The following is a 57,034-nucleotide window of genomic DNA, read 5'->3' as shown; positions in this document are numbered from 1 at the left end:
GCTTCAAAAACTGCAGGACGCTGCGGCAGAAGAAGGCAAACCGGCGGGGATTGTCGGGATCGTCCCCCTCGTAGGTACCGTAGAGATGATCGCGGCCGAACAGCTCCCGCTGCTCCACGAGATAGACCGGCACCTCCCCAAGGGCCCCCTGGCGGAGAAACCCCTTGTACCGCTCCCCGCCGAGCTCGATCTCGGCGCTCTTGCGGGCCTTGCGGACCGGCTGCCCCGTCGCGGCGACGCAGCCGTAGAACGGCATGATCACGCGCACGTCGTGCCCCATGCGCCGCAACTCCTTCGGCAGTGCCGCGGCCACGTCGGCAAGTCCCCCCGTTTTGGCGAAGGGGGTGACTTCGGAAGCAACCACCAGTATCTTCATCGCCACCTCCCGCTGCCGCCGATTTTCATCTTACAGCTCCGCACCGCGGAGGAAGGCGGCGGCATCCTCCGGCGAGGTGGGATTGATGTAGAAACCGGTTCCCCATTCGAAACCGGCGATCTGGGTAAGCCGGGGGACTAGCTCGATGTGCCAGTGATAGTCGTACTCGATGGAGCTCCAGTAGTCCGGCTTGCCGAGCCGCGGCTGGCGCGGCGGGGCGGTATGGAGGATAAAGTTGTACGGCGGGTCCTTGAGGACGCTCTTCAACCGTCCCAGCATATCCTTCATCGCCACGGCAAGCTCCGCCAGCTCCCCGTCGGCAAGGAGCGCAAAATCGTGGCCGTGGCGCTTGGGATAGAGCCTGAGCTCGAAGGGGAAACAGGAGGCGTAGGGGGTCACCACGACGTGATTGGGAAACTCGCGCACCACCCGATCGCCGTGCTGGAGCTCGAAGTCGATCAGATCGCAGAAGATGCAGCGCTCCTTGTTCTCGAAGTGCTCCCGGCATATCCGCAGCTCGGTGGCCGCCACGGGGGGAATGAGCGGCACGGCTATCAGCTGGCTGTGGGAGTGGGAGAGGGTCGCCCCCGCCCTCGCCCCGTGATTCTTGAACAGGACCATGTAGCGGAAGCGGATGTCGTTGCGCAAGTCGAGGAACCGGACGCGCCACGCCTTGAGGATCTCGGCGATCTCCGCCGGCGCCAGCTCGGCGAGCCCCCGGTTGTGGTCCGGGGTCTCGATGATGATCTCATGGGCACCGATCCCGTTCATGACGTCGTAGAGGCCGTGGGCGCGGCTGTTGAGCTCCCCTTCGATCCGGAGCACGGGGTACTTGTTCGGGATCACCCGCACCTTCCAGTTGGGAGAGTTGGGTGCCCCCCCCGGCCGGGTGGCGTAGATCTCCCGGCAGGTCTTGTCCTCATTGCCGTAGCAGAAGGGACAGCTCGTCACCTCCGCCGGCTGGGGCTCGACGAGAAAATCCCGCGGCCGCCGCCCGCGGTCGGCGGCGATGATCACCCAATGCTGCTTCAGGGGGTCCCATCTCAGTTCGGACATCGTTCCTCCAGTATCATACGATCCAGTTGTAAGCGTCGAGATCGGGGCCCGCGTAAGAGAGGAGGAGGGGGGCGTCGGCGGGCCAGCGGCCGAACTCCTCCTCCCCGCGGGTCAGGGTCACGAAGACGGCAAGCCTCCCGTGGGGTTCAAGGCCGAGGGGGAGCAGGGGGACGGCGATCTCGCAGACCCGGCCGATGGCCCACCGGCAGCAGCCGCGCCCTCTCTTCCATCCCTTCGCCCCCTTGACGAGCAGGTTCCCGCCGGTGGTGCCGGGGCGAAGGTCGAGCCGGTGCTCGCCCGTCGTGGCGAGGTGGAGGTGGAGTTCGTCCCCCTCAAGGAGCGACTCGGCGAAGGGGGCGGGGCTGTCGAGCCGGATGTAGAGGCTCTCCCGGTCAAAGCCGTAGAAGAACGACTGCAGGAGGCTCTCCGCCGCATGCATGGCGGACGACTGCTTGGTCAGGTCGTAGAGCCCCGCGGCAAGCCACTCGAAGTAGTCGTCGACGATACCGTTGACGGTCGGCGTGACGAGGGCCGCCGGCTCCCGCACGAGCCCCGCCGGCGTCATCTTCTTGATCGGCTCGAAGAGCTCCCGGGGGGTCTCAAGCCCCAGGAGGCGGTAGACGTTCATGAGGTGACGGCGGAAAAGGCGGTCGAAGCGGTCGCTGTGGACCGAGAAGTGGTCGTCGCCGTACCACCAGAACCAGTCGCTCCCCTCGGCGGCGTAGAGAGAGTCGCAGACGAGCCGTGCGAGCCGCATCTCTTCCGCCTCCTCCCCGCTCCCCCCTCCCACCGCCAGAAGCTCCGTCACGTGGGGGCTGGCGGTTACCGCCGCCTCCCGGGCCCGTTCCAGGTAGTCCCAGGCCAGGTTCTCTTCGGGGTGCCCCACCCAGATGCCGTAATTGGCGCTGATCCAGGAGCCGGGGTGGATGCGGTCGAGCACCCTGCGTTCCGGCTCCCGGGCAAGGTGCCCGGAAAGTGTGACGAGCTCCACGCCGTCGGCAGCGGCGGTGGCGGCGTAGAGGGCGCGGAGAAAGCCGTAGCCGTTGTCGGGATAGTACTCCCAGGCATTCTCCCCGTCGAGGATGACCGGCACCAGCCGGGCATCGGGGACCCGCTCGCGGATGGTGCGGAGCCGTCCCACGAAATCCTCCACGGCCCGGGCAGGCTCCCACGAGGAGTAGGTGAAGCCGATGAGGTCGGAGAGGTGGTGATCCCGGAAAAAGATCTTCACCTCCCGGGCGCCGGAACGGAAGGTGTAGGGGTGGTAAAGGCGCCCCTTGTGAGGGCCGAGACCGCCGGGAAGGGTCCGCCCCAGGATATCCTCGTCAGTGGCGACCCACTTGAGGCCGCAGCCGGCAACGATCGAGAGGGCCTCGTCGCTCACCGCCCCCTCCGACGGCCACATCCCCGCCGGGGCGAAGCCGAAGATCTCCCGGAAACGGGCAATCCCGCGGGCGACCTGGCTGCGGGCATCCTCCGGGTGACGGAAGCGGGCCGCGGGAAGATTTGCCCGGGGCATGGCGGTATGGGCCACCTTCATGTCGCAGAGCAGCGGCAGGATCGGGTGGTAGTAGGGGGAGACGGCAAGCTCCGCCTTCCCCTCCTCGTGGAGCCTTTTGTACAGCGGGATGATGGCGTTGAGAATCTCGGCATGCCGGGCGAAGAGAAGCCCCTTCTCCTCCTCGGTGAAGCCGCGCCCTTTGCGCACGAGTTCCTTCAGCTCGGGATAGCGCCGGCGGACCGCCTCGCCGGTCCAGGCAAGGAAGAACCAGACCTGGAGGTCGCGGATCTCCTGATCGCCGAAATGCCGGAGCCGGTCGCGCCCCTTCGTCTTCCTCCCGTCGCCCGCCAGCATGAGGAGCTCCCGGTAGCGGGGCGACGGGTCGATGAGCCGCTGGCGGTTGGCGGAGAAGAAGTTCTCCAGGACGAAGAGGCGGTCCTCCTCGGTCATGTCCCCGGGGGACATCTTCCCCCGGACGAGCCAGGGGTCCGCCGCCTCGCCGCAGGCGTACTCCAGGAGCTGGTCCAGGAGCGACGGCACCAGGTTGAAGACCGCCCGGGCGCCGGGGGTGGCGTCGACGATGGCCGCCATGTCGTAGTAGTCCTTCACGGCGTGGAGGTAGGTCCAGGGGAGGGCGTACTCCCCCTTCACCGGGTCCCTGTAGTAGGGCTGGTGCATATGCCAGAGAAAGGCTACGCGCAGCGGTTCGGCCATCTAGGAGAGCTCCTTCTTCCACTGCTCCACTTTTTTCTGGTACTCGGCGAGGAGCCTCTGGGCCGTCTTCGGATCCCGCGCCTCGGCCACGATGTGGACGTAGGGATGGTACTGGTCGGGGAGCACCAGCGCCCAGTCTTCGCCGAAGTGGACCTTGATGCCGTCGATGAAGCTCGCCTCCTTCTCCAGGCTGTCCTCACTCATCTTCCGCATGATCCCCCCCTTCATGTCCCAGACGCACGGGACGCGGCTCTGGAGGAAGGCCCGCTGGGGGATCTCCCCCATCACCTTCGAGATCGGCGCCCCGCACCTGGCCACCAGTTCGATGGTCTTGGCGATAGCGTACATCCCGTCAAAGGCGGCCTGGAACTTCGGGAAGGCGAAACGGCCGTCCATGGTGCCGGCGAGGATCACCTCCGACGACTGGGCGGCCTCGATCATGGCGCGGTCGGCGCTCTTGGTCCGGGTGACGGCGCACCCCCGCTCCTGGGCCATCCGTTCGATGGCGGAAGGGGCCGAGACCGGCACGGCGAAGAGCCCCTTCTCCCCGGCCTTGAGCATGAGCCCTACCATGAGCGGCAGGAGCTCCGCCCCCTCGTAGACCGTCCCCCCCTCGTCCACAACGATCACCCCCTCGATGGTGGGATCGAGCCAGAACCCGGCGTTGGCCTCCAGGGTGGCGACGATCTTCGAGAGCTGGGAGAGGCTCTGCTGGCGGTCTGCCAGGGCCTGGACCCCGCGCTCCTCGTCCACGTAAGCGTTGAGGCTGATAACCTCGCAGCCGATGGCGTTCAGGATGCCGGGGAGGAGCTGGCTCGCCGCCGAGTGGTTGAAGTCGATCACCACCTTGAACTTCTTCTTCTGCAGGGGCACCCTGTCGATGGCGTGGTGGAACCCCTCGCGGTAGAAATCCATCACCTGCGGGAGCTCGCTGAGACCGCCCGGCTCGGTGTGGTGGGCACGGCGGAAGTTCTCCTTGAAGAAGATCCGCTCCACGTTCTTCCCCATGGAGCTGGAGAAGTCCAGCCCCTCGCCGTCGAGGAAGACGATCTCGGTGGAGGCGGGGTCGTCGATGGCCTGGCGGAACTGGATCCCCCCCACCTCGCCGAAGGTCCGGAGCTTGTAGCGCAGCACCGGCATCGGGACCATGGTGAGGTCCCGGACGTTGATCCCGGCGGAGAGGAGCCCGCCGATGAAGCTGCGCTTCAGCATCCGGGAGGAGCGGTAGGCGTCGCGGCCCGAGAGGATGTAGCTCCCCTTGGGAAGGGCGGTGCCATAGGCGCAGCCGAGCTTGGCCACGAACTCGGGAGTGAGCTCGATGTTGGTGAGCCCCTTGACCATGGCCCCCTCGAAAAGGGACTTCTTCCACTTCTCCCCCCAGATCAGGTTGCCGGTGACCGTGGCCCCCGCCTCGATTACCTTGCGGGGCCAGATCTTCACGTCGCGCTTGATGTACGACTCCTCGCCGATGGCGGTGTCGTCGGCGACGATGACCCCCTCCTCCATCACCACGCCGTGGCCGACCCGGACGTTGCTGCACAGCACGCTGTCGTTGAGCTTCGCCCCCTTCTTCACGTAGACGTTGTCCCAGATGACGCAGCGGCTGAGCTTTACCCCCGCCTCAATGGTGCAGTTGCGGCCGATGACCGAGTCCTTGATCTGGGCCCCCTCCAGGACCTGGGAGTTGTCCCCCACCACCACTGTCCCCTCCAGGGTGACGTGGTCGTCCAGGTTCACGTCGCTGCCGAGCCGCAGGTCCTTACCCACCAGGTCCTGCTTCGGCTCGTCGATCTTAACGTTCACCCGCCCCTTGAAGATGTCGTGGTGGGCCTCACGGTAGGAGTCGGTGTTGCCGATGTCGCGCCAGTACCCCTTGGCGGTGTAGCCGAAGAGCGGCTCCTTCTTCTCCAGCAGCTTCGGGAAGAGGTCCTGGGAGAAGTCGAAGTTCTCGTTCTCGGGGATGTACTTGAAGATCTCCGGCTCCAGGACGTAGATGCCGGTGTTGATGGTGTCGGAGATCACCTCCCCCCACCCCGGCTTCTCCAGGAACTGGGTGATCCGCTTTTCCTTGTCGGTGACGACCACGCCGAACTGGAGCGGGTCCTTCACCGAGGTGAGGGTGATGGTGGCAAGGGCCTTGTTCTCCTCGTGGAAGTCGATCACCTTCTGGAGGTTGAAGTCGGTCAGCAGGTCGCCGCTGATGATCAGGAACCGCTCGTCCAGGTACTTCTCGGCGCACTTCACCGCGCCGGCGGTCCCCATGTCCTCCAGCGGCGTGACGTAGGTGATCTTCACCCCGAAGTCGGTGCCGTCGCGGAAGAAGTTCCTGATCACCGCCGGCTGGTGATAGAGGAGCATCACGAGATCGGTGATCTCGTACTTTTTCAGCAGTTCCACGATGTGGAGCATGATCGGGCGGTTCAGCAGCGGGATCATCGGTTTGGGGATGTTGCTCGTCAGCGGTTGGATGCGGGTGCCGAACCCGCCGGCCATAATCACAGCTTTCATCAGTAACGCTCCTTTTCGGTTGGGTCAGTGCGTCTGCAATCGATTGATGGAATGAGGTGCGGCACCCTCTCCCTAAGCCTTCAGCTGCTTCTTCTTGGCGAGGACCTTGGCGATCTCCTCCTTCAGCTCCGTGAGGTCGCTCGACTTCACCACGTAGCCGTCGGCGAGCCAGGCCGAGAAATCGTCCTTGAAGCAGGAGAACGCCGTACAAAGGATCACCGGCAGGTTGTGCCGCTCCTTCACCACCTTCTGCAGCAGGTCGAGTCCGCTTTCGTTCCTGAGCTTGATATCGAGGACGATCAAGTCGAACTCGCTCTCCCGGATCCTTTCCACCGCCTCGGCGGCAGTGGCGGCGGTGACCACCTCGTACCCCTCGTCCGCCAGCTCCTGGGAATAGAGGAGCCGGATGCTGCTTTCATCGTCCACAACGAGCAGTCTAGCCATTGGTAATACCCTCCGTGTTCACGGGTAGTTTGATAATGTAGCGGGTCCCCCCCGTCGGGGGGGTCTCGATGTCGAATGTGTTGCCGTGCGTCTCCATGATGGTCTTGCAGATGGCGAGACCGAGCCCGTTTCCGAGCTCCTGCCCGGTGTCGAGGAAAGAGGTCAGCTCTTCCAGGCTTTCGCGGGTGATCGGCTGGCCGGTATCCTTTACCGCCAGGATGATCCAGCCGTCGCCAAGGCGGGTCTCGATGTCGATCTCTCCCCCCCCGGGCATCCGTTCCATGGCGGTGGCGATGATGGTTCGCAGGCAGTACGAGACCTGCCTGTAGTCGATGCGGGCCGGCGGGAGCCCCGTTTCCAGCCGCAGGCGGCAGGCGATGCGCCGCTCGCTCAGCCGGTGATGGAGCTCCCGGCAGACCGTGCTCGCCAGATGGTTCACATCCCAGGTGTCCAGCGCCGGGTAGAGGGAGTCGGAGTAGTTGAGGACCTCTTCCAGCACCTCTTCCAGTTGCAGCGTCTCCCTGACGATAGAGTCCAGAAACTCCCGCTTGGGGTCGTCCTCGCTTGCCGTCCTGAGGAGCGACCGGGCAAAGCCGCCGATAATCATGAGCGGATTGCGAATGGAGTGGGCGATGTTCGAGGTGATCTTCCCCACGAGCGCCATCCGCTCCATCTTGACGATCAGTTCCTGCTGCTCCTTGAGCTTCACGTTGGCGGCGGTCACCTTCAGGAGCTCCTCCTGGAGCCGCTCGTAGAGCGAAGCCCGCTCGATGGCGAAGGCAACCGGAAAGGCGAAGGTCTCCAGGGACTGGACATCCTGGGGGGTAATCGGCTTGTGGGTGATGCAGTTGTCGGAGATGATGACGCCGATCCGCCGGTTGCGGGAGATGAGCGGCGTGATCAGGAAGGTGTCGACCCCCAGCATCTGGGCGAAGGCATAATCGACATCGGGGTTGTGGAACGCATTCTCGACGAGGATCGGCCGTTTTTCCCGCAGCGACCGGTTCAGGATATGGCCATGCTCGGCAAGGGGAACGACGAGCCGCTCCAGGATGTCGTGAAACTTCTGCTTTTCCGAGGAGAGCTTCGTCTTGTAGAAGTTCTTCGCCATCTCCTTGAGGGTGAAGTCGTCGCGCTGGATTTCGCTCCAGGTCTCCCACGCCTCGCCATAGCTCCGGGGACCGACCCCCAGGTACCCCTTCAGGGCCTTCCGTTCCTTGTCGGCCAGCAGCAGGAACGCCCGGTTCATCCCGAACCCCTTCCCCGCGGTGATGGCGGTCATCACCACCGACAGCACCTCGTCGAGGTCGACGGAGGTCTGGAGGACGAGGCTGATCTCATGGAGAAACTTGATCTCCCGGTCCCGGCTGTCGAGAAAACTCCCCATCGCCTGGAGCTTCCCCCGCTGCTCCTGGAGCTCGGCCAGGATATGCGGCAAAATCTCCACCATGGGCGCTCCCGACTCCCGCATCTGCTGCAGGTCGGCACGGAAACGGGGGCAGTCGACGCACTTCTCCAGCACCCGGCGCCGGAGAGAGGTATAGAGGACCTCTTCCCCCTCGCCGATGTTGGGGCACTCCCCCGGTTCGATGACCTCCCTGTCCCAGCAACACTCCCAATCCACTGACACCTCTCCGGCGGGCTTGATTTCCAGCGGGGAAACGGCAACAATTATAGCAGCCGGCCCCGTGTTTTCAAGGTTTGCCGCGACACAATCCGCGCCGCTGTTAATTAAACATGCCTTGCCTCGCCGGCCGGAACCCGAAGGTGTCGCGGCCCGGTCTCCGCTCATCCCTTGTTACATCGGCACGTGGCGCGGCCTGCATTAATTATTTTTTTCAGACTCCGGAGAGACCAATGACCACACCGATCACCATCGGCGTCAGCGCCTGCCTCCTCGGGGAGCGGGTCCGCTACGACGGCGGCCACAAGCACGACCGCTACCTCACCTGCACCCTCGGGAAGTTCTTCCGCTTTCTCCCGGTCTGTCCCGAAGCGGGGTGCGGCCTGCCGACCCCCCGGGAGCCGATGCGGCTCGTGGAGGAGGGGGGGAGGGTGCGGCTCGTCACCGTCCGGACCCGCATCGACCACACGGAGCGGATGCGGCGATGGTGCGCGGAGAAGGTCGCGGAGCTCGCCGCCGAGGATCTCTGCGGCTTCATCTTCAAGAAGGGGTCGCCCAGTTCCGGCCTCTTCGGGGTAAAGGTCTACCGCCCGGGGATGAAGGCGAAGAGGGGGCGGGGACTCTTTGCCGAAGCGGTGACGGCGCGCTTCCCGCTCCTCCCGGTGGAAGAGGAGGAGCGGCTCCGCGACCCGCAGCTGCGGGAAAGCTTCATCGTGCGGGTCCTGGCGTACCGGCGGTGGAAGGAGCTCGTGGCGGGGGGAACGACCCCCGCACGCCTGGCGGCGTTCCACACCGCCCACAGGCTCCTCCTCATGGCCCACAGCCCGGAGCAGTGCCGGGAGCTGGGGAGGCTGGTGGCCGGCGCGAACGGGGTGCCGCCGGAAGGGCTCTTCGCGCGCTACGAGGCGCTCTTCATGAAGGCCCTCACCCGCCGCGCCACCGTCCGCAAGCACACCCGTGTGCTGCAGCAGCTCGCCGGCTGCCTCGGGAAGCGCCTCACGCCGGAGGAACGGGTCGAAGTCGCCTGGGTGATCGAAGAGTACCACGATCGGCTCGTTCCCCTGGTGGTGCCGGTGACGCTCCTGCGGCACTACGCCAGGAAATGCGGGGAGGAGCAGCTCCTCGGTCAGGTCTACCTCACCCCCATCCCCACGGAACTGATGCTCCGCAATTGTGTTTAGCTCAGGGCGGCGGCGGTTTCTTTCCGCGCCGCCGGCGGCGCCTCCGGCGGCGCGGCTCCCCCTCCCCTTCACCGACGCCCGCCTCCACCGCCGGCATGACGCTCTCCCGCGCGTAGCGCTCCCACCAGTCGAGCACCTTCATCCCCTCGCCGGTGAGAAGGGAGCGGCATCGAAGGTAGGCAATCGCCTCGGCAAAGCAGTTGCGGGCAAGCACCGCCTGGGGACGCTTGCCGGGAATCTTGCGGAGGCGGTGCTGCAGCGCCAGCATCTCCCGGACCGCGAGCCCGATCCGGTGGGGGACGGCGACCAGCGGTGCCTGTTCCCCCAGGAATTCGGCCACGGCGGCGCTCACCGACTCCTGGGGTGGGACTCCCGCTGCCGCGAGCTCATCGGCCCGCTCCTCCAGGAACTCCCCGAACATGAGCGCCAGGAGGAGCGGCGGCGACACCGGTTCTCCGCTCCCCACCTGGCCGTCGACCCATTCGAGGGCCTTGCCGGGCTGGGTGTGGGGAAAGCCGGCGCTCTCCCGGTCGAGCCAGGCGCTGAAGCGGGGAAAGAGGTGCCCGAAGAGCCCCGTCTGGCGCATGAGCTGAAAGACCCGCTCCCCCTCCCCCGAGAGAAAGAGCTTGAGGACCTCCTCGTAGAGCCGCGGCGCCGTGGCCCGGGTGATGGTCGGGGCGAGCTCCAGGAGCGCATTCCAGGTCTCCTTCTCGACGGTGAAGCCGAGGAGCGCGGCAAAGCGGACCGCCCGGAGCATCCGGACCGGGTCCTCAGTGAAGCGGACCAGGGGAGCGCCGATGGTCCGGATCACCCCCCGCCGCAGGTCCTCCATTCCCCCCACGTAGTCGATGATCGAAAAATCGGCGATATTGTACGAAAGGGCGTTGACGGTGAAGTCGCGCCGCAGCGCGTCCTCCTCCGGGGTGCCGAAGACGTTGTCCCGCAGCACCACCCCCTCGTCGCTCACCAGATGCCGCGGCGGACGGGGGCGTTCCCCTTCCGCCGGCTCCCCGCCGGGCGTCGGGGCCGGTTCCGGCTCCTCCTCCCCCGCGGCGAGAGCCCGGAAGGTGGCAACCTCGATGATCTCGTCCTGGAAGTGGATATGGGCGAGCCGGAACCGCCGCCCCACGAGCCGGCAGTTGCGGAAGAGCCGCTTCACCTGATTCGGGGTGGCGTCGGTCGCTACGTCGAAGTCCTTCGGCTCGCGGCCGAGGAGGAGGTCCCGGACGCACCCCCCCACCAGGAAGGCGAGGTGACCGTTGTCCCTGAGGCGGTAGAGGACCCGGAGGGCGTTGGGGCTGACGAGGGAGCGGGAGATGGGGTGGTCGGCGCGGGTGATAATGACGGGGGCTCGTGTGCTCATGGGGGTTACATAACACAGAACCGGCCGAAAAGCAAAAACAGCCCCCCGCCCGGAAAGAGGCATTTCTTGATCTGGGTCATGACAACGCCGCCCCGTTTATCCTATGATTGGCCCCATGGAACCGTTCACGAAAAAACAGCAGCACGACCTCAGGGTCCTGATCGACTTCGTCCGGGTCTACTGCCATGCCCGCCATGACCGGGCAGGCCGCGCGCCGGTCGAGCTCCCCCCCGAGGTCGCCCACCGCTACCGCAGGGGGGTGGAACTCTGCGGCGAATGCGCCGGCCTCCTCGCCCACGGCATCGCCAGGCGGCGCAAGTGCCCCCTCGATCCGAAGCCGTCGTGCAAGCATTGCCGCATCCACTGCTACGGCAAGGAGTACCGGGCCCGGATCCGCGAGGTAATGGGGTTCTCGGGAAGACGGATGATCATGCGCGGCCGGTTCGACTACCTCTGGCACTACTTTTTCTGAGCCGTTACGACATAAAGCTACCGATTGAATGAGGGGAGAAAAACCATGATCAGAAAAATCGTCCAGATCGACGAAGAAGCGTGCAACGGCTGCGGCCTCTGCGTCCCGGCCTGCGCCGAAGGGGCCATCAGGATCGTCGGCGGCAAGGCGGTGCTCTCCGCCGACAACCTCTGCGACGGCCTCGGCGCCTGCCTCGGGGACTGTCCGCGGGATGCCATCCGAATCATCGAGCGGGAGGCCGATGCCTTCGACGAGGAGGCGGTGGACGAGCACCTGAGACAGACCGGCCGCGCGCCTGTATCCCATCCGCCGCACCACGCCGTTTCTTCCCACCAGCACCACGCCGGCGGCGGCTGCCCCGGTTCCCGGGCCATGGTCCTCGACGCCCCCCCGAAAGCCGACGGGACCACGCCGGCGCCCCCCCAGCCGAGCAGGCTTCGCCAGTGGCCGGTCCAGCTCCACCTGGTCCCCCCCGCCGCCCCCTACTTCCAGGATGCGGACCTCGTCATCGCCGCCGACTGCGTCCCCTTCGCCTACGCCGACTTCCACCGCGACTTCCTCGACGGGAGGGCGCTGGCCATCGGCTGCCCCAAGCTCGACGACAACCGGTTCTACCAGGAGAAGCTGGCGGAGCTCTTCCGGGTCTCCACCATCAGGAGCATCACGGTCCTGCGGATGGAGGTCCCCTGCTGCGGCGGCATCGTCATGGCGGCCCGCCAGGCCCTGGCCGCCTCGGGAAAGGAAATCCCCTTCCGCGAGGTCACCATCGGCATCCAGGGCACCGTGAAGTAGCCGTTTCCCCTGCCCCGTCTTCCCGCCGGTCACCCCCGGGGGAAACCCGGAGAAGACGGGGGCTTTTTTCTTCTCGCGGTCCAAAAGACTAAAAAGACTCTTTTTATCTTTTTTCGATTGACAAGGGGTCCCGGGGCTGGTATCTATTTCCCTGTGCCATTCAATTTCACGCCGGAAAGGAGATACCACCCCATGTGCCTCTGTACCCTCGTAACCCAGGAAGCCCCCGATTTCACCGCCGATGCGGTCATGCCCGATAACACCTTCGGCACCATCAAGCTTTCGAGCTTCCGCGGCAAGTACGTGATCCTCTTCTTCTACCCCCTCGACTTCACCTTCGTCTGCCCGTCGGAGATCCTCGCCTTCAACAAGACGATCGACAAATTCAAGGCGAAGAACTGCGAAGTCCTCGGTGTCTCCGTCGACTCCAAGTTCACCCATCTCGCCTGGAAGAACACCAAGGTAGAAGACGGCGGCATCGGCAACATCCAGTATCCTCTCGTTTCCGACCTCAACAAGGAGATCGCCAAGCAGTACGGGGTCCTCTTCAACAACTCCGTGGCGCTTCGCGGCCTCTTCCTGATCGACACCAGGGGGATCGTCCGCCACGCGATCATCAACGACCTCCCTCTCGGCCGCAGCGTGACCGAGGCGATGCGGATGGTCGACGCCCTCCAGTTCGTCGAGACCCACGGCGACCAGGTCTGCCCCGCCAACTGGCAGGAGGGGGAAGAGGCGATGAAGCCGACCGCGGCGGGAGTTGCCGATTACCTCGCCAAGCACGCGGTGGGATAGCGCAGACACGGCAGCCCAGACAGAGACGGCATGGTCCCCCGGGCCGTGCCGTTTCTGCTTCAATCACCACAGTCACCCTCGGACCGATGCCATGGACGACCTCCACCTGACCGACACCCCGCTCCTCTCCGGCGCCGACCCGACGGAAGGGGTGGTGGCGGCGGAACTGGCGGGACGCTTCATCCGCCTTTTCATCCGCACCCCCCACGGCGTCGTCTTCCAGGATGTCCCCTTCCGCCCCTTCATCGTCTTGGCGGACCCCGACCTCCTGGCCGGCTTCAAGGGGGAGGTGGAACTGCGCCCCCTGGCCGGCCCGGGCGAACTCCGCCATCTCGCCCTCTTCCGCGACTGGCGCGACTGCACCTCGGCGAAGGAGCTCCTGGCGAAACGAAGCGGCCACACCCCGTCGTCCCCCGACGCCCCCTACCTCTTTCTCTCCGATCCGGTCCACCAGCACCTCCTCCTCACCGGCACGACCCTCTTCAAGGGGTTGGAGTTCCCGCAGCTCCGCCGCCTCGCCCTCGACATCGAGACCGCCTGCGCCCCCGGATTCGAGTTCTCCAACCCCGCCCGGGAGGAGGACCGGATCCTCTCCATCGCCGTCATGGAAGAAGGGGGATTCGAGGCGTACCTCTCGGGGCACGAGCTCGACGAGCGGGAGATGCTGGAGCGGCTCACCGCCATCATCCGCGAGCGGGACCCGGACGTGATCGAGGGGCACAACCTCTTCCGCTTCGACCTGGAGTACATCCGCGCCCGGGCCGCCCGCCATGGGGTGCGGCTCGCCTGGGGACGCGACGGGAGCCTGCCGCGGGTCCACCCCTCGCGCTTCACCGTGGCTGAGCGGGTCGTCGACTACCCCCGCTGGGACATCTACGGCCGCTCCGTCATCGACACCTACTTCATCCTCCTGATCTACGACGTCGCGAGCCGCGCACTGGAGAGCCACGGACTAAAACAGGCGGCGCGCCACTTCGGCCTCGCCTCCCCCGACCGGGTCTACCTCGACCGCCAGGCGATGGACGAGATCTTCCGGACCGACCCCGAGGCTCTGCGGCGCTACAACCTGGACGACGTGCGGGAAACCCTCGCCCTTTCCCGGCTCCTCTCCCACTCCTGGTTTCTCCAGGCCCGGATCTTCCCTTACAGCTACCAGAGCTGCGTCATCCGCGGCAACGCGACCCGGATCAACGCCCTCTTTCTGAGGGAGTATCTCCGCCGGGGGGTGGCCATCCCGCTCCCCTCCGGGGAAGCGGCCACTTTCGAGGGGGGGTACACCGACATCTTCGAGACCGGGGTCCTCTCCCCCATCGTCCACTGCGACGTCGCCTCCCTCTACCCCTCCCTCATGCTCGCCTACGGCATCGCGCCGGCCCGGGAGAGCCTCGGCCTCTTCCTGCCGCTGCTGCGAAGCCTGCGGGAGTTCCGCCTGCGGGCCAAGGCCCTCGCCCGGCAGGCGACGGAGCCGCACGAACGGGAGTACTACGAGGCCCTCCAGCAGACCTTCAAGGTCCTGATCAACTCCTTCTACGGCTACCTCGGCACCACCCTCCACTCCTTCGCCGACGTGCGGGCAGCCGCCAAGGTGACCCGGCTCGGCCGGGAGACCATCGGCACCATGCTGCAGTGGCTGCGGTCCCGGGGGGCCCGCCCCGTGGAGGTGGATACCGACGGCATCTACTTCATCCCTCCCCCGGGAATCACCTCGCCAGAGCAGGAGCAGGCGCTGGTCCGCGAGCTGTCGGCGACGCTTCCCGAGGGGATCGAGGTGGAGCTGGACGGCCGCTACCGGGCCGTCTTCTCCTACAAGATGAAGAACTACGCCCTCCTGGGCCATGACGGCGCGGTGACCGTCAGGGGGAGCGCCCTCAAGTCCCGGGGGATCGAGCGCTACCTGCGGGAATTCATGGCGGAGGTGATCCGGCTCCTGCTGACCGGCCAGGGGGAGGCGATCCCGTCGCTTCACGACGAATACGCCCGGCGTCTCCGGGACCACCTCATCCCGGTCGACCGGCTCGCCCGGACCGAAACCCTCGGCGAGGCGCCGGCCACCTATCTCCAGAAGGTTCGCCAGGGAAAGCGCAATCCGTCGGCGGCCTTCGAGATTGCGCTCCGCTCGGACCACGACTACCGGGCCGGCGACCAGATCAGCTACTACGTCACCGGCCGGGGGAAAGGGGTGACGGTGTACGAAAGCTGCAAGCCGGCATCACGGTACGATCCCGTCCGCCCCGACGAAAACACCGAATACTACCTGGACAAGCTCCACCAGATGCTGAAGCGGTTCGCCCCCTTCCTGCCGCGGGAGCGCTCCCTCTTCGACTGAAGAGCCTCGTCGCTTGCTACCCCAAAACATTTGTGTTACAAGGGGTATCAGGTATCCACCTTCCACCATAAGGAGAATCTTCTATGCGTTCCGTCACGCTTGCCCTCCTCCTTCTCGCAACGCTCGCCCTGACCCCCCCCGCCTTCGCCCAGGACGGCCCCAAACCCGAATTCATCGCGGAGAAGATGGCCTTCAAATTCGCCCGCGGCGTCACCAATCTCGCCACCGCCGTCGTCGAGCTCCCCAAGCAGTCGTACCTGAGCGTCCGGGACCGGGGGACGGTCGGCTACGTCATCGGCCCCCTCAAGGGAATCGGCATGACCGCTTACCGGGCGTTCATCGGCGCGGCCGAGACGGTCTTCTTCCTCGTTCCGCAGCCCGGCTACTACGACCCGATGATCGAGCCGGATTATGTCTGGAAGGGGTGGGAGGAACCGCGGAGCGAACCGGGACAGGTCGCCGCCGGCGAACAGAGCGGCGGCCACCAGGGAGAGGGGCAATGACCCGTTGCCAGCGCATTCTGATCGCAGGGTTGGCCATCATGGTGACGGCAGCCTGCTTCTCGCCGGCTTCCGCCGCAGGGTTGCGGAACATCGACAACACCTCGGCGCAGGAGGTCGTGGATGGGATGGCGAACAAGTTCTCGCGGGGGGTTGCCAACACGGCCACCGGCTGGCTGGAGCTGCCGAAACAGATCTATGTGACCTGGCAGGAATCGGGCCCGACGAAGGGAATCCTTCTCGGGCCGCTGAAAGGGGTGGGGATGACCGTAGTGAGGACGCTGAGCGGCGTCGGGGAGCTGGCGACCTTCTTCGTCGCCTGGCCCGGCTTTTACGACCCCTATCTCGATCCTCCCTACGTCTGGGAGAAGGAATAGAAGGTGCCCGGTGCCGGTAGAGTCCGGCAGAGAGGAATGACCATAAAAAAGCCGCATCCAAAGATGCGGCTTTTCTTGTACTGCAATGAAAGAAGATTTACTTCTTCTCGGCAGCCGGAGCAGCCGGAGCAGCTTCTTCCTTCTTTTTCTCGACTTTCTTGGCAGCCTTCTTGGCCTTCTTCACCTTCTTGGCCTTCTTGGCCGGCTTCTTCTCTTCCTTCTTCTCGGCAGCAGCCGGAGCGGCAGCCGGAGCTTCTTCTTTCTTCGGCTCGGCGGCGAACACGACGCCGGCGAAAGAAACGGCTACCAGGGCGGCTACGATCGAGGACAGCACTTTTTTCATTACAACACCTCCAAAGGATATTTTGTTCCGGCAGTACAGCAGGGTCCGTGCCACTTTCTCACCGGCACCGCAACATGCCGATTTTGCACCGGATCCCGCGCTCCCCGTCTCCCGCACCCCCCTTCCCCTTACCGTATTGCACCGCATATCATCTGCAGATTGCCGCATATGCGGCACTTCGGGGCGGGGTCTGCAGAAACGTCGCCCACCCCCACGCCGTTTCTTGCCAAAAAAGGAAAAATGTACTATTTTAAAACGTTTTCGTGCACTGCGGCTGCGAGCCGCAGCACCTGGAGCGTACTACTTGCCCCACAACAGCCTGCTTGCCATAGAAAAACCCGCCCGTTACATGGGGAGCGAAGTCGGTTCACGCCCGAAGAACGGGGTCGAGGTCCGCTTTGTCCTCGCGTTCCCCGACGTCTACGAGGTGGGGATGAGCCACCTGGGGCTCCAGATCCTCTATGCGGTCCTCAACGACCAGCCGTGGGTGGCGGCCGAGCGGGCCTACACCCCGTGGCCCGACAGGGAGGAGCAGCTGCGGGCGGAGCGCACTCACCTCGCCACCCTGGAGAGCGGCACCCCCCTGGCCCGGGCCGACATCCTCGGCTTCACCCTCCAGTACGAACTCTCCTACACCAACATCCTCACCATGCTCGACCTGGCGGGGATCCCCTTCCTCGCCGCCGAGAGGGACAAGGAGTTCCCGCTGGTCATCGGCGGCGGCCCCTGCGCCTGCAACCCGGAGCCGCTGGCTGAGATCTTCGACGCCTTCCTCCTGGGCGACGGCGAGGAGGCGGTAGTGGAAATCGCCGCCGCCTGCCGCGACTGGAAAAGAAGCGGCGACCCGAAGCACGAGCTCCTGGAGCAGCTCGCCCGGATCGACGGAGTCTACGTTCCCTCCTTCTTCGCGGTGGAGTATCACGGCGACGGTCGCCTCAGGGCCGTCACCCCGCTGCAGGAAGGGTACGGGCGGGTCCGGCGCCGTTTCATCGCCGACCTGAACGACGCCGTCTACCCCACCGCGCCGGTGGTCCCCTTCCTCAAGACGGTCCACGACCGGGTCAGCGTCGAGATCGGCCGGGGGTGCACCCGCGGCTGCCGTTTCTGCCAGGCAGGCTACCTCTACCGGCCGGTGCGGGAGCGCTCGCCGGAGAAGATCCTGGCACTGGTGGAGGAAACGCTGCGGGGGACCGGCTACGACGAGATCTCGCTCCTCTCCCTATCCACCGGCGACTACGGCTGCCTCACCCCCCTCCTCAAGGAGCTGATGGTCCGTTATGCCGAGGAGAAGGTGGCGGTGTCGCTCCCGTCGCTGCGAGTGGGAAGCCTCAACCAGGAGCTGGTGGAGGAGATCCGCAAGGTGCGCAAGACCGGTTTCACCCTCGCCCCCGAGGCGGGGAGCGAACGGCTGCGCGGGATCATCAACAAGGGGATCACCGAGGAGGACCTGCTTCGCAACGCCTTCGAGGCCTACTCCAACGGCTGGCGCCTCATCAAGCTCTACTTCATGATCGGCCTCCCCGGCGAGACCGAGGAGGACCTCCACGGCATCGTGGAGCTGGCCCGCAAGGTGAAGCTCGAAGGGAAGCGGGCCGGCAGTGGCGGCGAGGTGAACGTCTCGGTCTCCACCTTCGTCCCCAAGGCCCATACCCCCTTCCAGTGGGAACCCCAGATCGGCCACGACGAGATCCTCGCCCGGCAGGCGCTTCTGCGCACGGAGCTGCGAGCGAAGCGGCTCGTCTTCAAGTGGCACGACGCCCCCCTATCCTTCATGGAGGGGGTCTTCGCCCGGGGAGACCGGCGCCTCGCCGCGGCCCTGATCCGGGCATGGGAGCTCGGCTGCCGCTTCGACGGTTGGGGGGACCGGTTCAACGCCGCGGCATGGCGCGACGCCTTCGAGGAGGTCGACATCGATCCCTGCTTCTACCACCGCCGGCGGGAGCGGGACGAGGTCCTCCCCTGGGATCACCTCGACTTCGGCGTCACCAGGGCGTTCCTCTTGGGGGAGCTGGACAAGTCCGGCCTCGGCACCCCCACCGACGACTGCCGCTCCGGCCGCTGCAGCGGCTGTGGGGTCTGCGATTTCGACCGGATCAGGATCCGGCTCGCCGACGGCGGCTGGCAGGGGGCCCCCACCTCCCGGACCGCAGCACGCCCGGAGGACGACGGGAAGGTGACGATCCGCTGCCGCTACACCAAGACCGGCCCGCTCCGCTATCTGAGCCACCTGGAAATGATCGGCCTCTTCACCCGGGCCGTGGGACGCGGCCGGATCCCGATCCGGTACTCCCGGGGGTTCCATCCCCACCCCAAATTCTCGTTTGCCACCGCCCTTTCGGTCGGTGTAGAATCGTGGGCCGAATACCTGGACCTGGAGGTCGCCCCCGGCTTCACCCCTGAGGAGGTGATGGAGCGGCTCAACGCCACCCTCCCCCACGGGATGCGGATCATGGAAGCGCTGGTTGTTCCTCCCGGCACCCCGTCCCTCTCGGTCCTCATGGACAAGGTCCGCTACCGGGTCATCCTCCCGGCGGGGGCCGAGGCCGGCCTCGCCGACTGCGCGGCCGCCTTCCTCGCCCTCGAAAGCTTCCCCTTCCGCAAGGAAAAGAAGGGGAAAAAGCCCGTCGAATACGACCTGCGCCGGGAGCTGGCCGACCTCGCGGCCTCCGGCAATGCCCTGGAACTCATCATCGGCCGGGGAAAACCGCTGGAGTACGCCGCCGCCATCACCGGCCTCCCTCCCGAGGACCTGGCCGGCGCCCGGATCGAAAAGCTCGACGTCCTGTTCAAAGACACGCCCTTACCATTACCCATACAGATACAGGATATGACCAATGGCCAATGAACTCGTCATCAACACCTCCTCCCACGAGACCCGCATCGCCCTGATCGAGAACGGCACCATCGCCGAGCTCTACATCGAGCGGAGCCGGGTCCGGGGGATCGTCGGCAACATCTACAAGGGAAAGGTCGTCCGGGTCCTCCCCGGCATGCAGGCGGCCTTCGTCGACATCGGCCTGGAGAAGGCGGCCTTCCTCTATGTGGCCGACGTCTTCGACGCCATGGAGGAGTTCGAGACCTTTATGGACGGTAACGGCAAGGGGGAGTCGGGGGAGAGTGAACAGGTGATCCAGCCGCTCCACCCCATCGAGGACCTGCTCCAGGAGGGGCAGGAGATCCTCGTCCAGGTCTCCAAGGAGCCGATCGGCACCAAGGGGGCCCGGATCACCTCCCACATCTCCCTTCCCGGCCGGCACCTGGTCTACATGCCGACCGTGGACCACGTGGGGATCTCCCGCCGCATCGAGGAAGAGGAGGAGCGGGAGCGGCTCAGGGAGATCGTCGAGCGGGTGAAGCCCCCCGCCGGCGGCTTCATCGTCCGGACCGCCGCCGAAGGAAAGAGCGAGGAAGACCTCGTCGCGGACATGCACTACCTCACGAAGCTCTGGGAGGAGATCGTCAGGCGCAACGAGCGGGGGCACGCCCCTTCCCTCATCCACGCCGACCTCGACGTGACCCAGAAGGTGATCCGCGACATCCTCACCGAGGACGTGAACAGGATCGTCGTCGACTCCAAGCACGAGCACGACAAGATCGTCCAGTTCATCTCCACCTTCATGCCGAAGATGAAGTACACCATGGAGCTCTACGACGAGGACGAGCCGATCTTCGACCACTTCGGGCTGGAGGTGGAGATCAGCCGGGCCCTGGGGCGCAAGGTCTGGCTGAAATCGGGGGGCTACATCATCATCGAGCAGACCGAGGCGCTGACCGCCATCGACGTCAACACCGGCCGCTTCGTCGGCAAGCACAACCTGGAGGACACCATCCTCAAGACCAACCTGGAGGCGGTGAAGGAGATCGCCTACCAGTTGCGGCTGCGCAACATCGGCGGGATCATCATCATCGACTTCATCGACATGGAGAAGGAGGTGAACCGCGAGAAGGTCTTTACCGCCCTGGAAGAGGCGATGAAGGCCGACAAGTCCAAGACCAACATCCTGAAGATATCGGAGCTGGGGCTGGTGGAGATGACCCGCAAGCGGGTGCGGGAGTCGATCGGGCGGATGCTCTGCGAGCAGTGCCCCTACTGCGAGGGGCGCGGCTACGTGAAGACCAAGACCACCGTCTGCCACGAGATCTTCCGGGAGCTGCGGCGCGAGATGCTCGACATCCGCGGCACGAAGGTGATGCTCACGGTCCACCCCCAGGTGGCCGACCTCCTCTACGACGAGGAGCGCCGGGGGCTGGAGGAGCTGGAGAAGAAGTTCAAGAAGCGGATCACCGTCCGGGCCAAACCCGGTTTCCACCAGGAACAGTTCGAAATCGCCATCAGCTGACACATGCAAAGGAACGCCCCCATGATCGGAACCCCCCTCAAGAAAAGCGCCACCCGCCTCATGCTCCTCGGCTCCGGCGAGCTCGGGAAGGAAGTGGTCCTCGAGGCCCAGCGGCTCGGCGTGGAGGTAATCGCCGTCGACCGCTACGCCGACGCCCCGGCCATGCAGGTGGCCCACCGCGCCCATGTGGTCAACATGCAGGATCGGACCGAGCTCGGCCGGGTCGTCGCCCAGGAGCGGCCGCACCTGATCGTCCCGGAGATCGAGGCGATCGACACCCCCTACCTCCGGGAACTGGAGCAGGAGGGGTACACCGTGATCCCCACGGCGCGGGCCACCAACCTGACCATGAACCGCGAGGGGATCCGGCGCCTGGCGGCGGAGGAACTGAGCCTGCCGACGGCGGCCTACCGCTTCGCCGCAAGCCTTGAGGCATTCCGCGCCGCGGTGGCGCAGATCGGCCTCCCCTGCGTGGTGAAGCCGATCATGAGCTCCTCCGGCAAGGGGCAGAGCGTCGTGAAGAGCGCCGAGGAGATCGACGGCGCCTGGACCTACGCCATGGAAGGGGCCCGGGGCGCCTCCGACACCGTGATCGTCGAGGAGTTCATCCCCTTCGACTACGAGATCACGCTCCTCACCGTGCGCCATGCCGGCGGCACCACCTTCTGCCCCCCTATCGGCCACGTCCAGATCAAGGGGGACTACCACGAGTCGTGGCAACCGATGGCCATGACGGCGGCCGCCCTACAGGAGTCGCAACGCCAAGCCAAGGCGGTGACCGACGCCCTCGGCGGCTTCGGCATCTTCGGGGTGGAGCTCTTCGTCAAGGGAGACCGGGTCTGGTTCAGTGAGGTGTCACCCCGCCCCCACGACACCGGCATGGTGACGATGATCTCCCAGAACCTCTCCGAGTTCGAGCTTCACGTCCGGGCGATCCTCGGCCTCCCCGTCCCCGAGGTCGTGAACGTCTCACCGGCCGCCTCCCACGTCGTACTGGCCACCGGGACGGCCGATGAAGTCGCCTTCGACGGCCTGAGGGAAGCCCTCTCCGTACCGGAGACCAAGCTCCGCCTCTTCGGCAAGCCCGACACCCGCCCGGGGCGGCGAATGGGAGTGGCGCTCTCCTTCGGCGCCGACACGGACGAAGCGCGAGCCCGGGCCGAGCAGTCGGCCCATGCGGTGCGGATTGTCATCCCCTGACATTGCCATTCCCACGGAGGCTTGCCATGGTATTCGCCGCCAAGGTTTCCGAGATCCCCGACTGGGGAAAAAAAGTCGTCACCGTCAACGGCCGGGAGATCCTCCTCGTCAGGGCAAAGGGAGCGGTCTACGCCTGCGAGACCGACTGCCCCCACCAGGGAGCCCCCCTCTCCGGCGCCCTGCTCAAGGATGCGGAGCATCTCTCCTGCCAGCGCCACGGCTATCGCTTTAGCCTGAAGACCGGCGCCTGCCGGGAGTTTCCCGAGTACACCCTGAAGATCTTCCCGGTGCAGATAGCAGGAGACGACGTCATGGTCGAGGTCGGATAAAAAACCCCTTGACTCATGGTGCTTTTCCCGATATGCTTTCACGCTCTTCAAAAAATTTGCGTAAAGGTGGTGAAGTACATGTACGCAGTAGTGAGAACCGGAGGGAAGCAGTATAAAGTTTCCGAAGGCGACTTTCTGAAAGTCGAAAAGCTCGACGGCGCCGTTGGCGACACGATCGAGCTCAGCGAAGTCCTGATGGTTGGCGGCGACACGGTCAAGATCGGAACACCGTTAGTGCCCAGCGCCTCTGTGGTCGGCAAGATTGTCGAGCAGGGCAAAGACAAGAAGATCCTCGTCTTCAAGTCGAAGCGGCGCAAGGACAGCAGGAAACTGCGCGGCCACCGTCAACCGAGAACGATCCTCAAGATCGAGAAGATCAACGGTTAACCAGCATCGGACACATCAGTAACGACGGCCCGCAACCCTGACCGATCAGATAGAGGAAGCCGTCAGGAGGTTTGACACCATGGCACACAAGAAAGGCGTCGGTTCCACACGAAACGGACGCGATTCGGAATCCAAACGACTCGGCTGCAAGAAGTACGGCGGCGAGGCCGTGAAAGCGGGGAACATCATCTACCGCCAGCGCGGCACCCAGATCCACCCCGGCACCAACGTCGGCTGCGGCAAGGACTATACCCTCTTCGCCCTGATCGACGGGGTCGTGAAGTTCGAGCGGATGGGGCGGGACAAGAAAAAGGTTTCCGTCTACCCGGCGAACTGATTTCCGCCGCGCAACAGGAACCCAAAAGCCTGGGACTTTCGAGTTCCGGGCTTTTGTTGTTTGTTGAATCGAGGAGCGGTCACACACCATGCAGTTCATCGATGAAGTAAAGATCCACGTGGAATCGGGCCACGGCGGCGCCGGTTGCGTCTCCTTCCGGCGGGAGAAGTTCATCCCCTACGGCGGCCCCAATGGCGGCGACGGCGGCAAGGGGGGAGACGTCGTCATCGAGGTCGACCCAAACCTCTCCACCCTCCTCGACCTGCGCTACCGTCCCCACCTCAAGGCGGGGAAGGGTAAAAACGGCATGGGGAGCGACCGCCACGGCGCCAACGGCGACGACCTGGAGATCCGGGTCCCCGCCGGGACCCTCATCAGGGACGCCGAGAGCGGGGAGGTCCTCGCCGACCTGACCGAGCAAGGCCAGACCATGGTCCTCCTCAAGGGGGGGCGGGGCGGCCAGGGAAACGCCCGCTTCGCCACCTCCACCAACCGGGCCCCCAAGTTTGCCCAACCGGGGGAGCCGGGGGAGGAGCGGTGGCTGCGGCTGGAGTTGAAGCTCATGGCCGACGTGGGGCTCCTCGGCTTTCCCAACGTGGGGAAATCGTCCTTCATCACCAGGATATCCGCCGCCCGCCCCAAGATCGCCGACTATCCCTTCACCACCCTCAAGCCGAATCTGGGAGTGGTGCCGTACAAGAACTACCGCTCCTTCGTGGTGGCCGACATCCCGGGCATCATCGAGGGGGCGGCCGAGGGGGCGGGGCTCGGGCACCGCTTCTTGAAGCACGTGGAACGGACCAATGTCCTGCTCCACATCCTCGACCTCTCCTGGATCCCCGACCGGGACCCGATCCGGGAGTTCGAGACCCTGAACCGGGAACTCGCCCTCTTCAGCCCGGAGCTGGTGGAGAAGCGCCAGATCGTCGTGGTCAACAAGCTCGACCTCCCGACGGTGCGCGAGAACCTCCCGAAGGTCCTCCCCTGGTTCGAAGAGCGGGGGCTCGCCGTCTTTCCCATCTCCGCCGCCACCGGCGAAGGGATTGCGCCGCTGCTGGACGAGATCGCCCGCAACCTTTGGGGAATCGCCGAAGAAGAGTGGTAGGAGCCGTTTGCCCGTTGGCGGCAGACATGGTATTTTCCTGAGACCGGCCGGAACTCCGGCCCCATGACAGTGTCCCATGCGAACCGAGATCCTGAAGAAGGCCAAACGCATCGTCATCAAGATCGGCAGCCGGGTCCTCACCTGCGAGGACAACGGCCTCGACCTCGCCCTCATCGACGGTCTGGCCGCCGAAGTCGCCGCCCTTCGGAAAGAGGGGCACGAGGTGATCATCGTCTCCTCCGGCGCCGTGGCCGCCGGGCGCAAGGAGCTCGGGATCGGGGGGCGCCCCAGGAGCATTCCCCAGAAGCAGGCGGCGGCGGCCATCGGCCAGTCCCGCCTCATGCGCACCTACGAGGAGGCCTTCGCGCGGTTCGGCCACAAGGTGGCCCAGATCCTCCTCACCCGGGACGATCTCGCCAACCGCCTCCGTTTCCTCAACGCCCGCGCCACCCTGGACACCCTCCTCTCCTTCGGGGTCATCCCGGTCATCAACGAGAACGACACGGTGGTGGTGGAGGAAATCAAGTTCGGCGACAACGACAACCTCTCGGCCCTGGTGACCAACCTGGCCGAGGCGAACCTCCTCGTCATCCTGACCGACATCGACGGCTTCTACGACTCGGACCCCCGCTCTAACCCCGACGCGAAGCTGATTCACCTGGTCCGCAGCATCACGCGGGAGACCGAGCGGGCCGCCGGCGGGAGCGCCTCCACCGTCGGGACCGGCGGGATGGTGACCAAGCTCGCCGCGGCGAAAAAGGCGGGGCAGTCCGGCGTTCCGACCCTCATGGTGAACGGCAAGGTGCCGGGGATCCTGGCCGAGGCGTTCGCGGGGCACGAGGTCGGCACCCTCTTTCTGCCGGCGCGGGAGAGCCTGAACCGGCGCAAGCACTGGATCGCCCACACCCTTAAGCCGTCGGGGCGGATCATCGTGGACGAAGGGGCCCGGGCGGTCCTCGCCCGCCAGGGAAAGAGCCTCCTCCCCTCCGGTGTGATCCGGGTGGAGGGGGAATTCGACCGGGGAGCCTGCGTCCGGGTCTGCGGCCCCGATGAAATCGAGATCGCCCGGGGACTCGTCGATTACTCCCACGCCGAGATCGAACGGATCCTCGGCCACCGCAGCGGGGAGATCGAGACGATCCTCGGCTATAAATACGGGGATGAGATCATCCACAGGGACAACCTAGTCATTCTTTAACGGAGGGCAGGATATGACCATCGCAGAGAAGATCCGGAAAATCGCCGACGACGCCCGGCAGGCCGCCATCGCCATGGCGCAGCTTTCCACCGGGGCCAAGAACGACCTCCTCCTGGCCATGGCCATGTCCCTCATCAACAATGCCCCTCACCTGATCGAGGAGAACCGGAAGGACCTGGAGGCGGGGGAGAAGAAGGGGCTCGCGGCCGCCATGCTCGACCGCCTCATGCTGAACGAGGCGCGGATCAAGGCGATGGCCGACGGCCTGCGGGAGGTGGCGGCCCTCCCCGATCCGGTGGGGGAGGTGACACGGATGTGGAAGCGCCCCAACGACCTGATGGTCGGGAAGATGCGGATCCCCCTCGGCGTCATCGGGATCATCTACGAGGCGCGCCCCAACGTCACCGCAGACGCCGCGGCACTCTGCCTCAAGGCGGGGAACGGCGTGATCCTCCGCGGCGGCTCCGAGGCGATCTACTCCAACGTCGCCATCGCCCGCATCCTCACCGACGAGATGAAGAAGGCGGGGATCCCCGAGGCGGCCCTGTCGGTGATCCCCTTTGTGGAGCGGGAGGGAGTCCTGGAGATGCTCAAGCAGGATGAGTTTATCGACCTGATCATCCCGCGCGGCGGCGAGAGCCTGATCCGTTTCGTGGTGGAGCACTCCAAGATCCCGGTCATCAAGCACTACAAGGGGGTCTGCCACATCTTCGTCGACGCTGCGGCCGACTTCGACATGGCTGAGCGGATCGTCGTCAACGCCAAGGTCCAGCGCCCCGGCGTCTGCAACTCCCTGGAGACCCTCCTGATCCACAAGGACATCGCCGAGACCTTCGTTCCCCGCATCGCCGAGACCCTCGCGAACCTCGACGTGGAACTGCGGGGGGATGACTGCTTCCGCCAGTTCGCCCCCGGGGCAAAGGCCGCCACCGAGGAAGACTGGGCCGCCGAGTACCTGGAGTTGATCCTCGCCGCCCGCGTGGTCGACGGCCTGGACGAGGCGGTGGCCCACATCAACCGCTACGGCTCCCTCCACACCGAGGCGATCGTCACGGGGGACTACCGCAACGCCCAACGCTTCATTCGGGAGGTGAACTCCAGCACGGTGCTCGTCAACGCCTCCACCCGCTTCGCGGATGGCAACCAGCTGGGGCTTGGCGCCGAGATCGGGATCTCCACCACCAAGCTCCACTCCTTCGGCCCCATGGGGCTGGAGGATCTCACCACCACGAAATTCATAGTCTACGGCGACGGGCAGATCAGACAGTGAAAACCGGCATCCTCGGCGGCACCTTCAACCCGATCCACCACGCCCACCTCCGCATCGCAGAGGAGGTCCGGGACCGCTTCGGCCTCGACCGGGTGATCTTCATCCCGGCCGCGGCGCCCCCCCACAAGCCGATGGCGGGGGAGCTGCCGTTCAAGACCCGGTGCGAGATGGTGCGCCTCGCCACCGCCGACAACCCCGCCTTCGCCGTCTCGGGCATCGAGGGGCGGCGCGCGGGGAAGTCCTACTCCATCGACACGCTCCGGGAGCTGCGGCAGGAGCATCCGGGGGACGAGTTCTTCTTCATCATCGGGAGCGACTCGTTTCTCGACATCAGCTCATGGCGGGAATACGCCGCCATCTTCGACGCGTGCAACATCGTCGTGGTGGAGCGGCCGGGGGCGGAAGTGCCCGATCTGGCGGCGACCCTGCCGGTTGCCATCGCCTCCCGGTTCTGCTATCATCCCGCCGAAAAGCGGCTTGCCCATTACTCGGGATACTCGGTCTACTACCTGGCCGGCGTCCCCCTCGACATTTCGTCCAGCGCCATCCGCGCCCTCGCCCGTCTCGGCCGGTCGATCAGGTATCTGGTGCCGGAGCGGGTCGAGCAGTACATCAAGGAACAAAGGATCTATACCGATGCCGGATAAACCGACGCTCACCCCCCGGGAGCGCGCGCTGCAGTGCGCCCGCTTCGCCCTCGACAAGAAGGCCCTCGACGTGAAGGTCCTGGAGATCAGGCGCCTCACCTCCATCGCCGACTACCTGGTGCTCGCCACCGGCCGCTCCGACAAGCAGGCCCAGGCCATCGCCGATTCGGTGAAGAAGGGGCTCAAGCCCTACGGCAAGGCCCTGGACGTGGAAGGGCTCAACGAAGGAAACTGGATCGTCATCGACTACGGCGACGTGATCGTTCACGTCTTCCGGGAAGAACTCCGCGGCTACTACGACCTGGACGAACTCTGGTCCGAGGCCCCCCTGCTGGAGATCCCGGCCGAGTACCTTTGGGAAGGAAAAGAGGGTCAGGGGACGTGAAGCTCCGCGTCCTCTGGGTCGGCAAGACCCAGGAGGAGTGGGTGCGGCGCGGCATCGACGAGTACGCCGGCCGGATCAGGCGCTACGCCCCTCTGGAGCTCGCCGAGGCGCGGGACGAAAAGGGAGCCGCCGCCGAAGCGATGCGGGCCCGGGAGTGCGACCGGCTCGAAAAGCTCCTCCCGCGGAACACTCGCCTCGTCCTCCTGGACGAACGGGGCGAAGAGATGACCTCCCCCCAGTTCGCCGCCTTCATCGCCCGGCAGCGGGACAGCGCCGTGCCGGAGCTCGCCTTCGCCATTGGCGGCGCTTACGGCTTCGCCGACAGCTTCCGGGCCCGGGCGGACAGGACCATCGCCCTCTCCCGCATGACCCTCACCCACCAGATGGTGCGGGTCGTGCTCCTGGAGCAGCTCTACCGCGCCCACACGATCATCAACGGAGAACCGTACCATCACTGAACACAAGGAGTGCCCATGCCGAGAAAGCCGCTGCTCCTCATGATCCTCGACGGCTGGGGGATCAGCCCCCACCGCGAGAACAACGCCATCGCCCTGGCGCAGACGCCGAACATGACCAGCCTCTGCGCCTCCTACCCCTGCGTGGAGATGCAGACCTCGGGGCTCGCCGTGGGGCTCCCCGACGGCCAGATGGGGAACTCGGAAGTGGGACACCTGAACATCGGCGCCGGCCGCGTCGTCTACCAGGACCTGACCCGGATCACCAAGTCGATCCGGGACGGCGATTTCTTCGCCAATCCGGTGCTACGCGACTGCATTGCCCGGGCGAAGGCGGCAGGGGGGAGGCTCCACCTCGCCGCCCTCCTCTCCGACGGCGGCGTCCACTCGCACCTCACCCACCTCTACGCCCTGCTGGAACTGGCCAAGCGCGAGGGGCTCGCCGAGGTGTACGTCCACGCGCTCCTCGACGGCCGCGACACCCCGCCCCAAAGCGGCGCCGACTACCTGGCCCAGCTTGAAGCGGAGATGCGCAGGATCGGCATCGGCACGCTCGCCACGGTCATCGGCCGCTACTACGCCATGGACCGGGACAACCGGTGGGAGAGGGTGGAGCGGGCCTACGACGCCATGGTCCGAGGGAAGGGGATCCGTCAGTCCGGCGCCGCCGAGGCGATCGCCGCCAGCTATGCCGCCGGGGTCACCGACGAATTCGTGGAACCGACGGTCATCGCGGGGAGTGACGCACCGGCGGGAAGAATTGAGGACGGCGACGGCTTCATCTTCTTCAACTTCCGCTCCGACCGGGCCCGGGAGATCACCCGCGCCCTCACCGCCCCCGCATTCACCGGCTTCCCGCGGGGAAGCGCGCCGGCCCTCGCCTCCTACGTCTGCATGACCGAGTACGATGCCACCTTCGGCCTCCCCATCGCCTTCGCGCCGGAGGAGCTCACCAACATCTTCGGCGAGGTCGTGAGCCACGCCGGGCTTCGCCAGCTCCGGATCGCCGAGACCGAGAAATACGCCCACGTCACCTTCTTCTTCAACGGGGGGAGCGAGACCCCCTTCCCCGGCGAAGACCGCTGCCTCATCCCCTCCCCGAAGGAGGTCGCCACCTACGACCTGAAACCGGAGATGAGCGCCTTCCCCGTCACCGACGAGCTCCTGAAGCGGCTCGACGAAGGGGTTTACGACGTAATCATCCTCAACCTCGCCAACGCCGACATGGTGGGACACACCGGCATCCTCGACGCGGCCATCCGGGCCATCGAGGCGGTGGATCAGTGCGTCGGCAGGCTTGTGGCCAAGGTGCGCGAGAAGGGGGGAGCGGCCATCATCACCGCCGACCATGGCAACGCCGAGGTGATGGTGGACGAGAACGGCGGCCCCCACACTGCCCACACCAGCGATCTGGTGCCGCTGGTTCTCGTGGACGACTCGCGCCGCAACGCCCGGCTTCGCCCCGGCATCCTGGCCGACATCGCGCCGACCATGCTCGACATCCTCGGCATCCCCAAGCCGGCGGAGATGACCGGCACGAGCCTCATCGTCTCCTGAACCCGCGGTTGCCGGCATTTTTGACACTTCCGCCGCCGGCTTTCTGACAACACAAAGGGCGCTGCCGATTTTCCGACAGCGCCCTTTTATTTGCCCTTCCGTTTCTCCGCGACAGGGGGAGATCCTACCCTTCCTCCTCCTCGTTGAAGGAAATCTCGCGGTAGGCCCGATCCTCCTCGAACCGGCGGGTCTGGGCTTGGAGCTTCTCCATTTCCGACTGGCACCGGACGCAGAAACGGGCGAACGGCATCACTTTGAGACGGCCGAGGGGGATCTCCTCCTCGCACTCTTCACATATCCCGTATTCGCCGTCCTCGATCCGCAGCAGGGCCTCGTCGATCTGGCGGAGCTTGTCCCGCTCCCGGTCGTTTAGCAGCAGCCCCAGCTCGCGGTCCCGCTCGCTGGAGGCCTGGTCGTAGATGTCGCCGGTCGGCTCGCCGGTGGTGGTCTCGGAGCCCGACTTCATCGCCTTGCTTATTCCCGCAAGGATCTCCTCCTTCGCCTTGAGGAGAAGAGCCTTCATTTCTTCCTGTTTTTCAACCATTTACACAACTCCATAAAGTGATTTGAGGGGTTAAGGGTCACGAAATATTACCCAAAACGCCCCCGTTGTCAAGCGAAAAGCAGGCCTACCCGGAGGAGCCGCTCCCTCAGGAGACGATCTCCCCGATCAGGTCATAGTCCGACGAGTCGGTGATCCGCAGACGGACGATATCGCCGACGTTGGCGGTGCCGGCGGTGATGTAGACCTGGCCGTCGATGTCGGGGGCCTGGCGGGAGGAACGCCCTCTGAGGAGGAGTTCCGTCTCCTCGCTGTACCCCTCCACCACCACCTCCTCGACGGTATCGATGAGGCGCCGGTTACGCTTGAAGGAAAGCCGGGCCTGGGTCCGCATCAGCTTCTTGTGGCGCTCGCGCTTGACCCGCTCGGAGACCTGGTCGACCATCTCCGCCGCCGGGGTCCCCTCCTCGCGGGAGTAGCAGAAGACCCCGAGCCGGTCGAACTGGGCCTCCTCGACGAAGTGGAGGAGCTTGCGGAAGTCATCGTCGGTCTCGCCGGGGAAGCCCACGATGAGGGAGGTCCGCAGGGCGATATCGGGAATCTCTTCCTTGAGCTTCGCCATGAGCGCCCGAATCTCCGCCTCGCCGCTACGGCGGTTCATCCGTTTCAGGACCGGGTCGCTGATATGCTGGATCGGGAGGTCGAGGTACTTGCAGACCTTCGGCTCGTTCCTGATGGTCTCGATGAGGCTGTTGGTGATCCCGTCCGGGTAGGCATAGAGGAGACGGATCCACCGCACCCCCTCGATGGCCGCCAGCTCGCCGATGAGCGATTCGAGGGTCGGCCGCCCCGGGAGATCGCGGCCGTAGGCGGTGATGTCCTGGGCGATGAGGTTCAGCTCCTTCACGCCGCCGGCTGCCAGTTCCCGGGCCTCGCGCACCAGGTCCGTCAGCGGACGGGAGCGTAACGCCCCCCGCAGCGACGGAATCACGCAGTATGAGCAGCAGTTGGAGCACCCCTCGGCGATCTTGAGGTAGGCGGTGTAGGAGGGGGACGACTTGAGGCGCGGCAGGGTCTCGTCATAGATGAAGTTCGGGTCCCCCACGTAGCGGATCTGCTCCTCCCGCCCCTGCTTTTCCGCGATGATCTCGGCAATCCGGGGATAGTCGCCGGTGCCGACGAAGATGTCGACCTCGGGGAGCTCCCTGGCCAGTTCCTCCTGGTAGCGCTGCGGCAGACAGCCGGTGACGATGAGGAGCTTGCAGTTGGCGTCGTGCTTGCGGTCGGCCAGATCGAGGATCGTGTCGATGCTCTCCTGCTTCGCCTCCTTGATGAACGAACAGGTATTGACGATGATGATGTCGGCCTCCCGTTCGTCGGTGGTGATCTCGTAGCGGTCCTTGGCGAGGCAGCCGAGCATCACCTCGGCGTCCACCAGGTTTTTCGGACAGCCGAGGCTGACCATGCTGATCTTTTCCTTAACGGCGTTGCTCACTTTCACCTCGTGTATATTGACAGTTAAGGCCGGCAGAGACCGGCCCATGTGCTAATCGCGGAAATTGACGAACTGCAGCTCGATCCCCAGGTCCTTCCCCTTGAGGAGCCGAATCGCCTCCTGAAGGTCGTCCCGGCTCTTTCCCGTCACCCGCACCTGGTCGTCCTGAATCTGTCCCTGCACCTTGAGCTTGGAGTCCTTGATGACGGCGACGATCTCCTTCCCCTTCTCCTTCGACACCCCCTGCTGGATGGTGACGATCTGGCGCACCATTCCGCCCGATGCCGCCTCCGCCTTGCCGTACTGGAGTGCCTTGGGAGAGATGCCGCGCTTGATGAATTTGGACTGGAGGATGTCGACCACCGCCTTGAGCCGGAAATCGTCATCGGCAAGGATCCTGATCGACTCCTTCTCCAGGGTCACCTCGCACTTGGCCCCCTTGAAATCGTAGCGCTGGCCGATCTCCTTCACGGTCTGGTTCACCGCATTGTCGACCTCCTGCATATCCACCCTGGAAACAATGTCAAACGAAGGCATCCGTATTCCTCCTTCTGCTGCTCTCTGTATTATTTCTTCCCCATGGGGTTGGCGATGACCTCAACGCCGGCGGGAACCTTGAAGGTGAAGAGTGCGGCGCTCACCCCCCGGTTCACCCTGATCTTGCTGAATTCGATGACCGTGCGGTTGCCGAGCTGGTCGAAGACGACCGAGGAGAGTATCGGAAACGGCACCGACGCCCTTCCCGTCCGCTCGAACTCATCGACCGCCCGACCCGACACCGTCAGGTGGAGCTTCGAGAACGCCTGACCCGGCTTTTTCGGCACGAGCTCCAGGAGGTAGTTTCCCTTCGCGTCGCGCCCCCCGCCGAGGAGCCGCACCGTGAAATCCCTGGAGACCGTTCCCATGCCGGTGAGGTACGAGAGCGCCACCCCTCCCCCCCCCGCAAAGAGGGCGGAGGCGTCCATGGTCATCACCTGCCGGTTCTCCGGCAGGTAGTACCAGACGGTCTTGCCGTTGGAGACGATCTGCTGGGGCGGCCTGACGTAGTTGAAGCGGAACATCGCCCCGCTGCTGCTCCCCTTCTTGATGAAGAGCTCCCCCGACCCCGTCTGGGACCGCTTCACCGACGCCAGTTCGGTACGCTGGGAAAACGCCGCCTGCAGGTCCCTGAGCGAAGAGTACCCCTGTTCGAGGGTGGAGACCACGTCTCCCAGCGATGCCGCGGACGCCGCCTGCGAAACCATCAGCAGAGCGACAAGAAAGGGTGCGATCTTGCGGAAAAACATCGGCTCCTCCTGGATGTTGAAACGGGAAGTAAACAGCGAGGGCGGCATGACCAACACCGCCCTCTCGTCGAAAAATCAGCTATAGCGGGAGCTTCAGCGTCCCCGGGGAGGCTTCACGATCTGCACCCCCGGCGGGATGGCGAAGTTGAAGAGGCTATCGCTCAGCATGATATTCGCCCGCACGTTGCTGAACTCGATGGTCGTCGTGTTCCCGTCGTGGTCCACCATGGTGGTGGAGAGGATCGGGAAGGCCCATTCCGGCCGACCGAGGGACGCGAAGGTGGCTGCGATATTCCTGCCGCTGCGCACGTAACTCAGCACCGTGTCGCGGTTGACGACGACGTAGAGTTTCGCGATGGCGGCGGTGGCGCGCCGGGGGGTAAGCTCCAGCACGTAGTTCCCCGCGATGTCGCGCTGGTCGGGGGCGAACACCACGAGGAAATCCTTCGATATCCGCGGCAGCCCCTGGAGGAAATTCGACGCCCGGTCCCGCGCGGGGTTGAAGGTATACGGGTTGAAGACCGGCGTCACGTCGCTCAGGATCACCTGCCGGTTCTCGGGAAGGTACATCCAGAGGGTCCGGCCGTTGGAGACGATCTCCTGCTGCAGTGGGCGGAAGTAGTCGAACCGGAACATGAGCGGGTCGCGGGTCGTGGCGCTGCGGAAGAACATCTCGCCGTCGGCCCGCATCTCGCGCTGTTTCGCGGCGAGGGTCGAACGCTGGAAAAAGTCCGCGGTCACCGTCTTCAGCGGCGACGCACCGTAGGGATCGGCGGGATTGGGGAGAAACGACTTCTCCACCGTGTCGATCACGTCCTGGAGCCCGACGTTCACCGTCCCGACCGGTGCGGCCAGAGCCGGCACCACGGACCCGATAAGCGCCAGCCCCGCAAGCAGGAGTCTCAGAGCGTTCATCTCTCCTCCTTCACAGCTGTTTGATGGGGCGCTGCAACGCCCTCACCATGATGATCCCGGTGGCAGTGTTGAACTCAAGGCTCCTCCCGTAGTCATCACCGGTGTCCTCGGCAACGAGGGGGATTCTGCACCGCTCCAGCGCCTCCCGCGCCGCCGACACGTTCCGTTCGCCGATGCCGCCGTGGGTGCTCCGGTGCTGAGGCTCGAACATGGTGGCACCGCCGGCCAATTTTGCCACAAGACGGTCACTGGCGCAACCGCATTTGACGAGCTCCTCGACCATGAGCCCGATCGCCCAGCAGGTGAATTTGGCAGACTTTTCGGCTTGTTCCATGGTACGCACCGGTGCCGGAAGGAGGGTGTGGGCGAGCCCTCCGGTCAGGGCGACGGGATCGTAGAGGGCAATGCCGACGCAGGAGCCCAGGCCGTACGTCATAAGGATGGACGGGGCGGCCGCCACCTTGAATTCGGATATGCCGACGCTGATAATCCTGCTCAAAGCTTTATCCCGATGGCATTCAGAATGATTTTCAGCGACTCCGGGTCGGGGAGGAGAAAAAACTGGCCGCTGATCTTTTCATCCTCGCCGAAAAACTCGGTTTCCACCATGAGTGCCAGGTCGCCCACCTCCCCCAGTTCGATCAGGACGTAATCGATGACCGCTCCGGCCATGTCGAAGGAGAGGACCGGGACCGAAGGAATGAGCGTCTTGTGCATCAGCGACCCGAGGGCGTTGAGATAGGCCGACGCCAGGATGTTCCCCACCTCCTTGAGGGCGGAGATCTCCAACTCGGTGAGGAACGACCCCTCGCTCTTCTCCCGGGGGAGGAGCCGCGACAGGAGCCTCAGGGCGCTCTCGCGGGGGAGAACTATGAGGATGTTCCCCCGGGCATCGCCGAGCATCTGGAGGTAGATCCCGACCACGATCTTTTCCGCCCCCCCGAACACCTCGGGAACCTTTGTGATGTCGGTCATGAGGACCTTCGGAACCTGGAGCGAGATGCTCCTGCCGATCAACTGCGAGAGCGCCGTGGCGGCATGGGCAACACCGATGTTGCTCACCTCCCGCAGTGCGTCGAGATGCTCCTCCGTCAACGAATCAAATTTCATCCAGTACCCCCTTGAGCGATGCCGGCATGTGAAAACGCGAACCGGGGCGGCCCCTCCAGCGGACCGAGCAGGTTGACAAGATCGAGAATGAAGATGACCCGGCCGTCGCCGAGAACGGCACTGCCGGAAAGCCCCCGGGCCCTGGCGAGAGGGCGGCCGAGGGGGCGGGCAAAGACTTCGGTCTGTCCCAGGAGGCGATCGACGGAGAGCCCCACCATCCTCCCCCCTGCATTCGATGTGACGACCGGGACGATTTCACCCGCCGGGCCGGAGGAAGGGATGCCCAGAAGGGTGCCGAGCGCCAGGAGAGGAACACGCTCCTCCCCGAGCATGAAGAAACGCCGTTTCCCTTCCCGGATGATCGCATCCCGTTCGAGCTCCACCGTCCGGATGACGGCGGTGACAGGCAGCGCCACGGCGCGGGAGCCGCAGGCGGCAAGGAGCACCGGGATGATGGCGACCGAGAGGGGGAGCCTGAGGGTGATGGAACTCCCGCCCCCAGGCTCCGAGTGAATCGAGAGGCTCCCCCCCGCCTGGCGCATGGCGGCAAGGACCGCATCCATGCCGACTCCGCGTCCGGACAGATCGGTGACGGCGGCGGCGGTCGAGAAGCCGGGGAGGCAGGTGAGCATGAACGCCTCACCGCGGGAGAGCCTTTCCCCCTCTCCGGGGGGGATGAACCCCTTCTCTTCCGCCGCGGCCACAATCCGCTCCGGATCCATCCCCCGCCCGTCATCCGAGACCGTCACCACCACATGGTCCCTTTCCCGCGACACCGCGAGGAGAATCCGCCCCCGGGAGCCTTTTCCGGCAGCCGTCCGCTCCCCCGGCGGCTCTATGCCGTGGTCCACGGCATTTCTGACGAGATGCACCAGGGGGTCGGAAAGGAGTTCGAGCAGGCCCCGGTCGAGTTCCAGCTCCTTCCCCGCCACCTCCAGGACCGCCTCCTTGCCGCTTCGGCGGGCCAGATTCCGCACCATCCGCGGCAATCGCTCGCAGATGGTCGAAAAAGGAAGCATCCGGAGATCCGTCACCTCGTCGCGAAGCTCCCGCACAAGCCGGGAAAGATCTCCCACTGCCTCCCGAAACCTCCCGTCGCCCATCTCCTCGCCAAGGGTCGCAAGGCGGTTCTTGCTGGTAATCAGCTCCCCGGCAACCGCCATGAGCCGGTCGAGCACCTCCGCCCTGACCCGGACCGTCCACTGCCCGCCGGCAAGGGGCGAAACATCCGCCGGCGGCGGTGATCCCTCCGCAACACGCCCCGGCGGCGGATTACCGGTGCCACCCCCTTCCGGCGCGGCACCGCAAGCGATCAGCTGTTCGACGAGGGGGCCGGCATCGTCCGTAACGCCATCTCCTGCGGTCACGGCCCCGACCATCCGTCCCAGGAGATCGACGCCGGCCAACAGGAGGTCCGCCGCACCGGCATCAAAGGGAACAGCCCCCTTGCGAATCCGGTCCAGCAGTTCCTCCATCCGGTGGGCAAGGGCGGCGATCTCCGGATACTCCATGGAGGCGGCCATCCCCTTGAGGGAGTGGGCGCTGCGCAGGAGCGCATCGACAAGACCGGGGGTTGCCGGGGCCTTCTCCATCTCCAGGATGGTGTCGCCCATGGTACCGAGGTGCTCCCGGGCCTCGGTGACGAACATATCCCTGAAGCGGGACATGTCCATGGCTTACCCCTCGGCGACCCGCCTCATGACCTCTTTGACCCGGTCGGGGTTGAACGGCTTGAGGATGAAATCCCGCGCCCCGACGCTCTGGGCCTTCTGGACGAGAGACTCCTGCCCCACGGCGCTGCAGATGACTACCCGGGCTTCGGGGTTGATGACCATTATCTCCCGCAGCGCTTCGATGCCGTTTTTGACCGGCATGATGATATCGAGGGTGACGATGTCGGGACGCACGTCGCGATACTTGAGCACCGCCTCCGCACCATCGGCCGCCTCGGCGACAACCTGGAACCCTTCCCCTTCAAGGATGCCCCGCAGCATGTTGCGCATGAAAAGGGCATCATCCACGATCATCACTGTCTTGGCCATTGATCCTCCACATTGAGTTGCTCAGTTGTTCTTCCACTAGCCCCACGAGCCGTTCGACCGCCAGAAGGGCCACCCGCTCCCGTGCCATCAGCAGATACCGCTCGATCTCCGGCCGGTCGCTCTCAGCCGCGCCGGTCACCCGGTCTGCGGGGAGAATGGAGACCCCTCCCCCGCCCCGCAGCGCCAGTTCGGCCACCTGCCGGTCGAGCACTATGATCGCCCCTCCCGCCGTTCGCGGACCGAGACCCAGAAAGGGGGCGAGATCCAGGACCGGCACGATCCGCCCGTGGACGTTGACCGCTTCGTCCAGGAAGGGGGGAACTCCCGGCACCGGGTGCGCCGGCATCCCCTCCAGCACTTCGGCGGCCTGCTGTAGCGCCAGGGCATGAGAGCGGCCGGCCACGGGAAAAACGATGAGGCGGGCTCCCTCCCCGCTCATGGCAACGGCGCGCCCGGCTTCGGCAGGGAAAACTGACCCACCACCTGCATCAGCCCCTCGGCAAGCTCCGCCAGCTCCCGGGCCGCGACGGTCATATCCTGCATGGCCGTGGCCTGCTCCTCGGTGGCGACGGAGACCTCCTCGCCGGCAGCCGCGTTGTCGGCGGCCACCCGGGCGATCTCGTCCACCGCCTTGACCATCTTTTCCGCCCCCGCCGTCTGGATATGGGAAAGATCGGCAATGCTGCCGGCGCGCCGCTCCGTCTCCAGGGCCGTGGTGAGAATCTCGCGAAACGCCCCGGCGGTGATGTCGACGGTGCGCTTTCCTTCGACGATCTCCCGGGAACTCTCTTCGATGAGTTGCTGTACCCGCCGGCTCTCATCACGGACGGTCTCGATCAGTTCGATGATCGACGCGGCCGACTTTCCGGTCCCGTCGGCAAGCTTGCGCACCTCCTCCGCCACCACGGCGAATCCCCGGCCGTACTCGCCGGCCCGGGCCGCTTCGATGGAGGCATTGAGAGCGAGGAGATTGGTCTGGCGGGCGATCTCCGCGATGAAGTCGGCAATCTTCCCCACCTGCTGGAGCCGCGCATTGAACGAAGTGAACTGTCTTCCCCCCTCCTCTACCCTGTCGAAAAGGCTCTTCATCCGGTCGAGGGAGTCCTGGGCAAGCTCCTGGCCCCGCCGGGCGGTCTGGCTCGTCTCCTGCGCCGCCCGGGCCGACTCCCGGGCGCGCCGCGCCACCAGCTCCACCGAGATGGCCATTTCGTGGATGATCCGGGAGCTCTTCTCCACCATCTCCGCCTGGCTCCCGGCACCGCGGGCGATCTGCTCCACCGCCTGCGCCACCTCCTCGGTGGCGGAGTTCACCTCCACCGCCGAAATCGAGAGCGTCCTGGCGGAGCCGGCCACCTTTACCGCCGCCCCCCGGATATGCCCCGCGAGTTCCCGCAGGCTCGCAACCATCCGGTTGATGGAGGCCCCCAGGTCGGCGGTCTCGTCGGGAAAGTACCCGGCCGGAAGGCATACGTCGCGGACCAGGTCTCCCCGGCTGATCGCCTCGGCAGAGTCGGTCATGACGCCGATGGTGCGGGCGACCCCCCGGGAAAAGAACCAGCCGAGGATGAGGCCGACGGTCATCGCCACCATGTAGGAAAGGATGCTGGCGATCTCGGGTTGATAGCCGAGGAGGGCGACGAGCGTCGGCACGAAGGCGACTGCCGCCACCACCACCACGAATCCAAGGGTGAACTTGTAGCCTATCGGGACACGCATTTCGATACCCCGCGCTACCGCTTCGCCGGCATGGGGCGAGGGGAGCGCGCCTTCGGGAGTCTTACGTTCTGTTCTTCATGTAGATCCGTTCAACGGGACAGACTGTGGTGAAGCGGCGCCGGATCTCCCCCACAAGGGTCTCCGCCCTGCCGAGTACCAGGATGCCGCCTGCCGTCAGCGAGGCGGCGAGCCCCTTGAGGATCCGCTCCTGCTCCTTCCGCTCGAAATAGATGAGGACGTTGCGGCAGAGGATCAGGTCACTCTCGCAATAGGAGGCATGGTCGAAGAGGTCGCCGCGCCGAAACTCCACCATCGTCCGGATGTCGGGGGCAAGATGGAACTTGCCGCCATGGGGCCTGAAGTGGCGGGCCACGACCTCCGGAATAGTCTCCTGGAGGCGCTCCGGCATATACGCCCCTTCCCGGGCCACGTCGAGGATCCCTTCGTTTATATCGGTCGCCAGAAGCGAAACCTTGAGGCTTTTCAACTCCTCGGCAAACGCGTCCCTGAGGATGATCGCCAGGGAATAGGGCTCTTCTCCGCTGGAGCACCCCGCGCTCCACAGGGTCATCTCCTCTCGCCCTTCGCACTGCAGCCGGGCGACGAGGGGGGGGAGGACCTCGTCCCGAATCTTGTCGAAGGTGGAACGATTGCGGAAAAACTGGCTCACGTGGATGGTGAGCCCCTTGAGGAGCGCGTCGATCTCCCGCTCGTTCCCCGCCAGCAGCTCGCTGTAGGCCTCCGCCGACGGAGCGCGGGTCGCCCGCACCCGGATGGAGATGCGGCGCTTCATGTACTTGTCTTTATAGCTGCCGATGTCGAAGTTCCGGCATTCCCTGAGGAGTTGGCGAATCCGCTCAAAAGCCCCCTCGGAAAAATCGAAGGGGAAATCTTCCGCCAGGTAAGGTTTGAGCGTTGGGTGTTCCATCACAGTCGAGGTCCAAGTGCGGGGATTCGAGGCATGTTGCAAGAACAGCAATAATCGTTCCGAAAACGGCGCCCCACGTCCTGACGACGTTCACCTTCCGGAGGAAAAGTGGTTGTAGCCACCACGGGGAAGCGCCAGCTCCCTCCCGTCGCCCGCCACAACCGTCGCCCCGCTGCCGGCGGTGATGCTGCCGATCGCCGTGGCAGTGGTCCCTGTCCCCCGGAGCACAGTGGCAACCTCACCCTCGCGCACGGCGGAAACGGCGAAGAGAAGCTCGTAATCCTCCCCGCCGGCCAGGGCCAGGAGTTGCGGGTCCGACGTCTCCCCCGACGCCCGTTCGCGAAAGAAGGGGGAGAGGGGAAGACGCGCGGCCTCCACGCGGGCGCCGCACCCGGACTGCTCCAGGATGTGCCCGAGGTCGGCGAGGAGACCGTCGCTGACATCGATCATGGCGGTGGCGAGCCCCGCCGCGGCCAGCGCCAGGCCTGCCGCGACCCGGGGCGAGGGGTCGAGATGGCGCTCCACGGCCCATCCCTCCCGCACCCTCCGGCGCAGAAGCTCCAGCCCCAGCGCGGAATCGCCCACCGTCCCGGTGACAAAGAGCCGATCGCCGGGACGCGCCCCCGTGCGGCGGATGATCCGCTCCGGCCGCTGGTCGCCGTGGAGGGTGACGGAGATGACGAGCCCCGCCGGCGAGCGGCAGGTGTCGCCCCCGATGAGGGTCACACCGTGTTCGTCGGCAAGGGAGAGCATCCCCTCGGTGAAGCGGTCCAGGAACTCTACGGGCAAACGGGGTGGAATGGCAAGCGAGAGGAGAAAGTCCCGGGGCTCCCCCCCCATGGCGGCAATGTCCGAAAGGTTCACCGCCAGGGACTTCCGGCCCAGCCGGTACGGATCGGTGAAGGAGAGGTCGAAATGGACCCCCTCCACCAGCATGTCGGAGGTGGTGAGGATGAGGCGCCCCGGGGTCGGCTCGGTGGCGGCGGCATCGTCACCGATGCCGATCCGCACCGCCGGCCCCATGGCGGCCCGGGAGGCGATTCTGTCGATGAGGCCGAATTCCCCTATCTCCCGAAGCTTCACCCCTTGGCCCCTGCGACGGCGCTCTTGCTCGGCGCGGCGACCCGGCGCGGCGGGGTCTTCGCCTTGACCGCGGGCTTCTCGGCGCCGGCGGGAGGGGGCGGGAACGTCTCAAGGGCCACCTTCAGGACGTCATCGATCACCTTGGCGGTCACGACGTTCACCTTCTTGAGGATGTGCTTCGGCACCTCTTCCAGGTCCTTCCGGTTCTGCTCCGGGATGACGATGGTCTTGATGCCGGCGCGGATGGCGGCGAGCATCTTCTCCTTGAGGCCGCCGATGGGAAGCACCTTCCCCCGCAGCGTGATCTCGCCGGTCATCGCCACGTCCTTGCGGACCGGCGTGCGGGTGAGGGCCGAGACGAGGGCCGTCGCCCTGGTGACGCCGGCCGATGGACCGTCCTTGGGAATGGCGCCGGCCGGAACGTGGACGTGGATGTCGACCCCCGAGAGGAAGTCGTCCGGGAGGTGGAACTCCCTGGCCTTGGAGCGGATATAGGAGAGGGCCGCCTGCACCGACTCCTTCATGACATCCCCCAGGTGGCCGGTAAGGGTGAGCCCCCCCTTGCCGTTCATGGTCGTTGCCTCCACGAAGAGGACCTCGCCCCCCACCGGGGTCCAGGCGAGACCGGTCACCGTGCCGATCTCGTTCTTCTCCATCTCCACCTCGCGGATAAACTTCGCCGGGCCGAGATACTTCGCCACCCCTGCCGGGGTGATCCGGAAGTGGCGCGTCTCCCCTTCCGCCACCTTGCGGGCGACCTTGCGGCAGACGCTGCCGATCTCCCGCTCCAGGTTCCGCAGCCCCGCCTCCCGGGTGTACTTGGCGATGATCGTCCGGATCGCCTCGTCGGTGAAGCTGATCTGCTTCTCGGAGATGCCGTTTTCCTTGGTCTGGCGCGGAATCAGGTAGCGCTTGGAGATCTCCAGCTTCTCCTCCTCGGTGTAGCCGGCCAGGGAGATCACCTCCATCCGGTCGAGGAGCGGCCCCGGGATCGTGTCCATCTGGTTCGCCGTGGCGACGAACATCACGTTGGAGAGGCTGAAGGGGAGGTTGATGTAGTGATCCGAGAACATGTGGTTCTGCTCCGGGTCGAGGACCTCCAGCAGCGCCGAGGAGGGATCGCCTCGGAAGTCGGAGCCGAGCTTGTCGAGCTCGTCGAGCATGAAGACCGGGTTGTTGGAGCCGGCCTGCTTGAGTCCCTGGATGATCCGCCCCGGCAGCGCGCCGACGTAGGTGCGGCGGTGGCCGCGGATCTCCGCCTCGTCGCGCACCCCTCCCAGCGAGATCCGGACGAACTTCCGCCCCATGGCCCGGGCAATGGACTTGCCGAGGGAGGTCTTCCCGACCCCTGGGGGGCCCACGAAGCAGAGAATCGGTCCCTTCATCTTCTTCTTGAGCTTGCGGACGGCGAGAAACTCCAGGATCCGCTCCTTGATCTTCTCCAGGTAGAAATGGTCCTCGTCCAGGATCTCCCTCGCCCGCCCGATGTCGAGGACGTCCTTGGTCGATTTCCCCCACGGAAGCTCCACCAGCCAGTCGAGATACGTCCGGAGCATCCCCGCCTCGGCGGCGTCGGGGTGCATCTGCTCCAGGCGGCCGAGCTGCTTGAGGGCCTCCTTCTCCACCGGGGACGGCATCTTGGCCTGATCGATCGCCTTGCGGAGCTCATTGATCTCCTCGGCGCGGGCGTCGGTCTCGCCGAGCTCCTGCTGGATGGCGCGAAGCTGCTCGCGGAGGAAGTACTCGCGCTGGCTCTTCCCCATCTCCTCCTTGGCGGCCGACTGGATCTTCGCCTGCATGTCGAGGAGCTCGTGTTCCTTGCTGAGAAGCTCGTTCACCTTCTGGAGCCGCTCCAGCGGATCGATGATCTCCAGGAGCCGCTGGGCGTCGTCCACCTTAAGCCCGATGTTGCTCGCGATGAGGTCGGCCAGGCTTCCAGGCTCCTGCATATTCTCGACGATGACGAGGACCTCGGGAGAGATCACCTTGCCGAGGGAAACGATCTTGGAGAGCTGCTCCTTGACCGCCCGCATCAGGGCCTCGGTCTCCAGCGATTCCTCGGTCGCCGGCTCCACGATCCGCTCGATCCGGACCGAGAAATACGGCCTGTCGTTGACGAACTCGACGATCCGCCCCTTGGCGAGCCCCTGAACGAGGATCTTCACCCGCCCGTCGGGGAGCTTGAGCATCCGCATGATCATCGCCACGGTGCCGACAGAGTAAATCCCCTCGGGGGTCGGCTCCTCGTCCCCTATCTCCTTCTGGGTGGCGAGAAAGATGAGACGGTCGCGGGACAGGGCCTGGTCCACCGCGCTAATGGATAGCTCCCGCCCCACGAAGAGGGGAAGGATCATGTACGGATAGACCACCACATCCCGCACCGGCAGCAGCGGCAGGACATCCGGTATCTTGAGCTCTTCGGTTTCCTGCTTCGATTCTTCTTTATCTTTCATTACTATCTCCTTGTTCGATCGGTATCTCGCGGATGATCTGCCCCTTGTCCGCGAGGCGGGGAAAGGTCACCGTCAGGACCCCCCGGCGGTAGAGGGCCTTGGCGCCGGTGAGGTCGACGGTCGGCGGGACCTCCACGGCCCTGCAGAAGCGCCCGAAATGCCGCTCCAGGCAGATGTAGCCAACCCCCTCGCGGGTGTCATCCCGCTTCGTCCCTTCGACGATCAGCATGTTGCAGCAGAGTTTGAGGGATATCTCGTCCCGCTCGAAGCCCGGAAGTTCCACTTCGACGGTGAAGAATTCCGGCGTTTCGAAGATGTCGACGAGGGGAACGAAGTCGCATTCCCCGAGGCGCCCCCCCTTCTCGGCCCGGGCAAGCAGCTCGAAGACCTCGTCCACCTGAAGCTGCAGCAGCGTCATCCAGTCGAGCGGTTCCTTGGGAATTACGGCCATAACACCCCCGTCTGCTCTTCGGTCCCCACGGCTCCCCCAACCACCGGGAAGGCGGGACCCAAGTTTGTGATGATTTAATCATCTTTGTGTTCGAAGTCAAGGTAATCCGCCCGCTACCGCACTCCCCCCACGCCGGTGGGGTGGCGTTAAAAATTGAATTTTGCCCCTCCAGTGTGTATAATCCACCCCGGCCGCGCCTGCGACCGGAAACAAAGCGGCCGCCAATCGCGGCCCCCTGTTTCCGGGCAGATCCCGCGCCCACCCTCCGGCCACCGGTTTGCAGCCACTCCTCGCAACCACCGCTGACCGCAACCACGATCGCAGCCCAAGGCCGAACGCGGGGTGCATCACCATCGCGTTCCGACCCGCTCCACGGGCACTCATCCAAAGAACATTCCGGGAGGAATCTCGTGAAAAGAACCACCTCATACCTCACCATCACCCTGTCGCTCCTCGTCGCGCTGACTGCCGGCACCGCATGGCCGGCCGAGCAGCGCTGCGGCGAAGCACGGGGCATTGCCGCCGATCTCGCCGCGGGTGACGAAAGCGATGCGAAGGGGGCCGAAGAGCGCATCCTCGAATACTGCCCCAACGGCGCACCGGGGCGTTTCGTCATGGCTCTCAGGGCCGAACGGGAGAAACGCCTCGATGACGCCGTCAAGGGTTACCGCGAAGTGCTCCGGCTCGACCCGACCCTGCCGCGGGTCCAGGGGAGGCTGGGGCTGGCCCTGCTCCGGAAGGGGGCGTATGACGAGGCGGTGGTGGAGCTGACCCGTGCCATTTCCACCACCCCCGATCCCCTTTACCATCGCGGGCTGGGGAAGATTTTCGCCGAGCGCAAGCTCTACTCCCTGGCCCTCTACCATTATGGCGAAGCGGCCAAGGCTCTTCCCGAAGACCCCACCGTCCATATCGATCTGGCGGCCCTCAACCGGGCGATGGGGCATCCCGACACCGCCGAGCAGGAATACCGCCGAGCCATCATCCTCGACCCGGCCAATGAACGGGCGCGGCTCGGTCTTGCCGGGCTGTATGCCGCCAACGGACAGACCGACAAGGCGATCGAGGAGCTCAAGCAGGCCCAGATCGCCGCCCCCCAGGACAAAGAGATCCACCTCCTCCTCGCCGAATCCTACGAGAAAAAGGGGGACCGCCAGGCAGCCGACTATGAATACCTCCTTGCGGGGAAACAGCGCGGCATCCTTCCCGAAGAGCATCTCCGACGGGGGGACGATCTGGTGAAGGCCAAGGAGTACGCCAAGGCCGTCGAGGAATACCGGGCGGCGCTCAAGGAAAGGGGGGAGTGGCCCGAGGCGATCCTGAAGCTTGCCGACGCCCAGGCTGCAGCGGGACTCGACGATGATGCCATCGCATCCTACAAGGAATTCATGAGACTCAAGGGAGGCACCGGCGACATCCATTACAATCTCGGCGTTCTTTATGAGCGCAAGGGGCTCATCGATGAGGCCGTCGTCGAGTACAAGCAGGCGCTGCGCGCCACCCCCGAAAACGGCGATGCCCGCCGCCGGCTGGCCGACATCTACTCGCTGCGCGGCAGCTATCCCCAGGCCATCGAGCAGTACCGGGAGCTTCTCAAACGGGGCGACAGCAACCCCCTTCTACACCTGAAACTCGCCCGGGTCCTCGTATCCGCCAAGAATACCAGGGACGCCATCGCCTCCTACCAGGAGGCGACCAAGCTCGCCCCCGACAATCTCGAAGCCCATAAGGAACTGGCCGCCCTCTACCGAAGGGGGAACCAGCCGGAGGAGGCCGAAAAGCAGTACCGGGAGGTGCTCCGGATCAAGAGAAACGACACGGAGGCCCGTAATATACTGACTTCCCTCTACGTTAAAGGGAAGAAGTACGACGAGCTCATCGCGCTCCTCAAGGAGGGTGCGGAGCTTGCCCCCAACGACCCGGCAAGCCATTACAAGCTCGGCCTCATCTACGAGTTCAGGAAGGAGTACGAACCCGCCGAGCAGGAGTACAAGAAGGCAGTGGAACTCAAGGGGGACCACGCCAAGGCGCTCAACGCCCTCGGCCGGATCTACGTCAAGACCGGCAAACTCGCCGAGGCGAAGGAGGCGCTGGAAGCGGCCAAGAAGGCCGATCCCAGCATGGAAGAGACCGCCGTCCTCCTGAGCAACATCAAGGAAGAGCTCTCCCCCGAACCGGCCAAGCACTACAAGCACTACAAGCACTACAAGAAAGGGAAGAAAGGGAAAAAAGGGAAAAAAGAAAAGGGGAAAAAGGGGAAAGGGAAGAAGTCGGGCTCGAAGAAGAAATCCGGTGCAGCGAAGAAGGGCGGGGATAAGAAGTCAAAGAAGAAGCACTGAGCCGGGAAGGGGGAGCGGCGCCCTATCCCTCTTTCCGGGGATCGTCCTTCTTCTCGGCCTTGATCTCGATCTCCTCTTTTCCTTCCGAGGCCTTCTTGAAATTCCGGATGCTCTTGCCGAGGGCGGCGCCGATTTCCGGCAGCCGTCCCGCCCCGAAAACCACCAGGACGATGATGAGAATGACGATGAGTTCGGGCATGCCGAAACCGAACATGCGAAACCTCCACCAAAAGTATTGAAATCAAGTATTGCATCTGCATGGCCAAAAATCAAGACCAACCTCGCCGTATCGTTCCAGCCGCACGCATCGTAAACAACGCATATTTTGCCGGCCACTCTCCACCCTCCATTTTTTGTGATAAATTGTAACAAAACATAAACGCAAGATCGCTCTTCGCCGTTAGCCCGAAGAAAGGACGTCAAGGACCCCATGACCACCAGGCACATTCTTCTCGTTGAAGACAATCCTGACGACGAAATCCTGACGTTACGGGCGCTAGCCAAACACGGGATGTCCTCCGACGTGGTCGTGGCACGGGACGGGGTGGAGGCCCTGGACTACCTGTTCGGCACCGGCCCGTACAGCGGGCGCGACCTGAGCATCATGCCGCGCCTGATCCTGCTCGACCTGAAGCTTCCCAAGGTGGACGGCCTCGAAGTACTGCGCCGACTGCGGGCCGACGAACGTACCAGACTCCTGCCGGTGGTGGTCTTCACCTCCTCCAACGAAGAGCAGGATATTCTCGAATGCCACCGTCTCGGGGCCAACAGCTACATCCGCAAACCGGTCGACTTCAACCAGCTGAGCGAAGCGCTGCGCCTCATCAGCACCTACTGGCTCCAGTTGAACCTGACCCCCAAGCTCTTCAACTCGACGAAATGACCGGGGTATTCTTCGCTATTACCCCATGCAATGCGCCGCCGTTCGTGTTACTATCCCGCCATGGACAGTTTCACCCTTGTCAGTGACTATTCCCCCCGCGGCGACCAGCCGAGGGCCATCACCGAACTGAGCGACGGCATTCTCCGCGGTGACCGCGACCAGGTGCTGCTGGGGGTCACCGGCAGCGGCAAGACCTTCACCATGGCGAACGTCATCACCACCGTGAACCGCCCCGCCCTGATTCTTGCCCCCAACAAGACCCTGGCGGCTCAGCTTTACGGCGAGTTCAAGGAACTCTTTCCCCACAATGCCGTGGAGTATTTCGTCTCCTACTACGACTACTATCAGCCTGAAGCGTACCTCCCCACCACCGACACCTTCATCGAGAAGGACTCCTCAATCAACGACGAGATCGACAAGCTGCGCCACGCCGCCACCCGCAGCCTCCTCACGCGGCGGGACGTGATCATCGTCGCCTCCGTCTCCTGCATCTACGGCATCGGCTCCCCCGCGGAATACCAGGCGATGCACATCTTCTTCCACCAAGGGAACGACTACGGCCGGGAAACACTCCTCAGAAAGCTGGTGGAGATCCAGTACGAGCGCAACGACATCGACTTCCACCGGGGGACCTTCCGCGTGCGGGGCGACATCGTGGAGATCTTCCCGGCCCACGAAGACGAGAAGGCGCTTCGGATCGAGTTCTTCGGCGACACGGTGGAGGCGATCGCCGAGATCGACCCCCTGCGGGGCCTCGTGCTCCAGCGCCTCGCCAAGTGCGCCATCTACCCCGCCTCCCACTACGTGGCGACCCGGGAGACCCTGGAGCGGGCCATCGAGGAGATCCGGAACGATCTGCGGGAGCGGATCCAGTGGTTCCGGGAGCGGAACATGCTGGTGGAGGCCCAGCGCATCGAGCAGCGGACCATGTACGACCTGGAGATGATGGAGGAGATGGGGTTCTGTCAGGGGATCGAGAACTACTCCCGCTACTTCGACGGCCGGCAGGCGGGGGAGCCCCCCTACACCCTCCTGGACTACTTTCCCCGCGACTACCTCCTCTTCGCCGACGAGTCCCACGTCACCATCCCCCAGGTGGGGGGGATGTACCGAGGGGACCGCAGCCGCAAGGAGACCCTGGTCAACTACGGGTTCCGCCTCCCGGCGGCCCTCGACAACCGCCCCCTCACCTTCCGGGAGTTCACCGAGCGGCTCAGTCAGGCGGTCTACGTCTCCGCCACCCCCGCCGACTACGAACTGGTCCAAGCGGGCGGCGTGGTGGTGGAGCAGGTGATCCGCCCCACCGGGCTCCTCGACCCGGTGATCCAGGTGCGGCCGGCGAGCGGCCAGGTGGACGATCTCCTCCACGAGATCCGCGAGACGGTGGCCCGGGGGGAGCGGGTCCTTGCCACGACCCTCACCAAGCGGATGGCGGAGGATCTCACCGACTACTACCGGGACCTGGGGGTCAGGGTGAAGTACCTCCACTCGGACATCGACACCATCCAGCGGATGCAGATCATCCGGGACCTCCGCCTCGGCGAGTTCGACGTCCTCGTCGGGATCAACCTCCTGCGGGAGGGGCTCGACATCCCGGAGGTCTCCCTCGTGGCGATCCTCGATGCCGACAAGGAGGGATTCCTCCGCTCGGCCCGCTCCCTCATCCAGACCTGCGGCAGGGCCGCGCGCAACGTCAACGGCCGCGTGATCATGTACGCCGACACGGTGACCGGCTCCATACAGAGCTGCATCGACGAGACCGCCCGCCGCCGGGCACTCCAGGAGGCGTTCAACGCCGAGCACGGCATCACCCCCCAGACTGTGAAGAAGGGGCTGCGCACTATCCTGGAATCGATCGAGGAGCGGGACTACCTTACGATCCCCCTTGCCGCCGAGCCCCGGGAGGAGTACCTCCCGGCCGATAAGATCCCGAAACTTGTAAAGAAACTCCGCAAGGAGATGATCGAGGCGGCGAAGAAGCTCGAATTCGAACGGGCCGCGGAACTGAGGAACCGGATCAGACGGCTGGAGGCTCAGGAGCTGGGATTGAAGGAGCACCGCCATGAGTGAACCGACCCTCCTCCCCCGCCGTCCTTCCGCCGGCCGGTACGCCCTGGCGCTCCTGCTCGGCGTCAACCTCCTCAACTACATCGACCGTCAGGTCCTCTACGCCGTCTTTCCGCTCATCAAGGCGGACCTCGCCCTCTCCGATACCGCCCTGGGGCTGATCGGGAGCGCCTTCATGGTCTGCTACATGGTCTCGGCCCCTTTCTTCGGCTGGTGGGGCGACCGGGGAAGCAGGCCGCGTCTCGCCGCCGCCGGCCTGGCGCTCTGGAGCGTGGCGACCGCCGCGGCCGGCGTCGCCCCCGGCTACCGAAGCCTCCTGGCGGCCCGGGCCGCCGTCGGGATCGGCGAAGCGAGCTTCGGGACCGTATCCCCGGGGCTTCTGTCCGACTTCTTCCCCAAGGAGCGGCGCGCCCGGATCCTCGCCCTCTTCTTCCTCGCCATTCCGGTCGGCAGCGCCCTCGGCTACCTCTTGGGCGGCCTCATCGGCCACCGGTTCGGCTGGCACGCGGCATTCCTCGTGGTCGGCCTCCCCGGCCTCGCCCTCGCCGTCCCGCTCTGGCTCATCAGGGAACCGGCGCGGAGGAAGGGAGAAGAGGACCGGAACGGGAGCGCGCCGGCGTCTGGCGGCTACCGCTCCCTCCTTCGCAACCGCACCTTCGTGACCAACACCCTGGCCATGGCCGCCATGACCTTCGCCCTCGGCGGCCTCGCCCAGTGGATCCCGACCTTTCTCTTCAGGATGCACGGCCTCGACGTGGCCCGGGGGAACACCCTCTTCGGCGCCATCACCGTCGTGACCGGCATCTGCGGCACCCTGGCCGGCGGGTGGCTCGGCGACCTCCTCCAGCGGCGCACCCCCCGGGGGTACCTCGTCGTCTCGGCGTGGGGGTTCGTCATCGGCACCCCGGCGGCCGCCTGGGCCATCCTCGCCCCATCCCTCACCCACTGCCTCGGCGCCATGTTCGTGGCCGAGTTTTTTCTCTTTCTCAACACCGGCCCCCTCAACACCGTCATCGTCAACGTAACGCGGCCGGCAGTCCGTTCCATGGCGTTTGCCGTCAACATCTTCTTCATCCACGCGCTGGGCGACGCCATCTCCCCCGCCGTCATCGGCGGGCTGTCGGACCACCTGGGGCTTCGCACCGCCCTCCTCGCCACCCCCCTCGCCATTCTCGCCGCCGCCCTCTTCTCCTTCCTCGGCGGTGCAAGCATCGCCCGCGACATGGACCGTGCCGGGGAGTGACCTCGCTTTATCTCGTCCGGGAAAATGTGATAGATAACTCTGCAACCACCCGACGAAGGAGACACCGATGAAGAAAGACATCCTCGAAAAGGGGGCGATCCTCCAGCGGGACCGGGAGAGCTACGCCATCGCCCCCCACATCCCGGGAGGGATCACCGACACCGCCACGCTGCGCAAGATCTGCGACGTGGCGGACCGTTACGGCGTAAAGGAACTGAAGCTCACCTCGGCCCAGCGGATCGCCCTCATGGGGGTGAGGGAAGAAGACCTGGACGCCATCTGGCGCGACCTGCAGGAGAAGCCGGGAGCGGCCATCGGCCTCTGCGTCCGGAGTGTCAAGATCTGCCCCGGCACCACCTGGTGCAAGCGGGCAGTGCAGGACTCGGTCGCCCTCGGCCTGAAGATCGACGCCCTCTATCACGCCATGGAGCTTCCCAACAAGATGAAGATGGGGGTTTCGGGGTGCATGCTCTCCTGTGCCGAGGTGGCAGTGAAGGACATCGGCGTCATGGGGACCCCGAAGGGATGGCGGGTCTACGTGGGAGGAAACGCCGGGGCGCGGCCCCAGCTGGCCGAGCTTCTGGTCGACGGCCTGACGACCGACGAAGAGGTCCTCTCCCTCATCGACCGGATCATCGCCTGGTACCGGAACTCAGGGAGCGAGCTGCGGCTCGGAAAGGCCATCAAGCAAGCCGGATTCGAGCGCTTCCGGACCGAGGTGCTCGGAAGCCGAGGGTAGTCCGCCCTCAGAAGATGGTCCAGACCCGCTCCGGCACCTATCAGGGCGCTGGAGCAGCGCCGCCAGCCGGGCGACGAGGGTGAAGGTTTTGCCGTGTCCACCACTTTTTCTCCCGCTGTCCGCAGCAGCGAAAGAGAGGCAGCATTTTTGCATGTAACTATCGCATTTGCTGTTGATTCTCGGCCGCTGGTCTCTTAGAATACGTCTGACTTTCCGGCACACGGGGCAATACGTGGTCACAATCCTTCTCATCGCCGACCAGGATCGGCTCGAACGGCTCTTCAACTTCACCGGGGAGTCCCCCCGGATCGGCTTCAGAATCTCGCGCTCTCTCCGTCAGGGAATTCTGGACATCGCCGAAGCCCCTCCCGCATTTCTCTTCATCCAGAACCACCTTTCCGGACTCTCGGGAGAAATCATAGCCCGCCACCTGGTGGCCGAGATCGCGGGAAGACGCCCCCTGGTCACCCTCTTCGGCGAGGGTAACGGCTGTGTGCCGGTTCCGGGCGTAGTCGACGCATGCCTGGACATATCACGTCCCGACGAGGAACTCGTCGCCGCCATCATCGGGCTCATCTCGAACAACGCCGATTCGGCCGTCGAAAGCTCCTCACCTTCCGAACCGGTCAACAATGCCGTGGCGCCCCCCGCCGCCGGCGCCGGAGAGACTCCGCCTCCCTCCGATGCGCGCCCCAAAGCGCCGGCGACCGAGGAACCGCCCCCAAAAAAAACGGAGGCGTCTCCCTTCGACCGCACCCTTCAGAGCGCCCTGGACGACACTGCCGCGCCGGTCTCCCTGGCTGAACTGGAAGGTCCAGCGACGCTCGGCCTCCCGTCAGAAGGGGCGGCAAAACCGCCCGGGACCAGCAACGGGGTACTTCGGAGCCGTGGGCGGGCACGGACGCGCCAGCTACCCCTCTACCTGGCGTCAGCCGGAATCCTTGCCGCCGGGGTCATTCTGTTCATTATCTTGATGCCGGCACCAAAACCGGCGCTCTCCCCGAAATCGGCACCCGCAAACCAGGGCGCAGGGATAGCGACCAAACCTCCCGCTGCGACGGCGTCGGTGACAGCCGCCCCCCCGGGCTCCGCTCCCCCGGCCAAGATCAACGCGCCGCCCACTTCTGCCCCAATGGTCGAAAAGAAAGCACCGGCGGCGCTCCAGAAGCACTCTGAACCGGCCCCTTCGCGGGCGGTCAGGGGGCTTGCCACGCTGCCCGGATTCATTCCCCGCGAGGGTCTCGACAAAAAGTTCGGCACCTCCCACCCCGGCTGGGAACGCTATCAGGGGGCCCGCACCGAATTCAAGATCTACCGTGAGAGTACCGGAATCAAGGCTGTTCAGGCCATTGATCGGAGCGGAATCGGCATCCCGGAATCGTTTCTTCGCGGCGCCATCGCGCAGATGACCCGGACGAGGGATTTCACCATCGGGGAAAGGGAAATCCAGGGGAAATTCCAGGTGGAAAAGGGCACCGTTGCCTCCGGCGCCCGCCTGGTCATCTACCGGACTGGGCCCAAGGGTTCCATCCGCGCCTTCGTCGTCTATTTCCAGTAGCCATCGGACACACTATGAACAACCGTATCTTGCCTACCCTTGCCCAGATTTTTCTGCTTACGGGCGCCCTTCTTCTCTGCCGCGGCAGTTCCGCCGCCGCACCGCCGTCGTTCGAGCTCGATCCGAAGGAGTTGGAAACGGCCGCACCCTCAGTCAAGACGCCAAGGCATCCGCCCGGGCGCTCCCATCGCAAACAAGCGACCAAATCGGACGAGACCGCGGGGCAGGCTGCGGTCACCGGGGGTGACGAACGGCTCACGCGTTATACCGTGAAGCCGGGAGACTTTCTCTTCAAGATCCTGATGCGGGAATTCGGGCTTTCCAACGCCGAGGCTGAGGCGCTCATCCCCGAGGTCCAGCGGATAAACCACCTCACAAGTGCCACACGGCTCGAAGTCGGACGGACCCTCCTCATTCCTCGGGGGAAGCGCAACCCTTCCGCCCGGAAGGCGACTCGACCCGTCATCGCCCCCGCGGCTTCTCCCGCGACAGAGGTCCCCCCGGAGCTGGCTCCAGCGGCCAGACCACTTCCCCCTTCGCCGCCGGCTGAGGCAGTACCTCCGCCCCCCTCCCGGGAGCATGAGATGGAGGCGTCACGCCCCGCCGCCGCGGCACCAGTGGAGCCGGCAAAACGGGCCGGAGAGCCGTCGCAGCCCCCTCCTTCCCTCGCCACCATGCTTTTTCGGCTTTGGGAGCAGCTTGTTCCCGATCAGGGTCGTGTTGAACCGATCACCCTCGGCGGACGGGTCCTTCCTGCCGAGGAGTACCCGCTCCTCCTGGCGGCGGACGGCAGCAAGATCCTGGTCGATGTTCGCGGCTCATTGAACGCGTCGGCCAAAAGCCAGCTCGTCCAGAAATACCCGGACATCAGGATCCTCCCCCGGGGGAGCGAGGGGTTCAAGGAGTTTTTCACCGACCTGCTCCGCACGGCCGAGTTCGCCCACATCGAGGAGAACCCCACGGTCGAACTCGGCACCGATCCGCGGCTCGCCGTTCGGGCCGATTTCCGGATCACCGCGCTTACCGCGGCAGGCCACGGTCCGGAGAGCATACTCATCTTCGTCGACGAGAACGGACCGTCCCTTCCGACGCCGCTCAAGAAATACCTCAACCGCAAGGGATACCGCGTGGCCGAGCTGAGCCGGAAAGAGGCCCCTCACTCCGACGAGCCGGGGTATGATTTACGCTTCCTTCCTCCCGCGCCGTCTTGCGAGATGGCCCTGTCGCTTCTGGAGATCCTGTCTCTGAAACTGAACCGAAACAGGATCGTGACCGGGTCCATGGGGCAGAACGCCGAAAGCCGGTTCAGTATCCGCGTCGACGGTCTTTTCGAGACGGGGGGAAAACGCTTTATTCTCGACTGCGGGGAAAACGATTCCTACAACTACACCCTCTACCGGCTCCTGCAGCTGCAGGGGTACGGCATTGTCCAACCCCAGCCGAAGGACGATTACGCCACCGTCACGGAAAAACTGATGAAGGAGCTGAACTACCCCTTCTCTTTCGGTCGGTACGACTTCGACTACGGCCGCTACCGGATCAGCGTCACCGGCTTCAGGATCACCCGAAAGGGAGACTCGACGGCGAGGCTGCTGCTCGTAAACAAGCCGTCGGACCTCGTTTTTGCGGAGCTTCTGCAAAGCGCCCCTACGGGTAAGTAGCAGGGGCGGTCAATCTCTATAACGACGAGTGAACTCCGCGGAATGAGGCCATCAGGATCCCTGCTTTGGAATTCCGCGCTAAACGCAAACAGCCGATAGTGCCCGAACAAAGAGGGTCTATCGGCTGTGACGTTGTGAGTCATTAATTTGCGAAAGAGCACCCCCGCTCCAACGCGGGAAACTCTCAAATGCCATATTCGGCCTGATTTCTTACTGGCCGGCCAGCTTCAGAAGCGCATCGGCCCGATAGAGGGTCGCATCGGGCACGAGCGGCGAGGAGGGATAGCGGGCGAGGAAACGGTCGAACGCATCGATCGACTGCTGGTAGGCGCCAGTTTTGTAAGCGCTTACGCCCGCTTCGAAGAGGGCCTGCTCGTTCTCTTCCCCCCTCTTCGGAATAACCGGCGCGGGACGTGGCGCCTCGACGGCCCGCTTCCGCAACGTCGGCTCGGGAGCCTTGACCTCGCCACCAATCGGCCCTGCCGAGGGGGGAGGGGCCGGGGCCGGAGTCTTCCCTTTTGCTCCCCTCTCTTCCCGGCATACTGTGGCCACCTTCCCGGCCTTTTTTCTTTTCGCGCGCGTAACCGCCCCCCCGCCCTTCACTTTGGACGGCAACGGTACGAGCAACTTGTTCCCCGCGTAGATCAGATCGGGATTCTTGATCAGGTTGAAGAGAAGGATTTGGGGATAGTACCCCCCCTTCCTGCCATACTTTCGGGAAAGGGAGTAGAGCGTGTCCCCCTTCCGGATGGTAATGCTCTTGACGAGCACTCCCTCGTCGGGGCCCGCGGGACGCTTCCCCTCCGAAGGCTCGGGGGCGTAGAGCAGATACTTCTCCGCTCCAAGGAGCGGGGAAGCGAGCAGTGAGAGAACTAGAGACGACGCGACAACCCTGATGGCGTTGTTCATATCAATACCTGTTCCCCAGCAGATCTTGGTACTTCAGGACGTTCCGGACCTGGATGCTCTTCCCGACCGCGGTCCCCGCCTTGACGCGGAAGGTAACCTTGATGGTCCGCTTCTCGCCGGCCCCCAGCTCGTCGAACCTCCAGAAATAATCTCCATTGGTCCCTTTGGTGAAGGAAGGATCCGAAGCTACCAGTTCCAGGTCACGGGGCAGGAAGCTTTGCAGCTCCACCGCCTTCGCCATGTTGGAACCCCTGTTGGTGAAGTTCAGCTCAAAGGACGAGACCTCGCCCGGCTTGAGCCTCCCTCCTTTGCCAGTCATCAGGAGATCAACCACCGGCCGCGAGTAGACAAGACGGAGCGCGGCGACCTTCCCCTTCGCCTTGTCGCTCTCCGGCTCGAATGCCATGGTAATAGTCGTGCTCGACCCGTCATTCTCGGTGGCGGGAGTGGCGAGATCGAGGATCACATAGGATTCTTCCTTCGGCGCCAACGGTCCCACATGGTTGATGAGGGGCTCGTTCGCCTGGCGGATGCCGTCGCGGTTCAGGTCCTGGTAGAACGTATAGGTGACGTTGGGCGGCAGAGTCGGCTTGATCAGGAAATCCTCGCGGACGTTGCCGGTATTGGTAACCACGAGGGGGATGGAAACCGGCTGGCCGGGGATCACCACGATCTTGTCGCTGTTGGTCCTGATCGCCACGCCGCTCACCGCTTTCACGAAGGCGGCGGCCGAGAGGAACGAATCACGGGTCTGGAGTTCCGTATTGGCCACATCGGCCCTGAGGAAGAGTTCCTGCTGCGCAATCGCTTCATCCTTCAGCTGGAAGACCACCTCGAACTCGCGGCTCTCTCCGGAATTGAGCCGCATCCCGTCGAGCACGAGAGCAGCCTTCATCTCCTGCCTGAATCCGGCGCCGGCGAAATCGACCGGCTCATACTGGGGCGGATAGTTCAGCCGGAGCGAAACCCCCTGGGCCGTCGCCGTACCGATGTTGAGGAGGGCGATCCGGTAGGAAACCTTTTCGCCGGGGAGGATCTGAACCTTGTCGGTCTTGACCACCGCACGCAGCAGTGGTGCCGAAGCGATCATGAAGATGTCGCGGGCTTGGGAGGCATCGCGGTCGAGCCGCGAGGCAACCTTGATCGGATAGACAATCTTCTGTCCGTCGATGAACTCACGCGGCACAACGAGGGAGAGCACCCCCTTGAACCGCTCTCCCGGCGCCAGGGACGGCGTGAGATTTATCGGGAGCTCCTTCTTGACTGCATCCGCGAACTGAGCGGCAAACTCGGCCGGGAACCCTGACTCGAGGTAGAAGCTGTCCGTTCCATTACCGTTGTTGATCACTTCGAAGGGGACTTCATAACGCCTTCCCACCTCCAGGCTTTGCGCCAGCGGGGGGATTGTCAGGTCGACATCGGCAAACTGCCCGACCTCAAGCGTCAGGACCTGGGCATTTTTCTCGACCGGGGTCAGGACGGCCGCCACCCCTCTGACAGCAGGGGTATAGGAGATGCCGAGCTCCACCAGCTTGGCTGCGGCAGTCGCCGCGGCCCTCGTTCCGGGGAAGCGGTCGACAAGCGACTTGTATTCCGCAATGGCCTTTTCCCGGAGCGCCGCACTTCGCGCCGCCCGCTCCGCGGCCTCGGCCTTGCTTGCCTCAGCCTTTTCCTTCGCCGCCCGCTCCGCGGCCAGGCGCTCCGCCTCGGTCTTTTCCTTCGCAGCCTTCTGGGCCGCAGCCATCTCGGCGGCGGCTTTCTCCGCCGCCACCCGCTCGGCCTCGGCCTTTTCCTTCGCCGCCTGCTCCGCGGCCAGGCGCTCCGCCTTGGCCTTCTCACGGGCAGCCTGCTCCGCTGCCGCCTTTTGGGCTGCAGCCACCCCGGCGGCGGCTTTCTCCGCCGCAACCCGCTCCGCTTCCGCTTTCTCCGCCGCAACCCGCTCCGCTTCCGCTTTCTCTGCCGCTGCCTTCTCCGCCGCCACCCGCTCGGCCTCGGCCTTTTCCTTCGCCGCCTGCTCCGCGGCCAGGCGCTCCGCCTCGGCCTTCTCACGGGCAGCCTTCTCCGCTGCCGCC

At 65.0% G+C, this 57,034-nt stretch carries 53 protein-coding genes (1 of these 53 cut by a window edge); 27 read left to right on the top strand and 26 right to left on the bottom strand.

Annotated features, from left to right (window positions below):
* The 6 genes from glgA to M6689_RS11500 form a co-directional block, all read right to left on the bottom strand.
* Positions 1-376, bottom strand: partial view of a glycogen synthase GlgA gene (gene glgA, locus M6689_RS11525; protein ID WP_298271761.1) — the 5' end (the start) only. 1,091 nt of this gene lie to the left of the window's left edge; 376 of the gene's 1,467 nt are visible here — the first part of the coding sequence; its start codon is at positions 374-376; its stop codon lies off the left edge, out of view.
* Positions 377-406: 30 nt separating this feature from the next.
* On the bottom strand, positions 407-1,432 hold the full coding sequence (galT, locus tag M6689_RS11520; RefSeq protein ID WP_298271758.1) for a galactose-1-phosphate uridylyltransferase: 1,026 nt from the start codon (positions 1,430-1,432) through the stop codon (positions 407-409).
* 13 nt (positions 1,433-1,445) lie between these two features.
* Complete coding sequence (locus tag M6689_RS11515; protein WP_298271754.1) at positions 1,446-3,647, bottom strand: glycoside hydrolase family 57 protein; 2,202 nt, start codon at positions 3,645-3,647, stop codon at positions 1,446-1,448.
* On the bottom strand, positions 3,648-6,155 hold the full coding sequence (locus M6689_RS11510; protein WP_298271751.1) for a mannose-1-phosphate guanyltransferase: 2,508 nt from the start codon (positions 6,153-6,155) through the stop codon (positions 3,648-3,650).
* 72 nt (positions 6,156-6,227) lie between these two features.
* Positions 6,228-6,599: a response regulator gene (locus M6689_RS11505; RefSeq protein WP_298271749.1), complete on the bottom strand. Its 372-nt coding sequence runs from the start codon at positions 6,597-6,599 to the stop codon at positions 6,228-6,230.
* The gene (locus M6689_RS11500) at positions 6,592-8,223 is read right to left on the bottom strand and encodes a GAF domain-containing sensor histidine kinase (RefSeq protein ID WP_298271746.1); all 1,632 of its coding nucleotides are present in this window, start codon (positions 8,221-8,223) and stop codon (positions 6,592-6,594) included. Before M6689_RS11500 ends, M6689_RS11505 begins: the two co-directional genes overlap by 8 nt.
* 233 nt (positions 8,224-8,456) lie before the next feature.
* Here M6689_RS11500 and M6689_RS11495 point away from each other — a divergent pair, with 233 nt between their 5' ends.
* Entirely contained in the window at positions 8,457-9,404 is a 948-nt protein-coding gene (locus M6689_RS11495; protein ID WP_298271744.1) for a DUF523 and DUF1722 domain-containing protein, read from the top strand.
* A gap of 1 nt (position 9,405) precedes the next feature.
* On the opposite strand, the gene pcnB is transcribed toward M6689_RS11495, so the two are convergent.
* Entirely contained in the window at positions 9,406-10,767 is a 1,362-nt protein-coding gene (gene pcnB / locus M6689_RS11490; protein ID WP_298271742.1) for a polynucleotide adenylyltransferase PcnB, read from the bottom strand.
* Positions 10,768-10,882: 115 nt separating this feature from the next.
* Here pcnB and M6689_RS11485 point away from each other — a divergent pair, with 115 nt between their 5' ends.
* The 6 genes from M6689_RS11485 to M6689_RS11460 all read left to right on the top strand — a co-directional run bounded on the left by M6689_RS11485 (position 10,883) and on the right by M6689_RS11460 (position 16,029).
* Entirely contained in the window at positions 10,883-11,239 is a 357-nt protein-coding gene (locus M6689_RS11485) for a nitrous oxide-stimulated promoter family protein (protein ID WP_298271740.1), read from the top strand.
* Positions 11,240-11,284: 45 nt separating this feature from the next.
* Positions 11,285-12,031: an ATP-binding protein gene (locus M6689_RS11480; protein ID WP_298271738.1), complete on the top strand. Its 747-nt coding sequence runs from the start codon at positions 11,285-11,287 to the stop codon at positions 12,029-12,031.
* 192 nt (positions 12,032-12,223) lie between these two features.
* Positions 12,224-12,826 carry a peroxiredoxin gene (locus M6689_RS11475; RefSeq protein WP_298271735.1) on the top strand — a complete coding sequence of 201 codons (603 nt, stop codon included), beginning with the start codon at positions 12,224-12,226 and terminating at the stop codon, positions 12,824-12,826.
* Positions 12,827-12,917: 91 nt separating this feature from the next.
* Positions 12,918-15,152, top strand: coding sequence for a DNA polymerase domain-containing protein (locus tag M6689_RS11470; RefSeq protein WP_298271733.1), 2,235 nt, complete (start codon positions 12,918-12,920; stop codon positions 15,150-15,152).
* Between the two features lie 83 nt (positions 15,153-15,235).
* Complete coding sequence (locus tag M6689_RS11465) at positions 15,236-15,655, top strand: exosortase system-associated protein, TIGR04073 family (RefSeq protein WP_298271731.1); 420 nt, start codon at positions 15,236-15,238, stop codon at positions 15,653-15,655.
* A 38-nt stretch (positions 15,656-15,693) separates the two neighbouring features.
* On the top strand, positions 15,694-16,029 hold the full coding sequence (locus M6689_RS11460) for an exosortase system-associated protein, TIGR04073 family (RefSeq protein WP_298271844.1): 336 nt from the start codon (positions 15,694-15,696) through the stop codon (positions 16,027-16,029).
* A 97-nt stretch (positions 16,030-16,126) separates the two neighbouring features.
* Here the strand turns inward: M6689_RS11460 and M6689_RS11455 are convergent, their stop codons facing one another.
* Complete coding sequence (locus M6689_RS11455) at positions 16,127-16,372, bottom strand: hypothetical protein (protein WP_298271729.1); 246 nt, start codon at positions 16,370-16,372, stop codon at positions 16,127-16,129.
* Positions 16,373-16,676: 304 nt separating this feature from the next.
* On the opposite strand from M6689_RS11455, the gene M6689_RS11450 reads away from it, so the two are divergent.
* The 13 genes from M6689_RS11450 to gpmI all read left to right on the top strand — a co-directional run bounded on the left by M6689_RS11450 (position 16,677) and on the right by gpmI (position 29,582).
* Positions 16,677-19,217 carry a TIGR03960 family B12-binding radical SAM protein gene (locus tag M6689_RS11450; RefSeq protein WP_298271727.1) on the top strand — a complete coding sequence of 847 codons (2,541 nt, stop codon included), beginning with the start codon at positions 16,677-16,679 and terminating at the stop codon, positions 19,215-19,217.
* Positions 19,207-20,712 (top strand): ribonuclease G, encoded by a 1,506-nt coding sequence (gene rng / locus M6689_RS11445; protein WP_298271725.1) that lies wholly within the window; start codon positions 19,207-19,209, stop codon positions 20,710-20,712. Before M6689_RS11450 ends, rng begins: the two co-directional genes overlap by 11 nt.
* A gap of 21 nt (positions 20,713-20,733) precedes the next feature.
* A complete protein-coding gene (gene purT / locus M6689_RS11440; RefSeq protein WP_298271722.1) occupies positions 20,734-21,912 on the top strand; it encodes a formate-dependent phosphoribosylglycinamide formyltransferase in 1,179 nt (392 codons plus the stop codon).
* A gap of 26 nt (positions 21,913-21,938) precedes the next feature.
* Complete coding sequence (locus M6689_RS11435; RefSeq protein WP_298271720.1) at positions 21,939-22,241, top strand: Rieske (2Fe-2S) protein; 303 nt, start codon at positions 21,939-21,941, stop codon at positions 22,239-22,241.
* A 78-nt stretch (positions 22,242-22,319) separates the two neighbouring features.
* Complete coding sequence (gene rplU, locus M6689_RS11430) at positions 22,320-22,628, top strand: 50S ribosomal protein L21 (protein WP_298271717.1); 309 nt, start codon at positions 22,320-22,322, stop codon at positions 22,626-22,628.
* 79 nt (positions 22,629-22,707) lie between these two features.
* Positions 22,708-22,965: a 50S ribosomal protein L27 gene (gene rpmA / locus M6689_RS11425; RefSeq protein WP_298271714.1), complete on the top strand. Its 258-nt coding sequence runs from the start codon at positions 22,708-22,710 to the stop codon at positions 22,963-22,965.
* Positions 22,966-23,053: 88 nt separating this feature from the next.
* Positions 23,054-24,070 carry a GTPase ObgE gene (gene obgE / locus M6689_RS11420; protein ID WP_298271711.1) on the top strand — a complete coding sequence of 339 codons (1,017 nt, stop codon included), beginning with the start codon at positions 23,054-23,056 and terminating at the stop codon, positions 24,068-24,070.
* Positions 24,071-24,146: 76 nt separating this feature from the next.
* Positions 24,147-25,268 (top strand): glutamate 5-kinase, encoded by a 1,122-nt coding sequence (proB, locus tag M6689_RS11415; RefSeq protein ID WP_298271709.1) that lies wholly within the window; start codon positions 24,147-24,149, stop codon positions 25,266-25,268.
* A gap of 13 nt (positions 25,269-25,281) precedes the next feature.
* Positions 25,282-26,538 carry a glutamate-5-semialdehyde dehydrogenase gene (locus tag M6689_RS11410; protein WP_298271707.1) on the top strand — a complete coding sequence of 419 codons (1,257 nt, stop codon included), beginning with the start codon at positions 25,282-25,284 and terminating at the stop codon, positions 26,536-26,538.
* On the top strand, positions 26,535-27,185 hold the full coding sequence (nadD, locus tag M6689_RS11405; protein WP_298271705.1) for a nicotinate-nucleotide adenylyltransferase: 651 nt from the start codon (positions 26,535-26,537) through the stop codon (positions 27,183-27,185). The genes M6689_RS11410 and nadD overlap by 4 nt, the downstream gene beginning before the upstream one ends.
* Positions 27,175-27,570 carry a ribosome silencing factor gene (gene rsfS, locus M6689_RS11400; protein ID WP_298271703.1) on the top strand — a complete coding sequence of 132 codons (396 nt, stop codon included), beginning with the start codon at positions 27,175-27,177 and terminating at the stop codon, positions 27,568-27,570. Before nadD ends, rsfS begins: the two co-directional genes overlap by 11 nt.
* A complete protein-coding gene (locus tag M6689_RS11395) occupies positions 27,567-28,028 on the top strand; it encodes a 23S rRNA (pseudouridine(1915)-N(3))-methyltransferase RlmH (RefSeq protein ID WP_298271701.1) in 462 nt (153 codons plus the stop codon). The genes rsfS and M6689_RS11395 overlap by 4 nt, the downstream gene beginning before the upstream one ends.
* A gap of 15 nt (positions 28,029-28,043) precedes the next feature.
* Positions 28,044-29,582, top strand: coding sequence for a 2,3-bisphosphoglycerate-independent phosphoglycerate mutase (gene gpmI / locus M6689_RS11390; protein ID WP_298271699.1), 1,539 nt, complete (start codon positions 28,044-28,046; stop codon positions 29,580-29,582).
* Positions 29,583-29,706: 124 nt separating this feature from the next.
* Here the strand turns inward: gpmI and M6689_RS11385 are convergent, their stop codons facing one another.
* From M6689_RS11385 to M6689_RS11315, 15 genes are all read right to left on the bottom strand, one after another.
* Positions 29,707-30,126, bottom strand: coding sequence for a TraR/DksA family transcriptional regulator (locus M6689_RS11385; protein WP_298271696.1), 420 nt, complete (start codon positions 30,124-30,126; stop codon positions 29,707-29,709).
* A 106-nt stretch (positions 30,127-30,232) separates the two neighbouring features.
* Positions 30,233-31,579, bottom strand: coding sequence for a 30S ribosomal protein S12 methylthiotransferase RimO (gene rimO / locus M6689_RS11380; protein ID WP_298271693.1), 1,347 nt, complete (start codon positions 31,577-31,579; stop codon positions 30,233-30,235).
* Positions 31,580-31,630: 51 nt separating this feature from the next.
* Positions 31,631-32,116, bottom strand: coding sequence for a YajQ family cyclic di-GMP-binding protein (locus M6689_RS11375; RefSeq protein WP_298271690.1), 486 nt, complete (start codon positions 32,114-32,116; stop codon positions 31,631-31,633).
* A gap of 29 nt (positions 32,117-32,145) precedes the next feature.
* The gene (locus M6689_RS11370; protein ID WP_298271842.1) at positions 32,146-32,865 is read right to left on the bottom strand and encodes an outer membrane lipoprotein carrier protein LolA; all 720 of its coding nucleotides are present in this window, start codon (positions 32,863-32,865) and stop codon (positions 32,146-32,148) included.
* A gap of 93 nt (positions 32,866-32,958) precedes the next feature.
* Positions 32,959-33,780 carry an outer membrane lipoprotein carrier protein LolA gene (locus M6689_RS11365; protein ID WP_298271687.1) on the bottom strand — a complete coding sequence of 274 codons (822 nt, stop codon included), beginning with the start codon at positions 33,778-33,780 and terminating at the stop codon, positions 32,959-32,961.
* 10 nt (positions 33,781-33,790) lie between these two features.
* On the bottom strand, positions 33,791-34,279 hold the full coding sequence (locus M6689_RS11360) for a chemotaxis protein CheD (RefSeq protein WP_298271684.1): 489 nt from the start codon (positions 34,277-34,279) through the stop codon (positions 33,791-33,793).
* Positions 34,276-34,890 (bottom strand): chemotaxis protein CheC, encoded by a 615-nt coding sequence (locus tag M6689_RS11355; RefSeq protein ID WP_298271681.1) that lies wholly within the window; start codon positions 34,888-34,890, stop codon positions 34,276-34,278. The genes M6689_RS11360 and M6689_RS11355 overlap by 4 nt, the downstream gene beginning before the upstream one ends.
* Complete coding sequence (locus tag M6689_RS11350; RefSeq protein ID WP_298271679.1) at positions 34,887-36,563, bottom strand: chemotaxis protein CheA; 1,677 nt, start codon at positions 36,561-36,563, stop codon at positions 34,887-34,889. Before M6689_RS11350 ends, M6689_RS11355 begins: the two co-directional genes overlap by 4 nt.
* Before the next feature lie 3 nt (positions 36,564-36,566).
* Positions 36,567-36,932, bottom strand: a complete 366-nt coding sequence (locus tag M6689_RS11345) for a response regulator (protein WP_298271677.1) — start codon at positions 36,930-36,932, stop codon at positions 36,567-36,569.
* Entirely contained in the window at positions 36,904-37,371 is a 468-nt protein-coding gene (locus M6689_RS11340; RefSeq protein ID WP_298271675.1) for a chemotaxis protein CheW, read from the bottom strand. The genes M6689_RS11345 and M6689_RS11340 overlap by 29 nt, the downstream gene beginning before the upstream one ends.
* Positions 37,368-38,648 (bottom strand): methyl-accepting chemotaxis protein, encoded by a 1,281-nt coding sequence (locus tag M6689_RS11335; RefSeq protein WP_298271673.1) that lies wholly within the window; start codon positions 38,646-38,648, stop codon positions 37,368-37,370. The genes M6689_RS11340 and M6689_RS11335 overlap by 4 nt, the downstream gene beginning before the upstream one ends.
* 61 nt (positions 38,649-38,709) lie before the next feature.
* Positions 38,710-39,576: a protein-glutamate O-methyltransferase CheR gene (locus M6689_RS11330; RefSeq protein ID WP_298271670.1), complete on the bottom strand. Its 867-nt coding sequence runs from the start codon at positions 39,574-39,576 to the stop codon at positions 38,710-38,712.
* A 90-nt stretch (positions 39,577-39,666) separates the two neighbouring features.
* On the bottom strand, positions 39,667-40,659 hold the full coding sequence (gene thiL, locus M6689_RS11325; protein ID WP_298271666.1) for a thiamine-phosphate kinase: 993 nt from the start codon (positions 40,657-40,659) through the stop codon (positions 39,667-39,669).
* Positions 40,656-43,112 (bottom strand): endopeptidase La, encoded by a 2,457-nt coding sequence (lon, locus tag M6689_RS11320; protein WP_298271664.1) that lies wholly within the window; start codon positions 43,110-43,112, stop codon positions 40,656-40,658. The genes thiL and lon overlap by 4 nt, the downstream gene beginning before the upstream one ends.
* Positions 43,102-43,563, bottom strand: coding sequence for an Hsp20/alpha crystallin family protein (locus M6689_RS11315; protein ID WP_298271662.1), 462 nt, complete (start codon positions 43,561-43,563; stop codon positions 43,102-43,104). Before M6689_RS11315 ends, lon begins: the two co-directional genes overlap by 11 nt.
* 410 nt (positions 43,564-43,973) lie before the next feature.
* On the opposite strand from M6689_RS11315, the gene M6689_RS11310 reads away from it, so the two are divergent.
* Positions 43,974-45,902: a tetratricopeptide repeat protein gene (locus M6689_RS11310; protein ID WP_298271660.1), complete on the top strand. Its 1,929-nt coding sequence runs from the start codon at positions 43,974-43,976 to the stop codon at positions 45,900-45,902.
* A 22-nt stretch (positions 45,903-45,924) separates the two neighbouring features.
* On the opposite strand, the gene M6689_RS11305 is transcribed toward M6689_RS11310, so the two are convergent.
* Positions 45,925-46,116, bottom strand: coding sequence for a twin-arginine translocase TatA/TatE family subunit (locus M6689_RS11305; protein ID WP_298271658.1), 192 nt, complete (start codon positions 46,114-46,116; stop codon positions 45,925-45,927).
* A 216-nt stretch (positions 46,117-46,332) separates the two neighbouring features.
* Between M6689_RS11305 and M6689_RS11300 the strand changes: the two genes are divergently transcribed.
* From M6689_RS11300 to M6689_RS11275, 6 genes are all read left to right on the top strand, one after another.
* Positions 46,333-46,785 carry a response regulator gene (locus tag M6689_RS11300; protein WP_298271655.1) on the top strand — a complete coding sequence of 151 codons (453 nt, stop codon included), beginning with the start codon at positions 46,333-46,335 and terminating at the stop codon, positions 46,783-46,785.
* 60 nt (positions 46,786-46,845) lie between these two features.
* Positions 46,846-48,855 (top strand): excinuclease ABC subunit UvrB, encoded by a 2,010-nt coding sequence (uvrB, locus tag M6689_RS11295; protein ID WP_298271652.1) that lies wholly within the window; start codon positions 46,846-46,848, stop codon positions 48,853-48,855.
* The gene (locus tag M6689_RS11290; RefSeq protein WP_298271649.1) at positions 48,848-50,095 is read left to right on the top strand and encodes an MFS transporter; all 1,248 of its coding nucleotides are present in this window, start codon (positions 48,848-48,850) and stop codon (positions 50,093-50,095) included. Before uvrB ends, M6689_RS11290 begins: the two co-directional genes overlap by 8 nt.
* A 67-nt stretch (positions 50,096-50,162) precedes the next feature.
* A complete protein-coding gene (locus tag M6689_RS11285; protein WP_298271647.1) occupies positions 50,163-50,834 on the top strand; it encodes an NAD(P)/FAD-dependent oxidoreductase in 672 nt (223 codons plus the stop codon).
* 232 nt (positions 50,835-51,066) lie between these two features.
* Positions 51,067-52,392 carry a hypothetical protein gene (locus M6689_RS11280; protein WP_298271646.1) on the top strand — a complete coding sequence of 442 codons (1,326 nt, stop codon included), beginning with the start codon at positions 51,067-51,069 and terminating at the stop codon, positions 52,390-52,392.
* Positions 52,393-52,406: 14 nt separating this feature from the next.
* Positions 52,407-54,053 (top strand): LysM peptidoglycan-binding domain-containing protein, encoded by a 1,647-nt coding sequence (locus M6689_RS11275; protein ID WP_298271643.1) that lies wholly within the window; start codon positions 52,407-52,409, stop codon positions 54,051-54,053.
* Between the two features lie 210 nt (positions 54,054-54,263).
* Here the strand turns inward: M6689_RS11275 and M6689_RS11270 are convergent, their stop codons facing one another.
* Both M6689_RS11270 and M6689_RS11265 read right to left on the bottom strand, forming a co-directional pair.
* Positions 54,264-54,962 carry a LysM peptidoglycan-binding domain-containing protein gene (locus M6689_RS11270; RefSeq protein WP_298271640.1) on the bottom strand — a complete coding sequence of 233 codons (699 nt, stop codon included), beginning with the start codon at positions 54,960-54,962 and terminating at the stop codon, positions 54,264-54,266.
* Between the two features lies 1 nt (position 54,963).
* Positions 54,964-57,034, bottom strand: a 2,071-nt coding sequence (locus tag M6689_RS11265; protein ID WP_298271636.1) for a hypothetical protein, incomplete at its 5' end; no start/stop codon positions are given.

The sequence above is a fragment of the Geobacter sp. genome, assembly GCF_027327745.1.
Lineage (GTDB): Bacteria > Desulfobacterota > Desulfuromonadia > Geobacterales > Geobacteraceae > Geobacter.
Note: the sequence above shows the minus strand (reverse complement) of the source record. Positions and strands in the feature narration are given on the sequence as shown.

What these genes read in the sequence shown, in the direction of transcription:
- galT (WP_298271758.1), bottom strand. Translation starts at nt 1,432, where the DNA reads ATGTCCGAACTGAGATGGGACCCCCTGAAGCAGCATTGGGTGATCATC.
- M6689_RS11515 (WP_298271754.1), bottom strand. Translation starts at nt 3,647, where the DNA reads ATGGCCGAACCGCTGCGCGTAGCCTTTCTCTGGCATATGCACCAGCCC.
- M6689_RS11510 (WP_298271751.1), bottom strand. Translation starts at nt 6,155, where the DNA reads ATGAAAGCTGTGATTATGGCCGGCGGGTTCGGCACCCGCATCCAACCG.
- M6689_RS11505 (WP_298271749.1), bottom strand. Translation starts at nt 6,599, where the DNA reads ATGGCTAGACTGCTCGTTGTGGACGATGAAAGCAGCATCCGGCTCCTC.
- M6689_RS11495 (WP_298271744.1), top strand. Translation starts at nt 8,457, where the DNA reads ATGACCACACCGATCACCATCGGCGTCAGCGCCTGCCTCCTCGGGGAG.
- pcnB (WP_298271742.1), bottom strand. Translation starts at nt 10,767, where the DNA reads ATGAGCACACGAGCCCCCGTCATTATCACCCGCGCCGACCACCCCATC.
- M6689_RS11485 (WP_298271740.1), top strand. Translation starts at nt 10,883, where the DNA reads ATGGAACCGTTCACGAAAAAACAGCAGCACGACCTCAGGGTCCTGATC.
- M6689_RS11480 (WP_298271738.1), top strand. Translation starts at nt 11,285, where the DNA reads ATGATCAGAAAAATCGTCCAGATCGACGAAGAAGCGTGCAACGGCTGC.
- M6689_RS11475 (WP_298271735.1), top strand. Translation starts at nt 12,224, where the DNA reads ATGTGCCTCTGTACCCTCGTAACCCAGGAAGCCCCCGATTTCACCGCC.
- M6689_RS11470 (WP_298271733.1), top strand. Translation starts at nt 12,918, where the DNA reads ATGGACGACCTCCACCTGACCGACACCCCGCTCCTCTCCGGCGCCGAC.
- M6689_RS11465 (WP_298271731.1), top strand. Translation starts at nt 15,236, where the DNA reads ATGCGTTCCGTCACGCTTGCCCTCCTCCTTCTCGCAACGCTCGCCCTG.
- M6689_RS11460 (WP_298271844.1), top strand. Translation starts at nt 15,694, where the DNA reads ATGGTGACGGCAGCCTGCTTCTCGCCGGCTTCCGCCGCAGGGTTGCGG.
- M6689_RS11455 (WP_298271729.1), bottom strand. Translation starts at nt 16,372, where the DNA reads ATGAAAAAAGTGCTGTCCTCGATCGTAGCCGCCCTGGTAGCCGTTTCT.
- rng (WP_298271725.1), top strand. Translation starts at nt 19,207, where the DNA reads ATGGCCAATGAACTCGTCATCAACACCTCCTCCCACGAGACCCGCATC.
- purT (WP_298271722.1), top strand. Translation starts at nt 20,734, where the DNA reads ATGATCGGAACCCCCCTCAAGAAAAGCGCCACCCGCCTCATGCTCCTC.
- M6689_RS11435 (WP_298271720.1), top strand. Translation starts at nt 21,939, where the DNA reads ATGGTATTCGCCGCCAAGGTTTCCGAGATCCCCGACTGGGGAAAAAAA.
- rplU (WP_298271717.1), top strand. Translation starts at nt 22,320, where the DNA reads ATGTACGCAGTAGTGAGAACCGGAGGGAAGCAGTATAAAGTTTCCGAA.
- rpmA (WP_298271714.1), top strand. Translation starts at nt 22,708, where the DNA reads ATGGCACACAAGAAAGGCGTCGGTTCCACACGAAACGGACGCGATTCG.
- obgE (WP_298271711.1), top strand. Translation starts at nt 23,054, where the DNA reads ATGCAGTTCATCGATGAAGTAAAGATCCACGTGGAATCGGGCCACGGC.
- proB (WP_298271709.1), top strand. Translation starts at nt 24,147, where the DNA reads ATGCGAACCGAGATCCTGAAGAAGGCCAAACGCATCGTCATCAAGATC.
- M6689_RS11410 (WP_298271707.1), top strand. Translation starts at nt 25,282, where the DNA reads ATGACCATCGCAGAGAAGATCCGGAAAATCGCCGACGACGCCCGGCAG.
- rsfS (WP_298271703.1), top strand. Translation starts at nt 27,175, where the DNA reads ATGCCGGATAAACCGACGCTCACCCCCCGGGAGCGCGCGCTGCAGTGC.
- gpmI (WP_298271699.1), top strand. Translation starts at nt 28,044, where the DNA reads ATGCCGAGAAAGCCGCTGCTCCTCATGATCCTCGACGGCTGGGGGATC.
- M6689_RS11385 (WP_298271696.1), bottom strand. Translation starts at nt 30,126, where the DNA reads ATGGTTGAAAAACAGGAAGAAATGAAGGCTCTTCTCCTCAAGGCGAAG.
- M6689_RS11375 (WP_298271690.1), bottom strand. Translation starts at nt 32,116, where the DNA reads ATGCCTTCGTTTGACATTGTTTCCAGGGTGGATATGCAGGAGGTCGAC.
- M6689_RS11370 (WP_298271842.1), bottom strand. Translation starts at nt 32,865, where the DNA reads ATGTTTTTCCGCAAGATCGCACCCTTTCTTGTCGCTCTGCTGATGGTT.
- M6689_RS11365 (WP_298271687.1), bottom strand. Translation starts at nt 33,780, where the DNA reads ATGAACGCTCTGAGACTCCTGCTTGCGGGGCTGGCGCTTATCGGGTCC.
- M6689_RS11355 (WP_298271681.1), bottom strand. Translation starts at nt 34,890, where the DNA reads ATGAAATTTGATTCGTTGACGGAGGAGCATCTCGACGCACTGCGGGAG.
- M6689_RS11350 (WP_298271679.1), bottom strand. Translation starts at nt 36,563, where the DNA reads ATGGACATGTCCCGCTTCAGGGATATGTTCGTCACCGAGGCCCGGGAG.
- M6689_RS11345 (WP_298271677.1), bottom strand. Translation starts at nt 36,932, where the DNA reads ATGGCCAAGACAGTGATGATCGTGGATGATGCCCTTTTCATGCGCAAC.
- M6689_RS11340 (WP_298271675.1), bottom strand. Translation starts at nt 37,371, where the DNA reads ATGAGCGGGGAGGGAGCCCGCCTCATCGTTTTTCCCGTGGCCGGCCGC.
- M6689_RS11335 (WP_298271673.1), bottom strand. Translation starts at nt 38,648, where the DNA reads ATGCGTGTCCCGATAGGCTACAAGTTCACCCTTGGATTCGTGGTGGTG.
- M6689_RS11330 (WP_298271670.1), bottom strand. Translation starts at nt 39,576, where the DNA reads ATGGAACACCCAACGCTCAAACCTTACCTGGCGGAAGATTTCCCCTTC.
- lon (WP_298271664.1), bottom strand. Translation starts at nt 43,112, where the DNA reads ATGAAAGATAAAGAAGAATCGAAGCAGGAAACCGAAGAGCTCAAGATA.
- M6689_RS11315 (WP_298271662.1), bottom strand. Translation starts at nt 43,563, where the DNA reads ATGGCCGTAATTCCCAAGGAACCGCTCGACTGGATGACGCTGCTGCAG.
- M6689_RS11305 (WP_298271658.1), bottom strand. Translation starts at nt 46,116, where the DNA reads ATGTTCGGTTTCGGCATGCCCGAACTCATCGTCATTCTCATCATCGTC.
- M6689_RS11300 (WP_298271655.1), top strand. Translation starts at nt 46,333, where the DNA reads ATGACCACCAGGCACATTCTTCTCGTTGAAGACAATCCTGACGACGAA.
- uvrB (WP_298271652.1), top strand. Translation starts at nt 46,846, where the DNA reads ATGGACAGTTTCACCCTTGTCAGTGACTATTCCCCCCGCGGCGACCAG.
- M6689_RS11290 (WP_298271649.1), top strand. Translation starts at nt 48,848, where the DNA reads ATGAGTGAACCGACCCTCCTCCCCCGCCGTCCTTCCGCCGGCCGGTAC.
- M6689_RS11285 (WP_298271647.1), top strand. Translation starts at nt 50,163, where the DNA reads ATGAAGAAAGACATCCTCGAAAAGGGGGCGATCCTCCAGCGGGACCGG.
- M6689_RS11275 (WP_298271643.1), top strand. Translation starts at nt 52,407, where the DNA reads ATGAACAACCGTATCTTGCCTACCCTTGCCCAGATTTTTCTGCTTACG.
- M6689_RS11270 (WP_298271640.1), bottom strand. Translation starts at nt 54,962, where the DNA reads ATGAACAACGCCATCAGGGTTGTCGCGTCGTCTCTAGTTCTCTCACTG.